At 48.7% G+C, this 57,671-nt stretch carries 55 protein-coding genes (2 of these 55 running past the window's edge); 50 read left to right on the top strand and 5 right to left on the bottom strand.

All coding sequences use genetic code 11. The features are described 5' to 3' along the window. The 4 genes from xdhC to V8Q34_RS16010 form a co-directional block, all read left to right on the top strand. Positions 1-467: the 3' portion of a xanthine dehydrogenase subunit XdhC gene (xdhC, locus tag V8Q34_RS16025; protein ID WP_033141213.1), read on the top strand. The gene continues 22 nt to the left of window position 1, outside the view; only the last 467 of its 489 coding nucleotides appear in the window; its start codon lies off the left edge, out of view; the stop codon is at positions 465-467. Positions 468-670: 203 nt separating this feature from the next. Next, positions 671-2,131 (top strand): glutamate--tRNA ligase, encoded by a 1,461-nt coding sequence (gene gltX / locus V8Q34_RS16020; protein WP_335835899.1) that lies wholly within the window; start codon positions 671-673, stop codon positions 2,129-2,131. 26 nt (positions 2,132-2,157) lie between these two features. After that, a complete protein-coding gene (locus V8Q34_RS16015) occupies positions 2,158-4,017 on the top strand; it encodes an ATP-dependent helicase (RefSeq protein WP_335835898.1) in 1,860 nt (619 codons plus the stop codon). Positions 4,018-4,022: 5 nt separating this feature from the next. Further along, a complete protein-coding gene (locus V8Q34_RS16010; protein ID WP_335835897.1) occupies positions 4,023-4,619 on the top strand; it encodes a 4'-phosphopantetheinyl transferase family protein in 597 nt (198 codons plus the stop codon). 203 nt (positions 4,620-4,822) lie between these two features. Here the strand turns inward: V8Q34_RS16010 and V8Q34_RS16005 are convergent, their stop codons facing one another. Next, complete coding sequence (locus V8Q34_RS16005; protein ID WP_033141210.1) at positions 4,823-5,818, bottom strand: aldo/keto reductase; 996 nt, start codon at positions 5,816-5,818, stop codon at positions 4,823-4,825. Between the two features lie 250 nt (positions 5,819-6,068). Here V8Q34_RS16005 and V8Q34_RS16000 point away from each other — a divergent pair, with 250 nt between their 5' ends. Next, positions 6,069-6,473 carry a MerR family transcriptional regulator gene (locus V8Q34_RS16000; protein ID WP_335835896.1) on the top strand — a complete coding sequence of 135 codons (405 nt, stop codon included), beginning with the start codon at positions 6,069-6,071 and terminating at the stop codon, positions 6,471-6,473. A gap of 94 nt (positions 6,474-6,567) precedes the next feature. Here V8Q34_RS16000 and V8Q34_RS15995 read toward each other — a convergent pair whose 3' ends face one another. Then, positions 6,568-7,467: an AraC family transcriptional regulator gene (locus tag V8Q34_RS15995; RefSeq protein ID WP_335835895.1), complete on the bottom strand. Its 900-nt coding sequence runs from the start codon at positions 7,465-7,467 to the stop codon at positions 6,568-6,570. A gap of 193 nt (positions 7,468-7,660) precedes the next feature. Between V8Q34_RS15995 and V8Q34_RS15990 the strand changes: the two genes are divergently transcribed. Beyond that, complete coding sequence (locus V8Q34_RS15990) at positions 7,661-9,604, top strand: glycoside hydrolase family 127 protein (protein WP_227210102.1); 1,944 nt, start codon at positions 7,661-7,663, stop codon at positions 9,602-9,604. Positions 9,605-9,712: 108 nt separating this feature from the next. Here V8Q34_RS15990 and V8Q34_RS15985 read toward each other — a convergent pair whose 3' ends face one another. Then, on the bottom strand, positions 9,713-10,273 hold the full coding sequence (locus V8Q34_RS15985; RefSeq protein ID WP_335835894.1) for an HD domain-containing protein: 561 nt from the start codon (positions 10,271-10,273) through the stop codon (positions 9,713-9,715). Positions 10,274-10,510: 237 nt separating this feature from the next. Here V8Q34_RS15985 and spoIIIAA point away from each other — a divergent pair, with 237 nt between their 5' ends. The 35 genes from spoIIIAA to V8Q34_RS15810 all read left to right on the top strand — a co-directional run bounded on the left by spoIIIAA (position 10,511) and on the right by V8Q34_RS15810 (position 45,809). Then, a complete protein-coding gene (gene spoIIIAA, locus V8Q34_RS15980; RefSeq protein ID WP_033141206.1) occupies positions 10,511-11,482 on the top strand; it encodes a stage III sporulation protein AA in 972 nt (323 codons plus the stop codon). Then, positions 11,476-11,994, top strand: a complete 519-nt coding sequence (locus tag V8Q34_RS15975; RefSeq protein WP_103731194.1) for a stage III sporulation protein AB — start codon at positions 11,476-11,478, stop codon at positions 11,992-11,994. The genes spoIIIAA and V8Q34_RS15975 overlap by 7 nt, the downstream gene beginning before the upstream one ends. A 52-nt stretch (positions 11,995-12,046) precedes the next feature. Continuing rightward, positions 12,047-12,241, top strand: a complete 195-nt coding sequence (gene spoIIIAC, locus V8Q34_RS15970; protein ID WP_026255597.1) for a stage III sporulation protein AC — start codon at positions 12,047-12,049, stop codon at positions 12,239-12,241. A gap of 18 nt (positions 12,242-12,259) precedes the next feature. After that, complete coding sequence (locus V8Q34_RS15965; protein WP_018596529.1) at positions 12,260-12,646, top strand: stage III sporulation AC/AD family protein; 387 nt, start codon at positions 12,260-12,262, stop codon at positions 12,644-12,646. Continuing rightward, positions 12,643-14,082, top strand: coding sequence for a stage III sporulation protein AE (locus V8Q34_RS15960; RefSeq protein WP_335835893.1), 1,440 nt, complete (start codon positions 12,643-12,645; stop codon positions 14,080-14,082). Before V8Q34_RS15965 ends, V8Q34_RS15960 begins: the two co-directional genes overlap by 4 nt. Before the next feature lie 12 nt (positions 14,083-14,094). Next, positions 14,095-14,451: a stage III sporulation protein AF gene (locus V8Q34_RS15955; protein ID WP_052099419.1), complete on the top strand. Its 357-nt coding sequence runs from the start codon at positions 14,095-14,097 to the stop codon at positions 14,449-14,451. Continuing rightward, positions 14,448-14,933 carry a stage III sporulation protein AG gene (locus tag V8Q34_RS15950; protein WP_033141203.1) on the top strand — a complete coding sequence of 162 codons (486 nt, stop codon included), beginning with the start codon at positions 14,448-14,450 and terminating at the stop codon, positions 14,931-14,933. Before V8Q34_RS15955 ends, V8Q34_RS15950 begins: the two co-directional genes overlap by 4 nt. 61 nt (positions 14,934-14,994) lie before the next feature. Then, a complete protein-coding gene (locus V8Q34_RS15945; protein ID WP_033141202.1) occupies positions 14,995-15,780 on the top strand; it encodes a SpoIIIAH-like family protein in 786 nt (261 codons plus the stop codon). 93 nt (positions 15,781-15,873) lie between these two features. Next, positions 15,874-17,466 carry a peptide chain release factor 3 gene (locus V8Q34_RS15940; RefSeq protein WP_033141201.1) on the top strand — a complete coding sequence of 531 codons (1,593 nt, stop codon included), beginning with the start codon at positions 15,874-15,876 and terminating at the stop codon, positions 17,464-17,466. A 128-nt stretch (positions 17,467-17,594) separates the two neighbouring features. Then, the gene (locus V8Q34_RS15935; protein WP_033141200.1) at positions 17,595-18,134 is read left to right on the top strand and encodes a M48 family metallopeptidase; all 540 of its coding nucleotides are present in this window, start codon (positions 17,595-17,597) and stop codon (positions 18,132-18,134) included. A 283-nt stretch (positions 18,135-18,417) separates the two neighbouring features. Beyond that, positions 18,418-19,179, top strand: a complete 762-nt coding sequence (locus V8Q34_RS15930) for an ATP-binding protein (RefSeq protein ID WP_335835892.1) — start codon at positions 18,418-18,420, stop codon at positions 19,177-19,179. A gap of 15 nt (positions 19,180-19,194) precedes the next feature. Beyond that, the gene (locus V8Q34_RS15925) at positions 19,195-20,400 is read left to right on the top strand and encodes a 2-hydroxyacyl-CoA dehydratase family protein (RefSeq protein ID WP_335835891.1); all 1,206 of its coding nucleotides are present in this window, start codon (positions 19,195-19,197) and stop codon (positions 20,398-20,400) included. After that, positions 20,393-22,039 carry a 2-hydroxyacyl-CoA dehydratase family protein gene (locus V8Q34_RS15920; RefSeq protein ID WP_335835890.1) on the top strand — a complete coding sequence of 549 codons (1,647 nt, stop codon included), beginning with the start codon at positions 20,393-20,395 and terminating at the stop codon, positions 22,037-22,039. The genes V8Q34_RS15925 and V8Q34_RS15920 overlap by 8 nt, the downstream gene beginning before the upstream one ends. Before the next feature lie 27 nt (positions 22,040-22,066). Then, the gene (locus V8Q34_RS15915) at positions 22,067-22,861 is read left to right on the top strand and encodes an acyl-CoA dehydratase activase (protein WP_103732581.1); all 795 of its coding nucleotides are present in this window, start codon (positions 22,067-22,069) and stop codon (positions 22,859-22,861) included. Positions 22,862-22,874: 13 nt separating this feature from the next. After that, complete coding sequence (locus tag V8Q34_RS15910; protein WP_033141196.1) at positions 22,875-23,075, top strand: hypothetical protein; 201 nt, start codon at positions 22,875-22,877, stop codon at positions 23,073-23,075. Beyond that, on the top strand, positions 23,075-23,788 hold the full coding sequence (locus V8Q34_RS15905) for a hypothetical protein (protein ID WP_033141195.1): 714 nt from the start codon (positions 23,075-23,077) through the stop codon (positions 23,786-23,788). Before V8Q34_RS15910 ends, V8Q34_RS15905 begins: the two co-directional genes overlap by 1 nt. Before the next feature lie 5 nt (positions 23,789-23,793). Next, on the top strand, positions 23,794-26,067 hold the full coding sequence (locus V8Q34_RS15900) for an oxidoreductase (RefSeq protein WP_033141194.1): 2,274 nt from the start codon (positions 23,794-23,796) through the stop codon (positions 26,065-26,067). Between the two features lie 622 nt (positions 26,068-26,689). Further along, the gene (locus tag V8Q34_RS15895) at positions 26,690-27,070 is read left to right on the top strand and encodes an Asp23/Gls24 family envelope stress response protein (RefSeq protein WP_018596515.1); all 381 of its coding nucleotides are present in this window, start codon (positions 26,690-26,692) and stop codon (positions 27,068-27,070) included. A 139-nt stretch (positions 27,071-27,209) separates the two neighbouring features. Further along, positions 27,210-27,617 (top strand): transcription antitermination factor NusB, encoded by a 408-nt coding sequence (gene nusB / locus V8Q34_RS15890; RefSeq protein WP_033141193.1) that lies wholly within the window; start codon positions 27,210-27,212, stop codon positions 27,615-27,617. Next, complete coding sequence (gene xseA, locus V8Q34_RS15885) at positions 27,614-28,861, top strand: exodeoxyribonuclease VII large subunit (RefSeq protein ID WP_335835889.1); 1,248 nt, start codon at positions 27,614-27,616, stop codon at positions 28,859-28,861. The genes nusB and xseA overlap by 4 nt, the downstream gene beginning before the upstream one ends. A 185-nt stretch (positions 28,862-29,046) precedes the next feature. Beyond that, the gene (gene xseB, locus V8Q34_RS15880) at positions 29,047-29,268 is read left to right on the top strand and encodes an exodeoxyribonuclease VII small subunit (RefSeq protein WP_335835888.1); all 222 of its coding nucleotides are present in this window, start codon (positions 29,047-29,049) and stop codon (positions 29,266-29,268) included. Beyond that, complete coding sequence (locus V8Q34_RS15875) at positions 29,258-30,160, top strand: polyprenyl synthetase family protein (RefSeq protein ID WP_335835887.1); 903 nt, start codon at positions 29,258-29,260, stop codon at positions 30,158-30,160. The genes xseB and V8Q34_RS15875 overlap by 11 nt, the downstream gene beginning before the upstream one ends. Before the next feature lie 14 nt (positions 30,161-30,174). Beyond that, on the top strand, positions 30,175-32,037 hold the full coding sequence (gene dxs, locus V8Q34_RS15870; protein ID WP_033141190.1) for a 1-deoxy-D-xylulose-5-phosphate synthase: 1,863 nt from the start codon (positions 30,175-30,177) through the stop codon (positions 32,035-32,037). Then, a complete protein-coding gene (locus V8Q34_RS15865; RefSeq protein WP_054352340.1) occupies positions 32,034-32,843 on the top strand; it encodes a TlyA family RNA methyltransferase in 810 nt (269 codons plus the stop codon). Before dxs ends, V8Q34_RS15865 begins: the two co-directional genes overlap by 4 nt. Before the next feature lie 4 nt (positions 32,844-32,847). Next, positions 32,848-33,708, top strand: coding sequence for an NAD(+)/NADH kinase (locus V8Q34_RS15860; RefSeq protein ID WP_033141188.1), 861 nt, complete (start codon positions 32,848-32,850; stop codon positions 33,706-33,708). Positions 33,709-33,746: 38 nt separating this feature from the next. Further along, on the top strand, positions 33,747-34,217 hold the full coding sequence (argR, locus tag V8Q34_RS15855; RefSeq protein WP_033141187.1) for an arginine repressor: 471 nt from the start codon (positions 33,747-33,749) through the stop codon (positions 34,215-34,217). A gap of 5 nt (positions 34,218-34,222) precedes the next feature. Continuing rightward, positions 34,223-35,908 (top strand): DNA repair protein RecN, encoded by a 1,686-nt coding sequence (gene recN, locus V8Q34_RS15850; RefSeq protein ID WP_335835886.1) that lies wholly within the window; start codon positions 34,223-34,225, stop codon positions 35,906-35,908. A gap of 81 nt (positions 35,909-35,989) precedes the next feature. Next, complete coding sequence (gene spoIVB, locus V8Q34_RS15845) at positions 35,990-37,192, top strand: SpoIVB peptidase (protein WP_335835885.1); 1,203 nt, start codon at positions 35,990-35,992, stop codon at positions 37,190-37,192. A gap of 199 nt (positions 37,193-37,391) precedes the next feature. Further along, positions 37,392-38,186 (top strand): sporulation transcription factor Spo0A, encoded by a 795-nt coding sequence (spo0A, locus tag V8Q34_RS15840; RefSeq protein ID WP_033141185.1) that lies wholly within the window; start codon positions 37,392-37,394, stop codon positions 38,184-38,186. A 148-nt stretch (positions 38,187-38,334) separates the two neighbouring features. Then, entirely contained in the window at positions 38,335-39,780 is a 1,446-nt protein-coding gene (gene glgA, locus V8Q34_RS15835; RefSeq protein ID WP_033141221.1) for a glycogen synthase GlgA, read from the top strand. Positions 39,781-39,907: 127 nt separating this feature from the next. Further along, positions 39,908-40,576 (top strand): response regulator transcription factor, encoded by a 669-nt coding sequence (locus V8Q34_RS15830; protein WP_148392973.1) that lies wholly within the window; start codon positions 39,908-39,910, stop codon positions 40,574-40,576. Further along, positions 40,573-41,589 carry a sensor histidine kinase gene (locus tag V8Q34_RS15825; RefSeq protein WP_103732378.1) on the top strand — a complete coding sequence of 339 codons (1,017 nt, stop codon included), beginning with the start codon at positions 40,573-40,575 and terminating at the stop codon, positions 41,587-41,589. Before V8Q34_RS15830 ends, V8Q34_RS15825 begins: the two co-directional genes overlap by 4 nt. A 103-nt stretch (positions 41,590-41,692) precedes the next feature. After that, the gene (locus V8Q34_RS15820; protein WP_335835884.1) at positions 41,693-44,227 is read left to right on the top strand and encodes a DsrE/DsrF/DrsH-like family protein; all 2,535 of its coding nucleotides are present in this window, start codon (positions 41,693-41,695) and stop codon (positions 44,225-44,227) included. A 258-nt stretch (positions 44,228-44,485) separates the two neighbouring features. Further along, on the top strand, positions 44,486-44,932 hold the full coding sequence (locus V8Q34_RS15815) for a GNAT family N-acetyltransferase (RefSeq protein ID WP_033141182.1): 447 nt from the start codon (positions 44,486-44,488) through the stop codon (positions 44,930-44,932). Between the two features lie 127 nt (positions 44,933-45,059). Further along, positions 45,060-45,809 (top strand): GNAT family N-acetyltransferase, encoded by a 750-nt coding sequence (locus tag V8Q34_RS15810; RefSeq protein ID WP_335835883.1) that lies wholly within the window; start codon positions 45,060-45,062, stop codon positions 45,807-45,809. Between the two features lie 100 nt (positions 45,810-45,909). On the opposite strand, the gene V8Q34_RS15805 is transcribed toward V8Q34_RS15810, so the two are convergent. Continuing rightward, complete coding sequence (locus V8Q34_RS15805; RefSeq protein ID WP_033141173.1) at positions 45,910-47,874, bottom strand: sodium-translocating pyrophosphatase; 1,965 nt, start codon at positions 47,872-47,874, stop codon at positions 45,910-45,912. A gap of 301 nt (positions 47,875-48,175) precedes the next feature. Here V8Q34_RS15805 and V8Q34_RS15800 point away from each other — a divergent pair, with 301 nt between their 5' ends. The 9 genes from V8Q34_RS15800 (at position 48,176) to xerD (ending at position 57,130) form a co-directional block, all read left to right on the top strand. After that, the gene (locus tag V8Q34_RS15800; RefSeq protein ID WP_033141172.1) at positions 48,176-48,943 is read left to right on the top strand and encodes an ABC transporter ATP-binding protein; all 768 of its coding nucleotides are present in this window, start codon (positions 48,176-48,178) and stop codon (positions 48,941-48,943) included. Beyond that, the gene (locus V8Q34_RS15795; RefSeq protein ID WP_335835882.1) at positions 48,933-50,933 is read left to right on the top strand and encodes an ABC transporter permease; all 2,001 of its coding nucleotides are present in this window, start codon (positions 48,933-48,935) and stop codon (positions 50,931-50,933) included. The genes V8Q34_RS15800 and V8Q34_RS15795 overlap by 11 nt, the downstream gene beginning before the upstream one ends. 87 nt (positions 50,934-51,020) lie before the next feature. Next, positions 51,021-51,206 carry a hypothetical protein gene (locus tag V8Q34_RS15790; protein ID WP_033141170.1) on the top strand — a complete coding sequence of 62 codons (186 nt, stop codon included), beginning with the start codon at positions 51,021-51,023 and terminating at the stop codon, positions 51,204-51,206. Between the two features lie 12 nt (positions 51,207-51,218). Further along, on the top strand, positions 51,219-51,476 hold the full coding sequence (locus tag V8Q34_RS15785; RefSeq protein WP_033141169.1) for a spore coat protein: 258 nt from the start codon (positions 51,219-51,221) through the stop codon (positions 51,474-51,476). 355 nt (positions 51,477-51,831) lie between these two features. Continuing rightward, entirely contained in the window at positions 51,832-52,968 is a 1,137-nt protein-coding gene (gene recA, locus V8Q34_RS15780; protein ID WP_033141168.1) for a recombinase RecA, read from the top strand. Continuing rightward, positions 52,968-53,579 (top strand): regulatory protein RecX, encoded by a 612-nt coding sequence (locus V8Q34_RS15775; RefSeq protein ID WP_335835881.1) that lies wholly within the window; start codon positions 52,968-52,970, stop codon positions 53,577-53,579. Before recA ends, V8Q34_RS15775 begins: the two co-directional genes overlap by 1 nt. 128 nt (positions 53,580-53,707) lie before the next feature. Then, positions 53,708-55,267 (top strand): ribonuclease Y, encoded by a 1,560-nt coding sequence (gene rny / locus V8Q34_RS15770; RefSeq protein ID WP_033141166.1) that lies wholly within the window; start codon positions 53,708-53,710, stop codon positions 55,265-55,267. A 193-nt stretch (positions 55,268-55,460) separates the two neighbouring features. Next, positions 55,461-56,030 (top strand): stage II sporulation protein M, encoded by a 570-nt coding sequence (locus V8Q34_RS15765; protein WP_033141165.1) that lies wholly within the window; start codon positions 55,461-55,463, stop codon positions 56,028-56,030. 215 nt (positions 56,031-56,245) lie between these two features. Next, positions 56,246-57,130: a site-specific tyrosine recombinase XerD gene (gene xerD / locus V8Q34_RS15760; RefSeq protein WP_033141164.1), complete on the top strand. Its 885-nt coding sequence runs from the start codon at positions 56,246-56,248 to the stop codon at positions 57,128-57,130. Between the two features lie 146 nt (positions 57,131-57,276). Here the strand turns inward: xerD and V8Q34_RS15755 are convergent, their stop codons facing one another. Continuing rightward, positions 57,277-57,671, bottom strand: the 3' end of a protein-coding gene (locus V8Q34_RS15755; protein WP_033141163.1) for a 3-deoxy-7-phosphoheptulonate synthase. Its footprint extends 637 nt past the window's final position; 395 of the gene's 1,032 nt are visible here — the last part of the coding sequence; its start codon lies beyond the right edge, outside the window — the gene reads right to left on this strand; the stop codon is at positions 57,277-57,279.

Raw genomic sequence — 57,671 nt, 5'->3', positions numbered from 1 at the left:
CCGTCAATGGAAAAGAGACAGAACTGGCAGTGGATGACAGGGAAGCCCTGCTTGATACTTTAAGAAACCGCCTGGGACTTACCAGTGTGAAACGCGGCTGTGAGGTAGGGGAATGCGGTGCCTGTACGGTCCTTGTGGACGGCGAAGCCATTGATTCGTGTATCTATCTGACCATGTGGGCGGAGGGAAAACACATCATGACCGTGGAGGGCTTAAAGGGCAGAAACGGGGAACTTTCCCCTATCCAGACAGCTTTTGTGGAGGAGGCTGCAGTCCAGTGCGGCTTCTGCACACCGGGTCTTATTATGAGCGCAGTGGAGATTGTGGGCACAGGGAAGAGATACAGCAGAGAAGAACTGAAAAAACTGATCTCCGGACATCTGTGCCGCTGTACAGGGTATGAGAATATTCTGAATGCCATGGAAAGGATTGTGGAGGAGACTTACCGGACGGTAAATCGGGAATAAAAGAGAATTTCACACGCCGCTGGCCTGCGGGAACAGTAATACTTATTTTCCGCTGAAGTGGGAAAATTCTGTTTCCCACTTGAAAAGTAGAAAACCTTACGGTATAATTTCAATGATATGGGGTATTTGGCCGACAATGTCCATGTACCCCTTTTTCGTGGAAAAACCAGGAGAAAAAAGGAACCGATAAGGAGATTGATAATATGAGTACCGTAAGAACAAGATTTGCCCCAAGCCCCACAGGAAAAATGCATGTGGGAAATTTGAGAACTGCTTTATATGCGTATCTGATCGCAAAGCATGAGAACGGAAGCTTTATGCTCCGTATTGAGGATACAGACCAGGAACGTTTTGTGGACGGCGCGCTGGAGATCATTTACCGCACACTGGCAAAGACGGGACTGGTTCACGACGAAGGCCCGGATAAGGACGGCGGCTACGGCCCTTATGTCCAGAGTGAGAGAAACGCACAGGGCATTTATCTGAAATACGCCAAACAACTGATCGAACAGGGAGATGCATATTACTGTTTCTGTACAAAAGAGCGTCTGGATTCCCTGAAAGCCAGCGTGGGAGAGGACGGCAAGGAAATTGCGGTCTATGACAAGCACTGTCTGCATCTAAGCAAAGAGGAAGTGGAGGCAAAGCTTGCTGCAGGAGAACCCCATGTGATCCGCTTCAATATGCCGGCAGAGGGAACCACAACCTTCCATGATGATATTTACGGTGACATCACTGTGCCGAACAATGAACTGGATGACCTGATCCTGATCAAATCAGACGGCTATCCCACCTATAACTTTGCAAACGTGATCGATGATCATCTCATGGGAATCACCCATGTGGTGCGCGGAAATGAATACCTGTCCTCCTCACCGAAATATAACAGGATCTACGAGGCATTTGGCTGGGAGATTCCCACTTATGTACACTGTCCGCTGATCACCAATGAGGAGCACAAAAAGCTGAGCAAACGCTCCGGCCACTCCTCCTATGAGGATTTGCTGGACCAGGGATTTCTCACAGAGGCAATTGTAAATTACGTGGCGCTGCTTGGATGGTGCCCGGAGGACAACCGTGAGATCTTCAGCCTGGAAGAGCTGGTGAAAGAATTTGACTATCATCATATGAGTAAATCCCCGGCTGTGTTTGATATGACAAAGCTGAAATGGATGAACGGAGAATACATCAAAGCGATGGATTTTGACAAGTTCTATGACATGGCGCTTCCGTTTGTGAAAGAGGCAGTCAAAAAAGATCTGAACCTTGAGAAAATAGCGGGCATGGTAAAGACAAGGATTGAAGTTTTCCCGGATATCCCGGCTCTCATTGACTTCTTTGAGGCAGTACCGGAGTATGATGTGTCCATGTATACACACAAGAAAATGAAAACCAACCCGGAAATCTCACTGGAGGTTCTGAATAAGGTCATACCGGTTCTGGAAGGTTTTGACAATTATACAAACGATGCGCTGTATGAACTGCTCTGCGGTTTTGCAAAGGAAAACGGCTATAAAAACGGACAGGTCCTCTGGCCTGTACGCACCGCCCTTTCCGGCAAGCAGATGACACCTGCCGGTGCTACGGAGATTCTGGAAGTGCTGGGAAAAGAGGAGTCCATGAAACGTCTGCATGCTGCAGTGGAAAAACTGGAGCAGGCATAAACAAATACTATTGGAGTAACCCATATATGCAGAAAAATTCCTCACAGGAACGAGCAGTATCCCACAACCGGGGCCCCATGATGCTTCTTGCAGGCCCCGGTTCCGGGAAAACCACCACCATCACCAGGAGGGTGGCTAACTTAATAAAGGAATACCAGGTAACTCCTTCATCCATTCTGGTGGTGACGTTTACAAAAGCGGCTGCCAGGGAGATGAAGGAGCGTTTTTTACGCCTGTGTGATATGGAAGGTATGGCAGGCCCTTACAGGGAGGTGACTTTTGGCACGTTCCATGGCATTTTTTACGGAATCCTGCGCCATGCCTATCGGCTGTCCGCAAAGAACATTCTTGGGGAAGAGCGGAAATACGATATTTTAAAGGAAATCGTCTACCGCCAGAGAATGCGGATCGACGACGAGAAGGAGTTTTTTGAGGGGCTGGTACAGGAAATCTCCATTGTAAAGAACGGCAGGATGCCCATAGAGCATTATTATTCCGCCAACTGCCCGGATGACACATTCAGAAAGATTTACCGCTCCTATGTGGATGCCTGCAGACAGTCCAGGCTTCTGGATTTCGATGACATGCTGCTGTACTGTTATGACCTTCTGACAGGAAGAAAAGATATCCTGGCCGGTTGGCAGAATAAGTTCCGGTATGTGCTTGTGGATGAGTTCCAGGACATCAATCAGCTTCAGTATGACATTATAAAGCTGCTGGCAGCGCCCCAGAATAACCTCTTTATCGTGGGGGATGATGACCAGTCCATCTACGCGTTCAGAGGGGCAAAGCCGGAGATTATGCTCCATTTCCCAAAGGATTTTCCGGATGCAAAGACAGAACTGCTGGCCTGTAATTACCGCTCCACAAAGCAGATCGTGGAGGCCTCCAAACGTGTGATTGGGAGAAACAAGAACCGCTATCCAAAGGAGTTTTTTACGGAAAACGGAGAGGGAAAACCGGTGGTGGTGCGTGCGTTTGAGGACGGCAAGGAGGAGGAGCTTTTCGTAAAGGAATGTATAAAAAAGGCAGTGCAGGAGGGGGAAGCCTACGAGGAGACAGCTATTCTCTACCGCACGAATCTGGGAGCCAGGTTCCTGGTGGAGACATTGATGGAATACCAGATCCCCTTTCAGATGCGGGATGCCCTGCCGAATCTGTATGAGCACTGGATATCCAGAAATATCATTTCCTATATAAAGCTGGCCCAGGGCGACAGAAGCCGCCGGGAATTTCTGCAGGTTATGAACCGTCCAAACCGTTATATATCCAGGGACGCGCTGGACGATGCCACAGTGTCCTTTGAGGGGCTGCGCTGGTTTTATGAGGGAAAGGACTGGATGTGCGACAGAATCGACAAGCTGGAGGAAGACCTGACAACACTGAAGCGCATGACACCCTATGGGGCAATCAATTATATCCGGTACGGCATCGGGTATGAAGAGTATCTGAAGGATTACGCCTCTTACCGGAAGATCAAAGTGGATGACCTGTATGAAGTCATGGAGGAGCTGGCAGAGAGTGCCAAAGGATATAAAAGCTTCGGTGAATGGTTTGCGCATATTTCCGATTACACGGACAAGTTAAAGGAACAGGCAAAGAAACAGGATATTGAGAAAAAGGGCGTCACAGTGTCCACTCTGCACAGCATCAAAGGCCTGGAATTTGACCGGGTGTTTCTCATGGATGTGAATGAAGGGACCATTCCCTATCATAAAGCCGTTTCAGACAGCAGCATAGAGGAGGAGCGGCGGCTCTTCTATGTGGGCATGACAAGGGCCAGAAAAGAGCTTTACATACTTTATGCAAAATGCAGGCATGACAAGGATTTGGAAGTGTCAAGATTTCTCAAGGAGAGCGGGCTTGTACCGGAGAAGAAGGAGTAGCGGCTGTGGAAAAGGTTTGGATTTTTTACGGAAAAACAGAGGGACTGACAGGCAGAGCAGAAGTAAAAGGTGAAAAAGGAAGGCTGGAAACACGGGCCGGACGTGTTCTTCTTGCCCATGCCTTAAAAAAGCTGTACGGACTGTCCGTTCCGGATGGAGAGGAAGGGGCAGCCCAGCTTGAAAAGATGCTTGCAAAAGGAGAAAACGGAAAGCCATATCTCCACGGATATCCTGAGATCCATTTTAATATCAGCCATTCCGGCGCATATGCGGTCTGCGCTCTGGCAGGGATTCCGGTAGGGATTGACATTCAGATCCGTCAGCCGGTGAGAGGAAAAAGGCTTCTGGAGCGGACTATGAATGCCCTGGAACAGGAAGTGATCCAAAACGCCAAAGACCCGGAAATGGCATTTGCGTTTTTCTGGGCCAGGAAGGAGAGTTATCTCAAATGGAGCGGGGAGGGAATCACCAGGGACCTTTCAAAACTGTCCATGGAAGATGCTGTCATGGAGGAAATTCCGGTGGAAGAGGGATACGTCTGTCAGGTCTGTACGGCAGTTCCGTTTTCCTTTGAAAAAATAGAATTACCGTTACAGCTTTGAAGAAAGGAAAGTCCGTTCAGCAAAAGACAGCCGCAGGCGGCACGCTTCGGCGTAGGAAGACTGCGGCGTGGAATCCTGAATTACTGTATGAAAAAGTCCTGCGGGCAGAAGGCGGCTGCGTTTCGACGCAGAACCCCGGCCGGCAGGACTTTTTTCAAATATGGCCATACTTTGTGAAAGTACAGGGGATGGATTAAAACAGCTTAAAGTGCCATAGAAAGCTCGTCAATCTTTTTCAGCTCTTCTTCCGTAAACGGAGCACTTTTGAGTACTTTCAGGTTATCAAGAATCTGTTCTGCCTTGGAGGCACCTACAAGTACACTGGTCACTACGTCATCTTTCAATACCCATTTCAGCGCCATCTGCGCAAGACTTTCTCCTCTCTCGGATGCAATCCGGTTCAGACCCCGGATGCAGTCAAGACGGCTGTCTGTGAGCTGTTCTGCGTTTAGGAAACGTCCGTCTGTGACTACCCGGCTGTCCGAAGGGATTCCTTTTAGATAGCGGTCCGTCAGCATGCCCTGGGCCAGCGGGCTGAAGGAGATAATCCCTTTTTTCTCCTCCGCGCAGGCTTTCTTCAGACCGTTGTTCTCTATGGTGCGGTTGAAGATGTTGTAGGAGTTCTGGTTAATGACAAAGGGGCATTTCAGTTCCTTTAAAATAGCAGCCGCCCTCTTCATAGTCTCCCCGTCGTAGTTGGACAGTCCCACATACAGGGCTTTTCCGCTTCTCACTGCCTGATCCAGGGCACCCATGGTTTCCTCAAGGGGAGTTTCCGGGTCCATTCTGTGATGGTAGAAAATATCCACATATGCAAGGCCCATGCGCATAAGACTCTGGTCCAGGCTGGCAGTCAGATATTTTCTGCTGCCCCAGTCCCCGTAAGGACCCGGCCACATATCATAGCCTGCCTTGGTGCTGACGATTATCTCATCCCTGTAGGCGGATAGATTTTCTTTTACGATCCTGCCGAAATTTTTCTCCGCGCTTCCCGGTTCGGGGCCGTAATTGTTTGCCAGGTCAAAGTGGGTGATGCCGTTGTCAAAGGCAGTAAAGCACAGCTTTTTCATGTTGTCATAGACTGCGGTGTCACCAAAATTGTGCCATAATCCCAGGGAGACTGCAGGAAGCTTTAGGCCGCTGTATCCGCAGCGGTTGTATGTCATGGTTTCATATCGTTTGTCATCTGCTCTGTACATAAGTGATCTCCTTTTGTAACTGTTCAGTGTCCTCACAGTTACAGGCAAAAATCCATACAAAATCGCCTTTGGCGATGGGATTTTTGCTTGGCTGTGAAACGTTTTCTTACGGTCAGCGCAGTAAATGCGCAGACCTGCTGAATAATTGTCATCTTTTTTTGTTTCTTTACAAAGTTTAGCACTTCAAGTATACTTGAAGTCAATAAAGGACCTTAACTTTGTTATATACGCCGAAAATAAGGAGGGTATTATGACAACATACACAATAAAACAGGTTTCCCAGATGTTTGGGCTGCCGGCATCCACGCTCAGGTACTACGAGGAGATCGGTCTTTTGCCTGCAGTGGAAAAGACAAAGGCAAATCAGCGCATTTATACCGAAGAGCATATCGGCCGTCTGGGCGCCATACGCTGTTTTAAGGAGACGGGCATGTCCATGGCAAAGCTTCTGGAGTTTTTTACATACGAGGAGGAGGAACAGGAGCATATCGAGGAAATCCTCACTCTGTTAAAGGAGCAGGACCGGCATGTGGCAGAGCAGATTGAGAAACTGCAGTCTGCCAGAAAGCAGATAAACCGTAAACTGAGATATTACAGTGACATTAAGGCGTCCATGGACAGCGGGAGTGCATATCCTTTCTGGGGTGACTACTAAAAAAGGCTGCCGCTGCTTCCGAATGCGCGTCATAGCGTGTGAGTCTTCTCATGACCGAAAAACAGCTCTCCCTGCCGCTGCTTCCGGGTGCGTATCAGAGTGTGTTGATCTTTTTCTGGTCAAAGGCTTTCCGGTACTGGGTGGGAGTCATGCCTTCAAACTGCCGGAACAGTTTCATGAAATGCTTTTCATCCGCGAATCCACACATGGAAGAAATCTGCCGAATGGTCAGGGAATGGCTGTTCAGCAGATTTTTTGATACGCTGATGCGTGTGCGGTTGATATAGGTGACAAGGGGATAACCGGTGTACTGTTTGATCAGTGCAGACAGATAGGTAGGGTGGTACCCGAATTTTTCCGCCAGGCCGCTGACTGTAAGGGGCTGGTCAAAATGGCTCTGCACCCATTCTATGATATCCTGCACGGCAGTCGGCAGAAGATCCTGTCCAAAGTGCTCTGCCTGCAGATACTCACGGCTGATCTCCAGAAGCAGCAGATTCAGCGCATGGCGGCAGCTCCAAGTCCTCTGATAGCTGCTGCGCTTAGCCAGATCCAGAAGCTGGAGAAACAGGAGCTGGGAACGTTTTTCCATGGAGATTCTGCCGTGCTCCGGAAGAAAAACCTGCTCGGCAGAGATGGCATCTGTGAGGGGAAGGCCCCGGGCCTGCTGATAGATTCCGACAGAATGAGGCAGATTTTTGACCGTATCCGCAGGAGTGCCCGGCAGTGCAAAATGCGCCCAGCAGTAGGAGAGATATCCATGGGAGGGCTTATAACCATAATGGGTGATGCCGGGAAACAGGACGAAGAATTCCCCCGGGCCCACATCGCAGGCCCTGTCGTCCTGGCAGATGTGCAGTGTTCCCTCCTGCACCAGGATCAGAACAAAGAAGTCCAGGGTCCTGCTTAAATGCATAAATCCGTTTTCACTTATAAGGTTGCCGCAGGTCAGGTATTCTGCCGGCTTTGAGGCATCACAAATACAATGCAACATCTGGGATATGACCACCTTTTCTTTTGATTTATATGTTGTTTCCGAAACTGTAGATGATACAATCATTTCATAAGATAAAACCTGATAAACAAAGGGAAAAACAGGAATCCGGCTGCTGCCTTACAAAGTTTTCCATATCTTTATGGTAGCACGGGGAATCTTGGAATTCAACATGAAATTTAGGAGGTATGGCATGTTAGAAAAGAAAGTGAAAATGATGCCGCTGGGCGATGTGTCGATTCAGGATGATTTCTGGAAAGAGTATATGGAACTGGTGAGAAACCATGTGATCCCTTACCAGTGGGAGGCATTAAATGACAGGATCGAGGGGGCGGAGCCCAGTTACTGTATGCAGAATTTCCGTGTTGCCGCTGGTATGGAGGAAGGCTGTTTTCAGGGAATGGTATTTCAGGACAGTGATGCCTATAAGTGGCTGGAGGCTGTGGCCTACTCTCTCATGTGGCATCCGGACAAGGAGCTGGAGGCAACGGCGGATGAGGCCATTGATATCATCTGTGCGGCACAGCAGCCGGACGGGTATCTGGACACCTATTATATCCTGAATGGTCTGGAAAAACGCTTTACAAACCTTATGGATCACCACGAGCTCTACTGCCTGGGTCATATGGTGGAAGGTGCTGTAGCCTATTATAAGGCAACCGGAAAACGGAAATTTCTGGACACAGCCATTGGCTATGTAAATTGTGTTTATGAAAATATAGGAAATGCGCCCGGTAAGAAACCCGGATATCCCGGTCATGAGGTAGCGGAGATGGCCCTTGTGGGACTCTATGAGGTGACAAAGGATGAAAAACATCTGGAGCTTGCCAAATATTTCATTGACCAGAGGGGGCAGGCACCGCTGTATTTTGCAGAGGAGAGGGAAAAAAACGGCAATGATTTCTTCTGGAAAGACAGTTATTTCCAAGACCAGTATTATCAGGCCGGCAAGCCGGTCCGCCAGCAGGACAGGGCAGAAGGCCATGCGGTGCGTGCCGTATATCTCTATACGGGAATGGCTGAAGTGGCCAGTGCAGCCGAAGACCGGGAGTTATTTGAAGCCTGCCGGAAAATCTGGAATAATATTGTGGAAAAGCAGATGTATGTAACCGGTTCTATCGGTTCCTCGCAGTACGGTGAGGCATTTACCTTTGACTATGATCTGCCAAACGATACGGTTTACGCGGAAACCTGTGCTGCCATCGGATTTATTTTCTTTGCCAGAAGGATGTTTGAGATCACAAAGGACAGCCGGTACACAGATGTGATGGAGCGCTGTCTCTACAACGGAGTGATCAGCGGCATGTCCCTGGACGGTAAGAAATTCTTCTATGTAAATCCTCTGGAGGCCGTGCCGGAGGCTTCCGAGAAAGATTATCACAAAAAACATGTGAAAGTGGAGCGTCAGAAATGGTTCGGATGCGCCTGCTGCCCTCCCAATGTGGCCCGTCTCCTCTCCTCCATCGGGGGATATGCTTATGAGTACAATGAGAAAGAGATCTATATGAATCTGTTTATCGGCGGCAGTATGCAGGCTGTTCTGAACGGGAAAAAGAATCAGTTCCGAGTGGAGACTGATTATCCGTGGAGCGGTGATGTGAAGATACAGGTGGAAAATGAGGCGGATACGGCGTTTACATATGCCATCCGCGTGCCGGGCTGGTGCCGCGGCTATAGCCTGAAACTCAATGGGGAAGCGGTGGATTGTCCTGTGGAGAACGGATATCTGCTTTTAGACCGCTGCTGGAAGAACGGGGACGTGCTTGTATTTTCCATGGAAATGCCGGTGGAACTGGTGGCAGCCAATCCAAAAGTCAGGGAGGATGTCGGTAAGGTGGCAGTGATGCGCGGTCCGGTTGTGTATTGCCTGGAAGAGGCGGACAACGGGGACCAGCTCCAGGAATTATACCTGGATGAGAATCCACAGTTTACAGTGAAATATGAGAAAGATCTGCTGAAAGGGGTTGTGACACTGACCACAGAGGGAAAACGCCTCTCAGAAGATGAGTGGGACGAGAAAACACTATATAAATCCTATGCGGGAAGAAAATTTGAGCGCCAGACGCTGAAATTCATTCCATACTATGCCTGGACAAACAGGACAGTGGGTGAGATGCTTGTGTGGGTGAGGATTTGAGATACAGACAGAGGCCATAAATAGGAAACGCCGGACTGCGCGGGATCAAGGGTATCCCGGGGTCCGGCGTTTTCTATTCACTGCCATTTGGAGCAGGCTTTTTTAAATTTACGGCAGATGCTTCTTCGTCTCACTGTCCAGCACATTCCGCATTTTCTCCAGCAGGGTATCATCGGTAAAATACGATTTTCCGTACTGAAGATTAAAGTCGTAGTCAAAGTCCGGCGGATTTTTTCCTGTATTATGCTGGATGATCGTCTCCGCCTTATCCAGAGCCTTTACCAGACGGGCTTCGGGCGTTTGGCCGTCCTCATACTCCTGCCAGACGGCCATGAAATCTTCTTTTTGTTTTTCGGGCAGCAGGGAGAAGACACGGCTGGCAGCATGGTACTCCTCCTGGTACTTGCGGGAGCTGTCCGGGTGGAGTGCGGCGGAGATATCGCCTTCATAGATTTCCCCTATGTCGTGGAGAAGACACATGAGCAGCGTTTTTCGGGCGTCCAGCCCGGGGTACTCTTCCAGCATGACCGCGGCAAAGAGCGCCAGGTGCCAGGAATGTTCCGCGGTACTTTCCTGTTTCCCGGAACCGGTCCAGGCTGTCCTTGTCACGGATTTCAGCAGTTCCGTCTCTTTCATAAAAGCCAGATAGGCGTCTATGGTTTCTTTCATGATCTCTCTCCTTTTTAAAATGAACCGCGTCCAAAAGCGTATTGGAAAATTTTCAAGCGCTTACATGAACTGCTGCAAAAAAATGCAGTTTCAGGACTTGCGGAGATAGTATCAGCATAAGATAAGAAGAAAAAAAGGTCAACAGAAATCTGCGCAAAACCATATATACTCTGCGTCGAGATATTTTTCGTATGAAACAGGGATTGTCCTCATATATTATCTTAAAGAGGTGAGACAATGAGAGAAAGGGATATTATACGGTTATTTCCCCAGAAGATCAGGGCAGCCCTGGAGCATGCGGAGTTTGATATGGAGCACTTGTATGAAATCAGGCTGAGGGTCAACGCGCCGCTGATCTTAATTTACAAAGGGAATGAGTATTTTCTTACAAAAGAAGGAAAACTGACCAAGCAGATGCAGGGCGTCTGCCAGGTAGAGGCAAAGGACCTGCGGGAGACCATGGAGTATGTGAGCAATTATTCCATGTACGCATTTGAGGAAGAGATCCGGCAGGGATTCATCACCATTCAGGGAGGCCACCGTGTGGGAATTGCCGGTAAAACGGTACTGGACGGAGCAAAGATCAAAAGCCTGAAATACATATCTTATATAAATCTGAGACTTTCACACCAGATAAAAGGATGTGCCAACCAGATCCTTCCCTATGTGGTCAACAAGGGGAATGTCTGCCACACCCTGATTATTTCCCCGCCCATGTGCGGGAAGACCACCCTGCTGCGCGACCTGATTCGACAGGTCAGTGACGGCAATACCTATCTGCCGGGCATGTCAGTGGGGGTGGTGGATGAGCGTTCCGAGATCGCCGGTTCCTATCAGGGGATTCCGCAGAATGACCTGGGAATCCGCACGGATATTTTGGACTGCTGTCCAAAGGCGGAGGGTATGATGATGCTGATCCGCTCCATGTCACCGGAAGTGGTGGCCGTGGATGAGCTGGGGGATTATGAGGACATTCATGCCATTGAATCCGTTATCCACTGCGGATGCAAGCTGTTTGCCACGGTTCACGGAAGCTCCATTGAGGATATCAAGAGGAAGCCCCTGATGCAGCGTCTGGTGCAGGAAAAGATATTTGAGAGGTATATTATTCTCCACAATAAGGACAAGGCAGGAAAAGTGAAGGCCGTGTTTGATGAGAGGGGCACCTGCCTGTTTGATGAAACAAGGAGGAGAGGAACTTTATGCTGAAAGTGCTGGGAGTCTGTCTTGTGGTGCTCTCCTGTACGGCTCTGGGCTTTGAGAGAAGCCTGAAGCTTACCAGAAGACTTTCCGGTCTTCGGGAGCTTCAGCGGATGGTCCTGCTTATAAAAGGAGAGATCAGCTACCGCAAGGAGGCGCTTCCGGAGGCTCTTATCCGGGCAGCAGGCAGACTGACCCCGCCGTTTTCCGATTTTTTGAGAAATGTGGCAGAGCGGGCGGATGCCTATGACGGAATCTTGTTTGCCGATATTTTTATGCAGGAGGCGGAAACCGCGTTCGGAGACAGTGCGCTTACAAAAGAAGACAAGGAGGAGCTAAGACAGCTGGGCCAGTATCTGGGCTATCTGGATATTTCCCAGCAGGAAAATGCCATGGCTTTGTTTCAGCAGGAATTGGAGCGGAAAATTCAGGCAGTGCAGGCTGAGATTCCTGTGAAAAAAAGACTTTATCAGAGTCTGGGGGTGCTGGGAGGAATATTTCTTGCCATTACGCTGATCTGAAAAAAGGCAGGGCACGCGGGACATGAGATCCAGGAGGAAGGGAGGAAGATAAGTGGAGGTAACAATTTTATTCAAAATCGGCGCAGTGGGGATTCTGGTCTCTGTGCTGTGCCAGATTTTAAAACACAGCCAGCGGGAAGAACTGGCTTTTTTGACAAGCCTTGCCGGACTTTTACTGGTGCTGTTCTGGGTGCTGCCTTACATCAACGATTTATTCCAGACCATACAGGAGTTATTTGCGCTGTAGAGGAAAGGAGGGCTTTGGATGGAAGTGGTGAAAATCGTCATGCTGGGCATGACAGGAGTGGTGCTGGCGCTGTTTTTAAAAGAGACAAAGCCGGAGTATTCTCTGTATCTGAGCCTGGCAGTGGGAATCTGCATCTTTACCTTCATGGCGCAGAAGCTCTCCTACCTGCTGGACTCTGTGCTGAAGATCCAGGAGTATGTGCCTGTGGATACAAAATATCTGACCATACTGCTGAAAATGATAGGGGCTGCCTACATCGGCCAGTTCTCCGCCAGCATCTGCAAAGACGCGGGATACGGGGCTATTGGGAACCAGATTGAGATTTTTGTCAAACTTTATATCATGGTATTGTCCATGCCGGTGCTGCTTGCACTGATGGAGGCCATCTACGGGTTTCTGGTATGAAAGGGGGGATAGGAAAAAGAGTCAGGGCAGCAGGATGCGTGCTGGCAGTGCTGTTTCTGGTATTGGCTGCGGCAGTGGAGGTGAGAGCCTCTTTTTTTTCGGCAAATGCAGGACAAGATGTGATGAAAAACCAGCCGCAGAATACCGTAACGCAGGATGGGCAGCCAAAAGATAACGGGGACGGGAATGCGGCGGAGAACGGGAATGCAGCGGAAAACGGGAATGCAGCAGAGAACGAGAATGCGGCGGAGAACGGAAATGCGGCGGAGAACGGGAATGCGGCAGAGAACGGGAATGCGGCGGAGAACGGGAATACGGCGGAGAACAAAGACGCAGCAGATGAAAAGTCAGAGGAAGAGATCCGTCAGGACACACAGAGTGCCACAGAGGAAAAACTCATGGATGACATGGAGTTAGAGCAGATGCAGGATGCCATCAATGAGCTTCTGGGGGAGGAAAGCTTCAGTCTGGAGGACGCCCTGCATAAGATTTTAAGCGGAGAGAAGCTGTTCTCAAAAGAGTATTTTTTTGCGCTGGCCAAGAATTTTCTGCTGGAAAACCTGGCGGCGGAGAGGGATACCATGATCCATGTGGTGCTGCTTGTGCTGCTGGCTTCTCTGTTTTCCAATTTTTCCAGTGTATTCAACAACGGACAGATGGGGGAGATCAGTTTTTACATTGTATACATGCTTCTTCTGGCAGCTTTGGTGCATTCCTTCGGTACACTCAGCATAGAGATAAGTGAGGGGCTGACAGGCTTTGTCACTTTTATGAAAGCGCTGATGCCCTCCTACTTCCTGGCAGTCACTGCGGCTACGGGGAGTGCCACAGCCATGGTCTTCTATGAAGTGGTCCTGGTGCTGGTGTATGTGGTACAGGTTATCTTTTTAAAAGGTGTTCTGCCGGGTATCCATATATACGTGCTGCTTCAGCTTGTAAACTTTCTGCACAGTGAGGATTTCCTCTCCAAAATGGCAGAGCTTGTGAGGACCATAGTGGAATGGGTCATGCGGACCTGTATAGCAGTTGTGATCGGAATGCAGATCATCCAGAACATGATAAGCCCTGCCATAGACACGCTGAAGCGGGACGTTATCGGCAAGACGGCGGCAGCTATCCCGGGCATCGGAAACGCCATAAACGGCGTGACAGAGGTAGCCCTCGGAACCGCTGTCCTGGTGAGGAACGGGCTGGGAGTTATCGGGATCATAGTCATCCTGTGTGTGGGACTTCCCCCTGTCATACGGCTGGGGATGACGACTCTGCTCTACAAGCTTTTGGCAGCCATTGTCCAGCCTATTTCGGACAAAAGAATGGTGGGGGCTCTGGCTACCATCGGGGACGGCTGTATGCTGCTTTTAAAGGTGCTGCTCACCATGGAACTGCTGTTTTTGATCACCATTGCAGTACTCACCATTTCATTTATCGGACATTAGGAGGCCGGCAATATGACAGATACCCTTTACGGCTGGATGCGGAACCTGGCGTGCTACTTTATTTTTTTATCCGCAGTGATGCATTTTCTGCCGGACAACAATTATAAAAAGTACATTCAGTTTTATATGGGACTGCTTCTGATACTCCTATTGCTCTCGCCTGTGCTGGATTTCCTGCAGCTTGAGAATAAAATCGACGCGGGTGTGGACCGGTACATGGAAGAGGAGGAGCGGGACCGGGAGGAATGGGAGAACTATGCAAGGGAGATTGAGGAGGAGTACGGCTGGAATAAAAAAAGTGAGGATACCGGGGATACACAGCCGCAGGATGAGGAAGATTCCCTGCAGGAAGGAGCGGTGGGACCATGAAGCCATTTCCGGAAATGCTGAAAAAGGAGCAGATTGTGGTAGTGCTGCTGGCAGGCATCCTGCTGCTCATCATTGCCATGCCTGTGAAGAAGAAGGATACCGAGGAACAGACTGCCAAGAGTACACCCACAAGCGAAGCAAGCCAGAAAACCAATTATGAGGACCAGCTTCAGCAGCGGCTTAAGGAGGTGCTGGCTGAGGTAAAGGGAATCGGAAAGACAGACGTCTTCGTCACATTTGAGGACACAGGAGAGAGGGTGGTGGAAAAGGACGGCACAGACACCGTATATTCCAAGGATTCCAAGGGCAACCAGGAGCCGTATCTGTCAAATGAGCGTTACCCGAAAATAAGCGGCGTAGTGGTTGTGGCCGAGGGCGGGGAAGATCCCCATGTAATTCAGAATATTCAGGAGGCTGTGCAGGCATTATTTCAGGTAGAAGCCCATAAAATTAAAGTAATGAAGATGGTGACTGACCGCTGACGCCCAAAAAGGCGTTCTTTCGGCAGGGCAGTTGCTAAAATGAATTAAAGGAGTAGCTCGCATGAAAAAAATCTTTAAGAAGAATCAGGTCATTATCACCGCACTGGCAATCATGATCGCGGTTGCCGGGTACATCAATTATTCAGATAACCATCTGGGGATTGACAAGACACTTAAGAAAGCCAGCACAAACACAGCGGATGATAAGAGCAAAGAGACAGCGGACGCAGACGGAATCGTGGAGGATATTGACAGCCTGGATTACGACCTTACAGACGAGTCCGCTTTGCTTGAAGAGAATGCAGCGGCGGAAAACGGGGATACCGGCACCACAGAGGACAATAATACAACACAGGATCAGAGCTCCTCATCCACAGACGGCACAGCCACTGGGGAGGACGGAAACACCACGGACAACAATGCAGACAGCAAAGACGCGTCCGCTGAGACACCAGGTGAGGCAGTTCTGACAGGAGCATCCAATTTTGTGGCACAGGCAAAGGTCAGCAGGGAACAGGTGCGCTCCGCCAACAAAGAGACCCTTCTTGAGATCATCAACAATGAGAACATTGGAGACGAGCAGAAACAGGAAGCCATTGCATCCATGGTGAAAATGACAGATCTGGCTGAGCAGGAGGAAGCTGCGGAGCTGCTGCTGGATGCCAAGGGATTTGAGAACGTGGTAGTGAATCTGACCAATGACTCCGCGGACGTGATCGTTCCCCAGGAGTACATGGCAGATGATAAACGCGCCCAGATCGAGGACATCGTAAAACGGAAAACAAGCGTTCCGGTAGAGAATATCGTGATCACACCAATGGATGAAGGAACCTCCGACGGGGAATAATGAGATAAGAGAAAGTTTAAGAAGTCCTTGACACCATATTCCCGGTATACTAAAATGTTTTAAGCGTGTTAAAAGAATAAGGAGGTCCCTCAAGTGGCTGACTATACGAAAGAAATTACGAAAAGACGTACATTTGCGATCATATCCCATCCCGATGCCGGTAAGACCACACTGACGGAAAAGTTCCTTCTCTACGGAGGAGCCATCAATCTGGCAGGAAGTGTGAAGGGCAAGGCAACCTCACGCCATGCGGTTTCTGACTGGATGGAAATTGAAAAAGAGAGAGGTATTTCCGTTACTTCCTCTGTGCTGCAGTTTAACTATGATGGTTATTGCATTAACATATTGGATACTCCGGGACATCAGGATTTCTCGGAGGACACATATCGTACCCTGATGGCAGCAGATTCTGCGGTCATGGTCATTGACGCCTCAAAAGGTGTGGAGGCACAGACCAGAAAGCTGTTCAAAGTCTGTGCCATGCGTCATATCCCTATTTTTACCTTTATCAACAAGCTGGATAGGGATGCAAACGATACCTTTGATCTGCTGGACGACATTGAGAAGGAGCTGGGAATTCCCACCTGCCCCATCAACTGGCCCATTGGTTCCGGCAAGAAGTTCAGAGGTGTGTATGACAGAGATACCGGGAAGGTACTCACCTTCTCCGATACCATGAAAGGTACAAAAGAGGGGATTGAGGAAGAGATCGGCATTGACGAACCGCGCCTTGATCAGGTGCTGGATGCAGAACAGAAGGAACAGCTTCTGGAAGAGATCGAACTGCTGGATGGTGCCAGTGCGGAATTTGACCAGGATCTGGTCAACCAGGGAAAACTGTCTCCCGTATTTTTCGGCTCCGCTCTCACCAACTTTGGTGTAGAGACATTCCTTGAGCATTTCCTGAAAATGACATCCTCACCGCTGCCAAGAACTGCGGATATCGGAGTCATTGACCCTATGAAGGAAGAATTCTCTGCTTTTGTATTTAAGATTCAGGCAAATATGAATAAGAACCACAGAGACCGAATCGCGTTTATGCGTATCTGTTCCGGAAAATTCGACGCTTCCCAGGAAGTGTACCATGTCCAGGGAAATAAAAAGATGCGTCTTTCCCAGCCTCAGCAGATGATGGCTTCAGATCGTCATGTGGTGGAGGAGGCCTATGCAGGTGACATTATCGGTGTCTTTGACCCGGGCATTTTCTCCATCGGCGACACAGTGTGTTCACCGGGGAAAAAATATGCCTATGAAGGTATCCCAACCTTCGCGCCGGAGCATTTTGCAAGGGTTCGTCTCATGGACAGCATGAAGAGAAAACAGTTTGTCAAAGGTGTCAACCAGATTGCCCAGGAAGGTGCGATCCAGATCTTCCAGGAATTTATGGGCGGCATGGAGGAGATCATTGTAGGCGTAGTAGGTGTCCTGCAGTTTGACGTGCTGAAATACAGACTGGAAAATGAGTATAATGTGGAAATCCGTCTGGAGAACCTGCCGTACGAACATATCCGCTGGATCGCCAACAAGGAATCCGTGGATATTGAAAAGCTGACAGGAACCTCAGATATGAAGAAAGTAAAAGATATGAGAGGAAATCCGCTGCTTCTGTTTGTCAATGCCTGGAGTGTGGGCATGACGCTGGACAGGAACGAAGGCCTGGAGCTTGCGGAATTCAGCAGAAACTGAGAAAAAGAGTCCGACAGGGCTCTTTTTTAATTGCCTGTTTTCAAAGGAGGAAAAATACAGTATAATAAAAAAGCGGCAGAAAGTTTCGTCAAACAGAGAGGGGAGTGCACAGCAACGGGGGTAATAAAATGGAATACCAAATAATTTACGGCAGCAGGACTACAGTGGGAATCCAGATCACACCGGAAGGGAATGTGGTAGTCCGGGCGCCAAAGCATTATCCTAAGCGAAAAATCAAACAGTTTGTACGAATGAAAAAAGAATGGATACATAAAAAGGCAGAGGCCGGGAAAACCGATGCCTGGTATATCAATGCCCAGCCATATCAGAAGGAAGAAAAGGCCCAGTACCTTGATTCTGCACTGGAAATCTTCGCTGTGAAAGCAGATTACTATGCGTCACTTATGGGAGTTTCTTATGAGCAGATCCAGGTTATGGAAAAATATGGTCAATGGGGAAAATGCACAAAGGACGGCAGGCTCTTTTTTAACTGGAGACTGATCCTTGCACCGGAGGAGGTGCTGGACTATGTGGTCATCCTCACACTGGCCCGTGTGAAAAATTATCCTTTTCTGACCATCAGACTGGTGGAACAGCTCATGCCGGATTTTCAGGTATGGAAACAGTGGCTGAAAGAGCGTTCCATTTTGTTATGGAGCCGTGAGTGAGCCGAAGATCCATTTTAACAAAATAAGTAATGATTGCAAAGGCAAAGCTGTCAAATAGCTTTGCCTTTTGTATTTTACGAAAAATTATGGATATTTATCGGATGAATTGCATGAAAATACATTCTTGTTCCGGAGATACAAATAATATTTTGAAATACAAAGTAATGTGGATATAATTTACAGAAAAATATAATAAAAATAAACAAATTGCATTGACTATAATCGGTCGAATCTCTATAATAAAGGTAACAGTGCAGCGTGAACACAGGAGGTGGATAGGCGTATGGGAGAAGCAAAAATCATTGCCGTTGCAGGTAAAGGAGGTGTGGGAAAGACATCGGTTTCCGCCATGATCGTTCGTATCCTGACACGGAAATATCCGGATGCCAGGATCCTGGCCATCGACGCGGACCCGGCTGTAGGGCTTGCCACAGCACTTGGGGTTACTGTGGAGAGCACCATGGATGACATACGGAAGGCAATTGTTGAAAATGTTCAAAAAGGTCAGAAAAAGGAAGCGGTGGAGTGCCTGGGGGAGGCCAGAAATTTAATGTTTGACGCTCTGAAAGAGCAGGAGGGATTTGCGTTTCTGGCGATCGGACGCCCGGAGGCTGCAGGATGTTACTGTGCGGTAAACGCATATCTGAAGGAAGTCATCACCATGATGGCAGAGCAGTTTGACTATGTGGTGATTGACGGTGAGGCCGGGATTGAACAGATCAACCGCCGTGTTATGGAGCGCGTGACTCATTTGATTCTCATCACAGATCCCAGTCAGAAAGGGCTGCAGGTCATCAAAACCATAAAAAAAGTGGCGGATGAGCTGGTCATGTATGAAGCCTGCGGTGTGCTTGTGAACCGTCTGCCGGATACGGAAATGCTGAGGTTTCTGGATTTTGAGAAGATTCCTTTTCTCGGGTCCATCGGACAGGACAGCAGTCTGACAGAGTTTGATCTGAAGGGGGAGAACATTTTAGACCTGCCTGACAGTTCCCTGCTGGCAGCAGGCGTGGGAGAGGCACTGGAAAAACTGCATATTGTATAAGGAGGTGTGAACCGGGTGAAAGATTTAAAGCACTTGTTTTACTTTGAAAACCTGCTTCAGGAGGCTAACAATGAACTGGTACAGCAGGCAAAAAAGGAGGGAAAACTGGCGATTGGATATACCTGTTTCCATATGCCGGAGGTTCTGCTCAATGTGGACAACTGTTTTTCCCTCAGGATGAGGGCGCCCAGGACAGGTTCCCTGGAGATTGCCACATATTACATGTCAAACTATACCTGTGAGTATTGCCGCGCCCTTTTGGAGCGGGCAGTGGAGGGCGGCTACAATTTCCTGGACGGTATAGCAGCGGTTGATGCCTGTGCCCAGATGAACCGTTCCATGGAAAATATCCTGGTGCAGAAGCTGATACCGGGAGACAAATTTTTCATGTCCCATGTGGATGTGCCCTATAAGGTGACGGAACATGGGGTGGAGCACCAGGCAGAACAGATTCGAACAAAGGTCTTTAAAAAACTTGAGGAAAACTACGGGGTGGACACTTCGGATGATGCCATCAGAAAGGCTGTGGAGGAGCACAATAAAATCTGCCGTACCATCACAGAGATCGGGGAATACCGCAAGGAAGAGAATCCCCGCATTACAGGCTACGAATTCCATATTCTGAACCTGGTCACCTATGTCTGTCCGAAATATCTGATCCTGGACAGGCTGCAGGAGACGCTGGAGGAGATCAGAAACAGAGAACCGGATGAAAAAAAGAATTACCGGGCCAGGGTGGTCATTGCGGGCAGTGAGATCGATGACCCTGATTTTACGAAGCTGGTGGAGGAGGCCGGTGCTCTTGTGGTAGCAGACCGTTTCTGCTTTGGCTCCTTTCCGGGAAGACAGGAGATACACATTGGAGAAGAGGAGGACGCACTGAAGGCAGTATGCCGCAGATATATGGAGGACAGCCAGTGTGCCCGTTATATGAGCCACGAGAAGATCCAGGCAAGACGTGATTTTGTGAGAAAACTCTATGAGGATTACCATGCAGACGGCATTATATATGAGCAGTTAAAATTCTGTGACTACTGGGGATATGAAAGAGCCTTAGTCAGTCATATCATGCAGGAGGAATACGAACTTCCGGTACTGTCCGTGGACAGACCTTACAGGGCCGGCTCCTCCGGGCAGATGCGTACCAGGATCCAGGCTTTTGTGGAACGGATGGAAATTAAGAAGATCCAGAACCAGAGAGGAGGCGCCCTCCATGGATAAAAAAATAGAAGAACTGCTGGAAAAGGGAAAAGAACTGAAAACACAGGGCAGTGAGATTCTGAAAAAGGAGAAAAAAACAGTCTCCAGAGCCTTTCATGCCTGGAAAGACATGGACCATCACAAGGGAGATGTCCACACCGGTGAGCTGACAACCGCCTTCAGAGAGTGGAGAGGTGTAAAGGACACAGCCTACGACTTTGCAAAATGGCTGCAGGTGTGGGGAGATATGAGCCTTATGATCATGAAAAATCCTGTGGGTTCCGTAAAGGGACTGTGGAAATACAGATGGTTCAGTTCCTATCTGCAGACCCCCATGTTCATTGACGCCCAGCTCACAGGACTGCGCGGGCCGCAGCTCCGTATTGCCAGGGAGCATATGAGGATGATCGTGCGGTTCTGTACCCGCCTTCTGGAAAACACCTTCAAGGCAGATGAGAACCTGAACGGACCCAATGCCTTAAGCGATAAAATCGTACTTTTTGACGAGATGATGCCCATACATATCATGGCAGGTTTTCCGAACCTCATAGGCATGCCGTCCCAGATGGCCCCTGTGTACATCACTTCCCTTCTGGATCAGCAGATGCAGGTACATTATCTGGATGAGACGGAAAACTACGGGCTTCCGGCAGACGTATGTCCCCTTCCCTCCGCGGAGGCAGGATGCGGCATCGCCGGGGATTATCCCATATTCGGAAAATGCTATATAACCAGCAGCATGCCCTGCGACGGAAGCGTTATGACAAATATATTCCAGGACAGATATTTTAAGCTCCCCACCTATCCGCTGACTCTTCCGGTGCGCTATCTGGATGAGCAGGCCGTGGACTATGCGGTGGAGGAAATCAAGGGTATGATCCGCTTTATCGAGGAGAATACAGGGGAGACATTTGACTGGGACGCTTATTTTGAAGCCATGGAAAGATACAATAAGGAGACAGAGTATGAGCAGGAGAAATGGGATGTAAACCAGACCGCGTATCCGCAGATCACAGGCTCCATCCTGGCTATCTACCGAGAGCTGAGCTATATGGCAGACGCAGGCCGGGATCCCAGATTTTTGAAGACAGATGAGAGAGTGAACGAGATCATGATGAAGGCCTACAGGGAGAAGAACCCCTGTGCAAAAGAGATGCGGCACCGGGCTGTGGTATGGTCCTGTCCGGCCCACTATTACGCCAACTTCGGAAATTGGGCAGAACAGTGCTGGGGGATTGATGTGCTCATTGATATGGAGAGCATGATGTCCATGAAATTCATCAATACGGAGGACAAAGAGGAATCTTTAAAGGATATTGCATGGACCTATGAGCGAATGGCCATGAGAAAACACACCAACGGCGGCTATGCCAATGTGCTGGATGAACTCTGGAAGGTCTGTGAGGAATTCCATGCGGATATGGTCATCATGTACAGCCACATTTCCTGCAAGACCATGGCAGGGCTTCAGGGACTGTTTGACGATCAGGCAAGGGAGCGGGGAATCCGTTTTATCTGGGTGGAACACGATCTGATGGACCCCAGAACGGTCTCCAGGCGCCATATGAGAGAGTCCGTGAACCGCTACATGCGCACAGTCATGCATGAGGAACCCGTGGACCCGTCTTTGGAAGATTTTGACGATGAGAAAGAATGGTAGATATCCGGGAAAAGGAGGTTGCAGGCAATGAAAAAATATTATGGGGGTTGTGACGTGGGCTCCACCTATACCAAATGCGTGATACTGGATGAGGAGGGAAATATAGCTGCCCACACAACAATAAAAAGTAAGATCAATCCATCGGAAAGCTCCGTGATCGCCATGGATGAAACCGTAAAACAGGTGGAGGAGTTAAAAAGCCCGGAGGACCTGGCTTATCTCATCGGCACCGGCTACGGAAGAAACAAGGTACCCTTTGCGGACGAAAATATCTCGGAGATAAGCTGCCATGCCATGGGTGTCCATGTGACGAACCCGGAAGTGCGCGCCATCATTGATATCGGCGGACAGGATGTAAAGGGAATTGCCATAGACACAGACGGCACCGTCAAGAACTTTGCCATGAATGACAAGTGTGCCGCCGGAACGGGACGCTTTTTCGAGACCATGGCAAATGCCTTTGAAATGTCCCTGGAGGATTTTTCAAATCTGTCTCTGAGCGCGAAAAATGTCATTCCCATCACTGCCCAGTGCACCGTATTTGCGGAGAGTGAAGTGATCACACTGGTAGGCGAGGGAAAGGCAAGGGACGAGATCGCAGCCGGTATTGAGCTGGCAGTGGCAAAACGCTGTTTTGTCATGGCAAAGAAAGCCGGTGTCACGGACAGGATCACCTTGACCGGAGGCTGCGCCAAGAATGCAGGACTGAAAAAGGCCATTGAACATGTTCTGAAGGTAAAAGTGATCGATCTGGATGTGGACCCGCAGCTTATGGGCGCCCTGGGCGCAGCGGAATATGCCCGCCAGAAGGGCAGAAGATAAAGGAGGAATCCCTATGAAGAAAGAATGCTGTGTAAAGACATGCTGTATCAAAAAGCACGGATGCATCCTGAAAAAGATACTGGCAGTAAGCGGAATCGCAGCCGTCCTGCTTTTCATCATATATATCTTTAACCTGGATGTGAAGCTGATTGGCTTTGTCTATAAGCTGCTTGGCAAACATTACGACGATATGGACAGGGAGAGAAAACTGTAATGGATATACAGGATCAGATCATCCGGGATACCCGTTCTCTGCTGCAGCAGATCCCTGCCGCCTGTTTTCCCTATAATGCACAGGACTGCGCACCCGCCCGGAAGGACAGCCAGGTGCTGCTTCTAAAAGAGACGGCCTTTGAGCTTGGCGGCAGAGAGAAAAAGAGCGCAGCGTATACCTGTGTTTCCTCCACGCCGGGCATAGTGGGGGAAAGCAAAACCCTGCTGTACGGGCCGGATCTTGGGCAGATCAGGGGGCCTCTTTCCTATGCCAGAATCACATTTGCGGAGACGGAGGAGATTGGGGAGGACGACAGGGCGTATCACATCTGTAAGGACATTGACCTGATCAAATACAGTGTCTACCCCGAAGGATTTATGGTAAGAGCCTCCTCCATGGAGGAGCGGGAACAGGTCAGAGTAGGAAAAAAAGCCGTTAAGGAAGGGCTGTCCTTTGCCCGGGTAGGCAGTCTGTATATAAATAAATATCTGGAATACCCCGGTGTAAAAGCTGTGCAGGTGCTGTTCATAACCGAGGAGTCAGCAGATTTTTTGTCGCTTAAGCGGCTGGCAGAGAAGAATAAAATGATAACAAAAGCACTAAATAAAATCATGGAAAAAGCAGACAAAGAGTGCAGCACCTGCGGATTAAAGGAAATCTGCGATGAGGTGGAAGGGCTTCGGAAACTGCATTTCCAGAACAGAAAGAGGTGACATGTTTGAAAACTGATAAAATCGTTCAGAAGCTGGTAGACAGCTATGGAAGCTGGGTACAGGAGGAGAAGGAAAACTGTCCCGGACACTCTGCTGTCATGAGCAGTAAGCTTTACCCCTACGACGCGATCTTTTCACCTATACGGGTCAACCGCATGACATTGAAAAACAGGGTCGTCATGGCCCCCATGGGCAATCTGAACATGTGTGAGGAGAACGGACGGCCAAATGACAAGATGCTCCAGTATTTTTTTGCCAGGGCAAAAGGAGGGACCGGCCTTCTTACAACCGGCCTGATCCCCATCAGCCACGGGATTGACAATACCGTTACCGAGCCCGGGAAGCTGAGCTTTTTCCCCAGGATCGACAGAAGCCGGACGGTTTTCTCCGGGTGGAGAGATCTAGCTCAGGGAGTACATGCATACGGGAGCCGCATTTTTATCCAGCTCACCCCGGGACTCGGAAGAGTGGGACCGCCCCAGTGTGTCATCAATGAGATGAAGCTGCCCTGTTCCGCATCTCTGAACCCTAATTTCTACATTCCGGAGCTTCCCTGTCTGCCGCTGACAGACCTGGCTCTCCATAAAATCATTAAAAACGGCGGCCAGGCCGCCTCCGACGCCAAGACAGCGGGACTTGACGGCGTTTACCTCCACGGCCATGAGGGTTATCTGCTGGACCAGCTCACAAACCCTGCGTTCAACAGGAGAAAAGCAGGAAGATATGCTTACTGGCAGAACTTCGGCCTGGACCTTGTAAGGGAGATCAGAAAACGAGTGGGAGACGCTTATCCTATCATGTACAGGATCGATCTGTCCCTGGCTCTCAATGAGACGTACAAGGAGCGGATGGAGAGCGTAAAATCCCTGAAGAAATTCGGAAACGGAAGAACCATCTACGATACCCTGCGCTACATGGAAAATCTGGTAAAAGCCGGCGTGGATATGTTTGACGTGGATCTGGGCTGCTATGACAACTGGTGGCTGCCCCATCCCCCGGCAGGTATGCCGGCAGGCTGTTTTTTGGAAATTTCCAGGATCGCAAAGAAATATTTCAAGACCAGGGAAGTGAGATCCAATGCCGGCCTGGAGGTACCGATCGTGGCAGTGGGAAAACTGGGATACCCGGATCTGGCGGAAAAGGCTATAAGAGACGGTATGTGCGACCTTGTCATGCTGGGGCGTCCCCTTCTGGCTGACCCGGACTGGTGCAAAAAGGCATATGCCGGGGAGGTGGACAGGATCCGTCCCTGCATCGGATGCCAGGAGGGCTGCATCAACGAGTTTGTGGAGGGCGGCCATCCCCAGTGTGCAGTAAACCCGAGAACCGGCTTTGAGGATGTGATACCGGAGACTCTGCCAAAAGCGGAGAAGAAAAAGAAAATCGCAGTTGTGGGAGCCGGCCCCTCAGGCATGCAGTTTGCCCTGACCGCATCTGCCCGCGGCCATGAGGTGACTCTGATCGAGCGGGAAAAGGTGCTTGGCGGCAAGGTGGTTCCCGGCAGCAGACCGAAGATAAAATTTGATTTTAAAAACTATCTGGATTACCTCATAAGGGAAGTCCGGCTGGCAGAGGAAAAAGGCGGCATTATCCTGCAGACCGGTGTGGAGGCAGATACACAGTGGCTGAAAGAACAGAACTTTGACGCCATTGTCTACAACATCGGAACCACCAGCGTAGTCCCCAGAATCCCCGGCGTGGACCAGGCAGACTGGGTGCAGGCCACAGACCTTCTCTGCGAACCCGAGAAACTGGGAGATGCCAGAAGAACCGTGGTCATCGGCGGCGGCGTTGTGGGATGTGAGACGGCATACTGGCTCAAATACGAAAAGGGCTGCGACGTGACCGTTGTGGAGATGCTCCCCTACATTATGAGCGGCGCCTGCACAGCCAACCGTTACCATCTGATCCATTACATGGAGAAGGCGGGAGTGAAGCTGTTAAACTGTGCAAAAGTCACGGGATTCACTAAGGACAGTGTACAGATAGAAAAGAACATCTCAAAAGGGGTTCCGGACCCCTACAATACCTGGCAGCCACAGCTTCCTGAAAACATTGCCAATCCCCTGGCTAAAAAAATCGGCCCGGAGACAGAGGTACAGGAGCTTCCCGCCGATCTGGTGGTATTTGCCATGGGAGGCAGGCCGGATGAGAGTCTGTATCTGGAAGGGCTTCGGATGCATGCAGCCAAAGAGCTTTACAACATCGGAGACAGTTTCGCAGGCGGAAGAGTGTTGGAGGCGGCACGGGCGGCTTATCGTTTGGCACGGGATATTTAGGGGTTAGTTGGCAGGGGGGACGGGCTGGCGGGGGAGGTTGTTGTGGTCTTCTGGCAGCCAGCTTCGTTCCCCTTCAACTAAGCGCTAACTGCGACTAAGACGCTCAGCAGAGGCTTCGCGCCTAAGTCTTAGTAAGCGCTGGATTTTCAGGCTCTCTACCGCAATGTCTGCCAGAAGACCACAACAACCTCCCCCGCCAGCCCTGGCTTTCTCTGCCGAAAGGTAATGAGAGAGCCGTAAGCCGGGAGTTTGTGGTTTACGGTTTTTTGTTTTTGGGTTCGCTTCACAGACTTGTGGGAGGATGGAGAACAGGAAGGGGTGAGAGGGCGGAGGAGCCGGGGGTGTGGGAAAGGTTTGGGGGAAGCGTTCCGCTGCCAGGGAGCTAACCTGCTCCCAGTTACTAAATTCATCGGCAGTGGCCTCTTCATTAAGTAACTGGGGCAGGTGGATCTCCCCGGCGCTCCACTATACATCCCCCAAACCTTTCCCACACCCCCGGCTCCTCCGCCCTCTCACCCCTTCCGTCCGCCCTCCACCCTGCCACAAAAAAATTTCTCTTTTATTTTCTATAGGAATTTGGTATAATAACAACCAGGAGATTTTCCTATAGGAGGTTGAAACTATGGCGGAAGACAGAAATACGTATAAGATACATGATAACGGTTCGCTTGGTGAAGTGCAGATTGCTGATGAAGTGGTTGCCATCATCGCCGGACTGGCTGCTACAGAAGTTGACGGTGTCGGCTCCATGGCAGGAAATATCACCAATGAACTGGTAGGCAAGCTGGGCATGAAGAACCTTTCCAAGGGCGTCAAAGTGGACGTGCTTGAGGACGTTGTATGTGTGGATTTGGCCCTGAATATTGAATATGGTTTCAATATCCTGGAAACCAGCAAAAAGGTGCAGGAGAGAGTAAAATCTGCGATTGAAAATATGACAGGTCTGAATGTTTCCGATGTGAATGTGCGGATTGCCAGTGTGGAGATGGAAAAGACCAAATAAGGTGTAAAGCCGTTAGAGTACCCTGACAAGTGAAGCACAGCATTTTAGAAATGAAAAAATGAAAAGGTGTCTTTTACAAAAAGGGCACCTTTTCTTTATAGAAGATGGAATGGATTACAAACACAAACGGAGGATAACCATGGGTAGAAGAGAAATGAGGGAGCACATTTTCAAGCTCCTGTTTTTGAGAGAATTTAATCCGTCAGAGGAGATGCCGGAGCAGATTCGGATGTATTTTGAATCTCTGGAGGAACTGACCCCGATGAATGAGGTCTATATGCAGGACAAATACGGAAAGATTCTGGAACATCTCGCTGAGATTGACGAAGTCCTGAATCAGGCATCCTCCGGATGGAAAGTGAGCCGTATGAGCAAGGTGGATGTGAATATTCTGCGTCTTGCGGTCTATGAGATGAAATATGATGAGGATGTGCCTGTGAAGGTGGCGATCAACGAGGCAGTGGAACTGGCGAAGAAATTCGGCGGCGATGATTCCTCCTCCTTTGTCAACGGTATTTTAGGAAAGATTGCCAAGGAGCTGTCATGAACAGCGTCTACTCCGTAGGCCAGGTGAACACCTACATTAAAAATATGTTCACACAGGACTTCCTTCTAAATAAAATCTATATAAAAGGGGAAGTATCCAATTGTAAATACCACACTTCCGGCCATATTTATTTTTCCCTGAAGGACGAGACAGGAGCCATGGCCTGCGTTATGTTTGCAGGAGCCAGAAAAGGCCTGGCCTTCCAGATGAAGAACGGGGATAAGGTGATCGTGGGCGGCAGTGTGAATGTATACGAAAGAGACGGCAAATACCAGCTCTACGCAAAGGAGATCACCCTGGAAGGAGCCGGCCTTCTGTATGAGCGTTATCTGGCTCTGAAACGTGAGCTGGAGGAGATGGGAATGTTTGCCCAGGATTATAAACAGCCCATACCAAAACACATCCGCACCCTGGGTGTGGTCACAGCTCCAACCGGGGCTGCCGTGCAGGATATCAGGAATGTGGCCGGCAGAAGAAATCCCTATGTGCAGATCATTCTCTACCCTGCCCTTGTACAGGGAGAAGGTGCGAAGGAGAGCATTGTGAAAGGGATTCAGATGCTGGAAGACTATGGTGTGGACGTGATGATCGTGGGAAGAGGCGGAGGCTCCATTGAAGATCTGTGGGCCTTTAATGAGGAGGAAGTGGCACGTGCCATTTTCAACTGCAGGACGCCTGTGATCTCAGCCGTAGGGCATGAGACAGATACCACCATTGCGGACTATGTAGCAGATTTGCGGGCTCCCACGCCCTCCGCGGCGGCAGAGCTGGCAGTGGGCGATGTGCGCATGCTGCTGAAGACCTTTGAGGATTACAGGGATAAGCTGTCAAGAAGCGTGGAGAACAGAATTTTACTGCTTCGCCAGCATTTGCGCCTGTATCAGAACAAGCTTAGGTTCTTAAGCCCGGAGAATCAGATTCGGGAAAAACGTCAGCACCTGATGGATTTGGAGGATAAGATGGAAGCTGCCATGAAGAATCAAATCTATATGGCAAGAAGAAGCCTGGACATCTATATTGAGAGGATGAAGGGTCTGTCACCTCTTGAAAAGCTGAATCAGGGATTTTCTTATGTGGAAGATGAAAGACATCGTGCGGTGACCAGTATAGAGCATGTGAAGACAGACGATATTCTGCGTATCCAGGTCAGTGACGGCTGCATACTGTCACGAGTGACAGGCGTGCAGGCTGTGAGCAGAAATGACCGTCCCGGCAGTTCCGACAGCGCGCAGATGGGACAGTGAACCGAAAGCAGACCCGTCAGTTCCGACAGTGCGCAGATGGGACAGTGAACCGAAAGCAGACCCGTCAGTTCCGACAGCGCACAGATGGGACAGTGATCTGAAAGCAGGCCGGACAGTAGGCAGACCCGACATCGAACCGAAAGCAGACGTGACAAAGAAGGAAAACGCTAAGAGAGGTGTGACATTTGGCAGCGAAAAAAGAATCAGAAGAAAAGACGATCGAGGAATCCTTAAAAGAACTGGACACCATTGTGGAAAAGCTGGAGAGCCGGGAGATTTCCCTGGAGGACTCCTTTACCATGTACCAGCAGGGCATGGAGCTTTTAAAACAGTGCAGCAATAAAATTGATACTGTGGAAAAAAAGATGCTCAAGATGAATGAGAATGGTGAATTAAGTGAATTTTAAAGAAGAATTACAAATGAGGACGGAACTGGCGGAACAGGTCATCAGAAAATACCTGCCCCGGGAGTCCGGATTTTCAAAAAAGATGGCTGAGGCGGTGAACTACAGCATGCTGGCAGGCGGAAAGAGACTGCGTCCTGTCTTTATGTATGAGACATACCGCATGTTCGGAGGCACAGAGAAACTGGTGGAACCGTTTATGGCAGCCATGGAGATGGTGCACACACATTCCCTGATCCATGACGACCTGCCGGCCCTTGATAATGACGAGTATCGCAGAGGAAGGAAGACTACACATGTAGTCTACGGGGAATCCACGGCTATACTGGCAGGGGACGCTTTGCTGAATTATGCCTATGAGACGGCATTTACCGCATTTGATATGGAATGCGCGCACAGGGAAGGCAGACAGGCAGGAATCGCCCGTGCCCTTCAGATCCTGGGAAGGAAAACAGGCATTCACGGAATGCTGGGCGGTCAGGGCGTGGACGTGGAAAATGACGGAAAACCTCTTTCCAGGGAAATGCTTGATTACATTTATGAGAACAAGACTTCAGCCCTGATCGAGTGTGCCATGATGATAGGTGCCGTGCTGGCAGGGGCATCCGGGGAAGAGACAGAAAAAATAGAACAGGCAGCAAGCCGTATCGGCATTGCCTTCCAGATTCAGGATGATATACTGGATGTGACAGGCAGCTCAAAGGAGCTTGGAAAAGCTGTGGGCAGCGACGAGAAAAACCATAAAACCACATACGTGACCCTGGAAGGAATCGAAAAAGCGGGAGAGAAGGTCAGGATTCTGACAGATGAAGCCATCGGGCTTCTGCAGGAGCTTCCCGGAGAAAAAGAATTTCTCACAGAATTGCTGATCTCACTTTGCACCCGCAGAAAATAGAGGTGCAGTAAGAAATGCTGTTAGAGCAGATAGAAAAAGAAAATGATATTAAGAAGATCCCGCCTGAGAATTTCCCGCAGCTTGCACAGGAGATCAGGGAATTTCTGCTGGAACATCTGAGCAGAACAGGGGGACATCTGGCTTCCAATCTGGGAGCTGTGGAGCTTACCATGGCTCTGCACTATGTCTTTGACCTGCCCAAGGATAAGATCATCTGGGATGTGGGGCATCAGTCCTATACCCATAAAATCCTGACCGGGCGGAAGGAAGGCTTTGATGAACTTAGAAAATTCGGCGGACTGAGCGGTTTCCCCAAAAGGTCGGAGAGCTCATGTGACGCTTATGATACAGGACACAGCTCCACTTCCATTTCCGCAGGGGTGGGCTATGTCAGCGCGCGCGATTTGAAAAAAGAGGATTACCGGGTGGTCTCCGTGATTGGGGACGGTGCCCTGACAGGCGGCCTGGCCTACGAAGCACTCAACAACGCGGCGCAGTTAAAAAAGAATTTTATCATTGTCTTAAATGACAATAAAATGTCCATTTCCGAGAATGTGGGCGGCATCTCCCAGTACCTGAGCAATCTGCGCACAGCGGAATCCTACACAGGGCTCAAGACAGAAGTGAAGCGCACGCTGAACAAGGTACCGGGGATCGGCCCTGCCATGGTGCAGAGGATACACAAGACAAAGGACAGTATCAAACAACTGATCATTCCCGGTATGTTCTTTGAAGATATGGGCATCAAATATCTGGGACCCATCAGCGGCCACGACTGCGGGCGTATGATCCAGGTACTCAATGAGGCCAGGAAAGTGGAGGGTCCGGTGCTGGTCCATGTGCTCACGGAAAAAGGCAGGGGATACGAGCCTGCCATGCGGCATCCCGCCAGATTCCACGGCACAGCGGCATTTGACCTGGAACACGGAATTCCCCTTGCCAACAGCGGTAAGGCCAACTACACGGATATTTTTTCCACAGTCATGAGGAAATTCGGCGACAGGGAGGAACGCGTGGTAGCAGTCACAGCGGCCATGCCGGACGGAACAGGGCTGAAACGGTTCCGCAATATGTTCCCGGAACGTTTTTTTGATGTGGGCATTGCCGAGGAACACGCCGTGACCTTTGCGGCAGGCCTTGCCCTGGGGGGATTGATTCCCGTGGTGGCGATTTATTCCACTTTTCTGCAGAGGGCAGTGGACCAGGTGATCGAGGATGTGTGCCTCCAGAATCTGCATGTGATATTCGCAGTGGACCGGGCAGGCATTGTGGGAAGCGATGGGGAGACCCATCAGGGCTGTTTTGACTTATCTTATCTGTCCATGATTCCCAACATGACCGTGATGGCTCCGAAAAACAAATGGGAGCTTTCCGATATGATGAAATTCGCGGTGCGCTACAGCGGCCCTATCGCAGTGCGCTATCCCCGCGGGGAAGCCTATGACGGCCTGGAAGAGTACAGGGAGCCTATGGTGTACGGGAAAAGTGAGCTGATCTATAAAGGGCGCGACATTGCGCTGGTGCCTGTGGGCAGCATGGTCAGGACAGCAGAGGAAGTTTACAATATGCTGAAAGAGGAGGGCAAAGACCCCACTCTGGTAAATGCCAGGTTTGTGAAGCCTCTGGATACCAGGATGCTGGATAGCCTGGCAAAGGCCCATAAAGTGCTGGTGACCATGGAGGAGAATGTGAAATCCGGAGGTTTCGGAAGTGCTGTGCTCTCCTATATGCATGAGAACCATCCTGAGGTAAGGGTGGAGATTGTGGCCATTCCGGACGCATTCATTTCCCACGGCAATCCGGAAGTGCTGAAAAAAGAAGCGGGCATGGATGCTCTGTCAGTATACAAGAAAATCAAGGAGGCATACGAAGGATGAAAGAGCGTCTGGATGTGATGCTGGTTAAACAGGGGCTTGCGCCTTCCAGGGAGAAGGCTAAGGCTATAATTATGTCAGGCAATGTCTATGTGGACAACCAGAAAGAGGATAAGGCGGGCTCTATGTTCGCCGATACCGTGAAGATAGAGGTAAGGGGCAGTACCCTTAAGTATGTAAGCCGTGGCGGGCTGAAGCTTGAAAAGGCTATGGAGCGCTTCGGTGTAACTCTGGAAGGCAAAGTGTGCATGGATGTGGGCTCCTCCACAGGAGGGTTTACGGACTGCATGCTGCAGAACGGAGCTGTGAAAGTCTATGCCATTGATGTGGGGCACGGACAGCTTGACTGGAAGCTCAGAAATGATGCGCGTGTGGTCTGCATGGAGCGTACCAATATCCGCTATGTGGTGCCGGAGGATTTGGGGGAGAGAGCCGGATTTTCGTCCATAGACGTATCCTTTATCTCCCTGACAAAAGTGCTTCTGCCTGTGCGGGAGCTGCTGCTGGAAGGCGGCGAGATCGTCTGCCTGATCAAGCCCCAGTTTGAGGCGGGGAGAGAAAAGGTGGGGAAAAAAGGCGTGGTCCGTGACCCGGGAGTACATGAGGAAGTCATTGAAAAAGTGATGGCATATGCAAAGAGCATCGGATTTGCCGCCCTGCACCTGGACTTTTCACCGATCAAAGGGCCCGAAGGTAATATTGAGTACCTGTTGCACTTAAAGAAAAAAGATGGAGAAGAGCCAGCAGAAGATGCCGCTCTGGATGTTCATACAGTGGTAAGCGAGGCGCACAAAGAGCTGGACAAATAGACAAATGGAAAAATTTTTTATCATAGCCAACTGTGAAAAAGACGAAGGACTGAAAATTTCCAGAAAAGCGGAGGCCTATCTCAAAAGCAAAGGAAAAATGTGTACCATCGGGGCAGAGAAATCCTGCGAAAGAGATGCCGACAACCATTACACGGACGCGTCTGCCATACCGGAAGGGGTGGAGTGCGTCATTGTCCTGGGCGGGGACGGCACACTGCTCCACGCGGCCAGGGATGTGGTGGACCGGCAGATTCCCCTGCTGGGCATTAACCTGGGAACCCTGGGATATCTGGCGGAGATTGACCATTCAAATATTGAGTCAGCCCTGAACCACCTGATGCTGGATGAATATACCATTGAAAAACGCATGATGCTCAGCGGCAGGGTATTCCATCAGGGAGAGCTTATGGCCAGGGACGTGGCACTCAATGATATCGTCATCGGAAGAGAAGGACCTCTTCGCGTCACACGGTTTCATAATTTTGTAAACGGGGAATTTCTGAATTCCTACACAGCAGACGGCATTATCATTTCCACGGCAACAGGTTCCACAGGATACAGCCTCTCCGCAGGAGGGCCTATCGTATCCCCGGAGACGAATATTCTGATCATGACACCGGTAGCGCCGCATACCCTGAATACGAGAAGCGTGATCTTCCCGGCGGATGATGAGATCACCGTGGAGATCGGTGAGGGCAGGCAGAAGGGTATGGCCCGGGCAGTGGCATCTTTTGACGGGGATACCAATGTGACCATGACCACAGGAGACAGGATTGTCATCAGACGCTCCGTCAGGGATACCCAGATCGTGAAGATCAGCAACATCAGCTTTCTGGAAGTGCTGCGGCGGAAGATGAAGAACTGACAATGGCTTGAATCGAAATTTCACACAAGGAGGGAACCATGAAGATTGCCAGACATTCAAAAATCATAGATTTGATCAACCAGTATGACATTGAGACACAGGAAGAACTGGCTGCAAAACTGCAGGAGGCCGGCTTTGCGGTAACGCAGGCCACCGTTTCACGCGATATCCGGGAGCTGAAGCTGATGAAGATCGCCAAGCCGGACGGCGGCTCCAGGTACACCGTTATGGGGCAGCGTGACAGCCAGAACAGCGAGAAGTACATAAGGGTTTTGAAAGATGCCTTTCTATCCATGGAGATGGCACAGAATATTCTGGTGATCAAAACGGTTTCCGGTATGGCAAATGCAGCAGGTGCAGCCCTGGACAACATGAACTACAGTGAAGTGGTGGGCTGCATCGCAGGGGATGACACCATTGCCTGCATCAACAGAAGTACAGATGACACGATCATCCTGATGGATAAAATTAAAAAAATAATCAATGCTTATGAAGAGAGTACAAGGTAGAGAGTATGCTGGTACATTTACATGTAAAAAATCTGGCGCTGATCGATGAGATAGAAGTGGACTTTGCGGAAGGCCTGAATATCCTTACAGGTGAGACAGGCGCAGGTAAATCCGTACTCATCGGCTCTGTCAATCTGGCGCTGGGACAGAAGGCTTCCAGAGAAATGATCCGGGAAGGCGCCGAATTTGCTTTTGTGGAGCTGGTCTTTGAAGTGAATGAAAAAACAGCGGCACATTTGAAGGCCATGGATATTTTTCCTGAAGATGGGCAGATTATTATCAGCAGGAAAATTACCGGGAGCAGAAGTATCTGCAAAATTAACGGCGAGACCTGCACCGTGTCCGCTGTGAAGGAAGCAGCGTCCTATCTGCTTGATATCCACGGACAGCATGAACACCAGTCCTTATTATATCCGGAAAAACAAATGGATATTCTGGATGCATACGGCAGAGAGGATATTCTTCCCTGCAGGGAACAGGTGAGCAGACTTTACAGAGAATATGCAGATATGAAAAAAGAACTTTCCACCTACCAGCTTGACGAGGAACAACGGAAGCGGGAGATGGACTTTCTTGCATTTGAGATTGGTGAGATAGAGGATGCGCAGTTAAAGGAAGGCGAGGATGAAACTCTGGAGACAGAGTACCGCCGCCTGATCAACGGTAAAAAGATCACGGAAGCGTTAAATGAGATCCATGAGCAGACCGGATATGAGAGGGATGGAAGCGCCGACCGAATCGGAAGAGCTGTGCGGCGTCTTGCCCAGGTGACAGAATTTGATGAGAACCTGTCCGGGCTGTACGCGTCACTGAGTGATGTGGATGCACTTCTGAGCGATTTTAACAGGGAACTGTCCTCCTATTTGAATGATTTTTCTTTTTCCCAGGAAGAGTTTCTGCAGCTTGAGGAGAGGCTGAACCTGATCAACCACCTGAAGGCAAAATATGGAAGGAGCATCCGGGATATCCTCTCTTATAAAGAAGAGAAAGAAAAAGAACTGGAACGTCTCCAGAACTTTGAGCTTTACAGGGAACGGCTGAAAAAAGAGCTGTCCGTGAAAGCGGAGGCACTCACCGGGAAAAGCGATGTCCTGACCAAAGCCAGAAAGACCTGGGCAGGGAAGCTGGAGTGTGAGATCACCCAGGCACTGAAGGATTTGAATTTTCTGGAAGTGGTATTTCGTATCGACTTTGCAAGAAAGGAAGCTTTTGGAGAAAACGGTGTGGACCGTATCTGCTTTATGATCTCCACCAATCCGGGCGAACCGGTGAAGGATCTGACAAAAGTGGTATCCGGCGGTGAGCTGTCCAGAATCATGCTTGCCATCAAGACTATTCTGGCTGACAAGGATGAGAAGGAGACCCTGATCTTCGATGAGATCGACACAGGAATCAGCGGCAGGACAGCCTGGAAGGTGTCTGAGAAGATGGCAGTCATCGGCAGGCAGCATCAGGTGCTCTGCATCACCCATCTGCCCCAGATCGCGGCCCAGGCGGATTTCCATTTCCTTATTGAAAAAAATGTGGAAAATAAGGGGACGCGGACCAGGATATTGAAGCTTGGAAAGCAGGACTCCGTAAGAGAACTGGCAAGGATGCTGGGCGGTGACAGGATCACAGACGCCGTATTATCCAATGCTTCCGAAATGAAAGATTTGGCACGTCAACAAAAAAATACAAGATTGAAATAGATGAATCATCACATACTAAAAAGGGTACACAAGAGTGTATCCTTTTTTCTTTTTAAAAAAATTATGAAAGGATGTGATTTTTTGTCGAAAAAGCGTAATTATCGGCGCCTTCTTTTCGTATTCTTAATAGCAGATATTATTGCAGCCGGCACAATGGGATATAAGGAGGTTAAAGACTCCATACCGGACACCCTGTATGTCCGTTCAGGAAATGAGGATGGGATCAGCAAAATGCTGGATAATCCCCTGGTCACTTACCCGGAAACCCTGAACGTGGCAGACAGCGGCACCTACCGGATTCCCTGCAGCCTGCTTGGAGTAATTCCGCTTAAGGATGTGAAAGTGGAGACTGTGGAGGAGAAATGGGTATCTGTGTGCGGCATGCCCATAGGCCTCTATATGGACACACAGGGAGTTTTGATCGTGGATACAGGGGAAATCATCGGCAGCGATGGAATTCCCTGTGAGCCGGCCGCTAACATTGCCAAATCAGGAGATTACATCCTGCAGGTTGACGGAGAAGCTGTCAATTCCAAAAAAGATCTGATCTCAAGGATCCATGACTGCGGCGGAAAGCCTGTCACCCTTCTTGTAAAGCGCGGCGAGGAGGAAGTTCCCATCTCCATCGACCCGGTCATGGGGGAGGATCAGGAGTATAAACTGGGCATCTGGGTCAGGGACAATACCCAGGGTATCGGTACCCTCACTTATGTGGAGGAGGATGGAAGCTATGGTGCGCTGGGCCATGGGATCAGCGATACGGATACAGGTGAGCTTCTTGATATAGCCGGCGGGGAACTGTATCAGGCACAGATCGTATCTGTCTTAAAAGGGACAAAGGGAAATCCGGGGGAACTCTCGGGCTATATTGATTATGATGACAGCAAAAGGATCGGCACCATTGACAGCAACACGGAAAAGGGTATATTCGGTTCTGTGGGCGATGGCTGCATGTATAAGCTTCCGCTTACTTCCATGGAGGTGGGCTACAAACAGGAGGTGGAGACAGGGGAAGCCCAGATACTGGCAGAGCTGGAAGGTGAGGTAAAGGCTTACCAGGTAAATATCACGGATATTTACAGGGACCAGGCGGACACGAACAAAGCTTTTGCCATACAGGTGACAGATCCGGAGCTGCTTGCGGCAACAGGCGGGATCGTGCAGGGCATGAGCGGAAGTCCTATTGTACAGAACGGAAAACTGATCGGCGCTGTGACACATGTTTTTGTACAGGATTCTACCAAAGGCTACGGCATTTTTATTGAAAAAATGCTGGAGGATTAGGCGAAAAAATATCTGCAAAATCAGGTTAGATGTCGAAAAAATGATGAATGTGGCAGAATACGGTGAAAGTTGTAAGATGATTTAGCTTGATTATGAAAACAACTGATAATATAATACAAGTAGTCTTCAGAAATGACGATTCAACAGGGCGCCCGTCATTTACTGAAGAAAAAGAGCAACATGACATGGAGGACGAGTTATGGAAAAGTTAAATGTCGCTATAGCAGATGATAATGAGAAAATGTTGGATTTACTGGGGAATCTCATCAATGAAGATAAAGAGCTGGAATTGGTAGGTCATGCCAACAATGGCGCCGATATATACGATATAATCAGAGAAAAAGAACCTGACGTAGTACTTTTAGATATCATAATGCCGAAAGTGGACGGATTGAGCGTGATGGAACGTGTCGGAAGGGACGGCAATCTGAAAAAACATCCCGCTTTTATCGTGGTATCCGCTGTCGGACAGGAGCAGATCACAGAAGATGCCTTTAATCTGGGGGCAAATTATTATATTATGAAACCGTTTGACAACAAGATGCTTCTGTCCCGCATCAAGCATATCAGGCAGTCCAGGGACACGAGAGTGAAGGAACTGCGCAAAGTCAATGCATATGAGGATAAGGGTACTTATTTCGAGAGAAATCTGGAAGCAGATGTGACCAACATCATCCACGAGATTGGTGTTCCTGCACACATCAAAGGCTATCAGTATCTGAGAGATGCGATCATACTCTCTGTCAATGACATGGAAATGCTCAATTCTATTACGAAGATCTTATATCCAACCATAGCAAAAAAACACCAGACAACACCCAGCCGCGTAGAACGGGCAATCCGCCACGCCATTGAAGTGGCATGGAGCAGAGGAAAGATGGATACCATCGACGAGCTGTTTGGCTATACCGTAAGTACAGGAAAAGGCAAACCCACCAATTCGGAATTTATTGCCTTAATTGCAGATAAAATCAGATTAGAATACAAGAAATAAAAATCACCGCCAAAAAAGCACTTTTCATTGCACTGAAAATAGGGTATAATCATTATAATAGGCAGGTTGAGATACTGTCTAAAATATGCAGGCATGGCAGACTTGGGAGGTTTGTGAGGAAGGTGCCTGGCTGAAGGAGGGTATTTCAGTGAAGAAGATATTGTTTGTGGCTTCAGAGGCCGTACCGTTTATTAAAACAGGAGGGCTGGCAGATGTTGTCGGCGCGCTGCCCAAGTGCTTTGATAAGAATTATTTTGATGTGCGGGTGATTATCCCCAAATACATGTGCATGAAGGAAGAGTTCAAGAACCAGCTTCAGTATGTTACACATTTTTATATGGACATAGGCTACCGCAGAGAATATGTGGGCATCATGCAGATGGAATATGACGGTGTTCAGTTCTATTTCATTGATAACGAATACTATTTTTCAGGATACCAGCCATATGGTGATATCCGTTTTGACATTGAGAAATTTGCGTTTTTCTCAAAAGCCGCACTGTCCATCCTGCCTGTAATTGATTTCAGGCCTGATGTGATCCACTGCCATGACTGGCAGACAGGACTGGTACCGGTTTACTTAAAGGACAGGTTCCAGGAAGGTGCCTTTTATCAGGGTATTAAGACAATCATGACCATACATAACCTGAAATTCCAGGGTACCTGGGATATTAAGACGATCCGAGAACTGACCGGACTTCCGGCATATTATTTTACCCCTGACAAGCTGGAGTCATTCAAGGACGGCAACCTCTTAAAAGGCGGACTGGTGTATGCGGATGCCATTACAACTGTGAGTAATACCTATGCAGAAGAGATTAAGACTGAATTTTACGGAGAAAAACTGGACGGACTGCTTCGCGCCCGCGCCCATGACCTGCGCGGTATCGTAAATGGAATTGACTATGATGAATACAACCCCGAAACTGACCGTATGATCGCGAAGAACTACAATGCGAAGACGTTCCGCAAAGAAAAAATAAAGAACAAGACAGCTCTGCAGAGCGAACTGGGACTGAACCAGGATCCGAAGGCTATGATGATTGGTATTGTGTCACGTCTGACAGACCAGAAGGGCCTTGATTTGATCGCTTATGTAATGGATGAGCTGTGCCAGGATGCGATCCAGCTTGTGGTGCTGGGCACTGGTGAAGAACGATACGAGAATATGTTCCGCCATTTCGCATGGAAATATCAAGGCAAGGTGTCCGCCAATATTTTCTATGACAATGCGTTATCTCACAGAATCTATGCATCATGTGATGCGTTCCTGATGCCGTCACTGTTTGAGCCATGCGGCCTGAGTCAGTTGATGAGCCTTCGTTACGGAACCATTCCCATTGTGCGTGAGACTGGCGGTTTGAAAGACACAGTAGAACCATACAATGAATTTGAAAGTACAGGAACAGGCTTCAGCTTTACGAACTACAATGCTCATGAGATGCTGAGTACGATTCGCTATGCAGAGTCTGTATACTACGATAGGAAGCGCGAGTGGAACAAACTGATCGACCGCGCAATGGCCAAGGATTATTCCTGGTCCAATTCTGCGAACCAGTATGAAGAAATGTACAACTGGCTGATTGGATCATGACAGGAAGGATTCTTGTAAAAAGCTGATAGTGAACCGGATGCGGCAGAGGCTGCGTCCGGTTTTCTGGTTGTGCAGCCGCGCAGAGAAAAGATCACTTACCCGGCTGCAGAAGAAAGAAGGGATAGAAATGAAAATTCTTTTGACGGAAGACGATGACAAACTGCGCACAGAGCTGGCGCTGTTTTTTAAAATGCACGGATATGATACCGGGGAGATCACGGATTACAAAAATGCAGTGGAGGAGATCTGCCGTGCAGGGGGCGATATTCTGCTTTTAGACCTCTCCCTGCCGGACGCAGACGGAAAATACATCTGTAAGGAGCTGAGAAAACGTCTGGCGATTCCCATTGTCATCATAACCAGCCAGAATACGGAGATGAATGAGCTTCTGTGTCTTAATTACGGGGCAGATGATTTTATAGCGAAGCCGTTTAATCCCCAGATCCTTTTGGCCCATGTGGAGGCAGTGCTGAAGAGAAGCCAGGGAAGCCTGCAGGAGACAGAGGAGATATCCTGCGGTGACTTTATTCTGGATATTTCCCGGAGCGTGGCAAAAGCAGGGGAGCAGGAGGCGGACCTGACGAAAAATGAGAGCAGGATACTGTACTGCCTTGCGAAAAACAGGGGAAAGATCGTGTCCAGGGATGTGATCATCAATGATCTGTGGGACAGTGAACTGTTTGTAGATGACAATACCCTGACTGTGAATATCACAAGGCTTCGGGCAAAACTGGAATCTATCGGACGAAAGGGCGTGATCCATACCAAGAGAGGGCAGGGGTATCTGTTAGAATGAATCTGAGAGAATATATAAAGGAGCGATGGCTGCAGTTTATTATGCTGCTGGCAGTTCTCACGGTGGTGATCCTTTTCGGTGTGCTGGTCATGATACCGAACTTTTACCTGCTGCTGGTAGGGGTCTCTTTTGTCAGCATCTGGTTCGCGGTGTGGTGCACGGATTATATGAGAAAACGCCGTTTTTACAGGACAGTGGAAAATCATCTGGCACATCTTGACCAGAAATACCTGCTTCCCGAGCTGCTGGAATGCCCGGGTTTTCTGGAAGGGAAATTCATGTATGAAACCCTGCAGGAAATGGCGGAATCCATGAACTGGCGGGTGGGAGAGTACAGACGCAAAAGCGATGAGTACAAGGAATACATTGAACTGTGGGTTCATGAGGTGAAGCTCCCCATAGCCACCGGGAAAATGATTCTGGAAAACAACAGGGACAGCTGCAGTGAAAGCCTTTCGGAGGAGCTGGACAAGATCGATGACTTTGCAGAGCAGGCACTTTTTTACGCCAGAAGCAATTACGTGGAAAAGGACTATATACTGAAAAAGCTGAATCTGGAGGAGCTGGCACGCGAGGTTATACGCAAAAACAAGAAAGCACTTATAGGCGGAAAATTCTCCATAGCCCTGCATGACCTGAATGTATGTGTGTATTCTGACAGTAAGTGGCTGGCCTTTATTCTGAACCAGATCCTGGCAAACAGCATCAAATACCGGAAGGAAGACAGCGCGGGAATCGAGTGGTATGCTGCTGCCGAAAAGGAAAAAGTCATCCTGTGCATGAAGGACAAGGGCATCGGTATTCCGGTCATGGATGCAGGCCGTGTTTTTGACAAGGGTTTTACCGGCTCCAATGGCCGTTTTGGCAAAAAGTCCACGGGTATAGGCCTCTACCTGTGCAGAAAACTCTGTGAGAAAATGGGACACAAAATCTACCTGACATCCAGGGAAGGGGAAGGCTGTGAAGTCTTTATTGAATTTCCAAAAGGCAGTATGACCGGATTTCTGGAGTGATCCCTTCTGCCTATGTGACTCTGTTACGGAAAACCCATCCGAATCTGTGTATGATAGTGGCAATGAGAAAACAGACCAACCACAAAAAAGGAGTGTTTCAGATATGCCAAAAAAGACAGTGATAATCGGAGGCGTAGCGGGAGGAGCCACAGCAGCGGCCAGACTGCGCAGAAGAGATGAGAATATGGAGATTGTTGTTCTGGAAAAGGGAGACTATATATCCTTTGCCAACTGCGGCCTTCCCTACTATATCGGGGATGTGATAAAGAGCAGAGATGCCCTTCTTCTCCAGACACCGGAGGCCATGAAGAAAAAATTCAATATTGATGTCCGCACAAAAGCAGAGGCAGCCGCCATTGACCCCAAGGAGCACAAAGTTCTGGTACGCAGTCTTTCCACCGGGGAGGAATACGAGGAAACCTACGACAGCCTTATCCTTGCCACCGGTTCCTCTCCTTTAAAACCGCCCATCCCCGGCATTGACGGCCAGGGTATTTTTACCCTCTGGAACATTCCGGACACGGATAATATAAAGCATTACATGGAACAGCATCATCCTGGCAGGGCGGCTGTGATCGGCGGAGGCTTTATCGGCCTTGAGATGGCGGAAAATCTGCACAGGGCAGGCCTTGACGTGACGATTATAGAGATGCAGAATCAGGTCATGGCGCCTCTTGACTACGAAATGGCGCAGATTCTCCACGAAAACATCCGCATGAACAACACCAGGCTGATCCTGGAGGACGGTGTCGACCACTTTGAGACACAAAACGGCAGTACAAAAATCCATCTGAAAAGCGGCAGAACCGTGGAGGCTGAGCTGGTGCTCCTCTCCATCGGCGTAAGGCCCAACAGTGCACTTGCAAAAGACGCAGGCCTTGCCTTAAATGCCCGCGGAGGCATTCAGGTGGATGCCTGTCTCAGGACTTCCGAACCGGATATCTATGCAGTAGGTGATGTCATAGAAGTCAACCATCTGGTGACCGGTGAGAAAACTATGATTCCCCTTGCAGGACCTGCCAACAAGCAGGCCAGAATCTGCGCGGACAACATTACGGGCAGCCAAAAAACATACGAGGGTTCCATGGGAACCTCTGTTGCCCAGGTCTTTGACCTGACCGCTGCTACAGTGGGTCTGAACGAAAAAGCCCTTCTGGCATCCGGCAGGAAAAAGGGAACAGATTATGAGACTGTTGTCATCAACCAGAAATCCCATGCCGGCTACTATCCCCAGGCTACACCCATCACTCTGAAGCTTCTTTTTGACAAGGAGGGAAAGATACTGGGGGCCCAGGCAGTAGGCCAGGATAAAGTGGATAAAAGGATAGATACCATAGCCACGGTCATGAGCATGCAGGGAACCACAGAGAATCTTGCAAAACTGGAACTGGCCTATGCCCCGCCCTTTTCCTCAGCCAAGGATCCTGTCAATATGCTGGGCTTTGTGGCGGAGAATATTCGGAACAACATGGTATCCTTTGTCACCCCCGCGGAGCTGGATCTGCTTCTGCAGGCAGAACATGAGGGCGTTACCGTCCTGGATGTTACAGAGGAGGCTGAACGCATGGTATTTTCCATTCCCGGTTCTGTCCACATGCCTCTCGGCACCCTGCGGAGCCGTCTCAGGGAGCTGAATCCGGATAAGAGGATTGTAGCGTATTGTTCCATAGGCGTGCGTTCCTACAATGCGGCCCGCATCCTTATGCAGAGCGGATTTCAAAAGGTAAGTGTCCTGGCCGGCGGTACATCCTTCTACAAAACATATCACCACACTGCATCCGGTGAGACACCGCCGGTTTTAACTTCCGCTGAAAAAAGCCCTGCGGCGCCGGAGCCTGCCAAAGACTCACCGCAGAAGCTTCAGATTCTGGACTGCAGCGGCCTTCAGTGCCCCGGTCCCATCATGAAAGTAAATGAGACCCTGAAGAAGATGCCCGAAGGCTCCAGACTTCAGGTGTCCGCCACAGACATGGGATTTGCCCGGGATATAGACGCCTGGTGCCGGAGAACCGGCAACACTCTATTGTCCACAGAACGCCAGGGCAGAGAAAACATTGTGACTATTCAAAAAGGCACTGCGCCCTCCTCAGCTGTAGACGCAGCCTCCTGTCCGTCCCACAACCGGGATGATTTGAGCGCAGCCTCCTGGCCGTCCCATGACCGGGATGACCAGGGAAAGACAATTATCGTCTTCGACGGTGATTTAGACAAAGTTCTGGCCTCCTTCATCATAGCCAACGGCGCTGCTGCCATGGGCCGCCCGGTCACCATGTTCTTTACCTTCTGGGGCCTGAACGCTCTTAGAAAACCGGAAAAAGTCCATGTCAAAAAGCCTTTTATTGAGAAAATGTTCGGTTTCATGATGCCCCGGGGCACCACAAAACTGAAGCTTTCCAAAATGCACATGATGGGCATGGGCACAAAAATGATGAAAAAAGTCATGAAATCCAAAAATGTCTCCTCTCTGGAAGAACTCATCAGGCAGGCCCAGGAAAACGGCGTAAAGCTGGTAGCCTGCACCATGTCCATGGATGTCATGGGCATTACCCCGGAGGAACTCATAGACGGCGTAGAACTGGCCGGTGTAGCCTCCTACCTGGGCGACGCGGAGCAGTCCAACGTAAACCTGTTTGTATAAGCAAGGCGCCCGGCATCTGTTTTTTACAGAGCCGGGTGTTTCTTTTTGTCCTCCGGAATCACCTGAATTTGGCGTACGGGAATCCTCAGCTTCATCAGAATATTTTTACATACAAGAACAGAAAATATGTTCGAAAAACATTGTTATACTCCTGCTAATCCTGTATACTATAACTAAATTCAGCCCTGAAAAAGCAGCACCAATCCATTTCAAAAATTTTAGGGGCAGCTACTAATATGAACAAAGGACGGTGTTTTGATGATTATTACAAAAGCTACAAAAGAGGACTTATCAGAAATTCTACAACTGCAATATTTGTCTTATCAAAGCGAAGCAAAACTATTAAATAATTTTGATATTCCGCCACTAAAGCAGACATTACAAGAGGTTCAAAACGAATATGATAATGGGACAATATTAAAAGTTCTTGATGATAATAACAGAATTATCGGTTCAGTACGTGGGTATATAGAAAATGGTACTCTATACATTGGAAAATTATTCGTACACCCATTTTGGCAAGGAAAAGGGATAGGCACAAAATTATTAAAAGAAATTGAACACACTTGTCCACATAACCGATGTGAATTGTTTACAAGTTCAAAAAGTGCAAAAAATTTACAGCTGTATGAACAGGTTGGATATGAAATTTTTAAACAACAGGAAGTTTCGAATGAACTTACTTTTATATACTTAGAAAAATAGACAACAATGGAGGATGAATCGTCTGCCTGTTAAATTATTGTGTTATTTTACGGCACATGAGTTTAAGACGCATGATATAAGAATAATGTTGACCGGAAAACCGATAGATATATAAGCGAGGATAAATATGAATACAAATTTTATTAACCTGACAACCGAAAACCTTCCCGCTGAGCATTTATGCTGCATCATCCGCAGCAAAAAGCCCCATCCCGGCGTTGAGGCAAAGCGGCAATGGCTTTCTGACCGACTGAAAGAGGGCCATGTCTTCAGAAAATTAAACGAAAAAGCAGTGGTCTTCATAGAATACGCTCCTCTGGAAACCGCCTGGGTCCCCATAACCGGCTATAATTACTATTATATATACTGCCTGTGGGTCACGGGTGCCCACAAAGGAAACGGTTACGGCAGATTACTGATGGAATACTGCATAGCCGACGCCAAAGCAAAAGGAAAGTCCGGCATCTGCATGCTCGGCTCCAAAAAACAAAAAGCCTGGCTTTCCGACCAGGCATTTGCCAAAAAGTTCGGCTTTGAAGTTGTTGACACCACAGACTCCGGCTACGACCTTCTTGCCCTCTCCTTCGACGGAACCACCCCTCAATTTACCAAAAGCGCCAAAGCCCAAACAATCGAGAACAAAATCCTCACCATCTACTACGACCATCAATGCCCCTACACCTACCAAACCATAGAAACCATAAAAAAATACTGCGAATCCACCAATACCCCCTCCGCCTTCATCCAGGTAGACACACTACAAAAAGCAAAAACCCTCCCCTGTGTATTCAACAACTGGGCCATATTCTACAAAGGAAACTTTGAAACCGTAAATCTTGCAGACCTCAACACCATAAAACGAATCCTAAACAAATAAAAATAATTTTTCTGCATAAAGAAAAGAAGCTTCCACGGTTTTAAATATCAACCGTGGAAACTTCTTTTTTTCTACCACTTTCACTGTCCCTTATATCACATCAAAGAAACAAAGGCGTAAACACCACCGCCACAATCGTCATCAACTTAATCAAAATATTGATCGAAGGCCCCGAAGTATCCTTAAACGGATCCCCCACTGTATCACCGACAACCGCCGCCTTATGCGCCTCGCTGCCCTTACCGCCGTGAGCCCCCTCCTCAATAAACTTCTTGGCATTATCCCATGCCCCGCCGGAATTTGCCATAAATACAGCCATCAGCACTCCTGTGACCAATGCCCCGGCCAATAACCCGCCAAGCGCTGCCGGCCCCAGAACCAGCCCCACAAACAGTGGAGCCACAACAGCCATAATACCTGGAACCAGCATCTCTCTTAACGCTGCCTGGGTAGAAATCTGCACACAGGAAGAGTAATCCGGCTTCCCTGTCCCTTCCATAATACCCGGAATCGTCTTAAACTGCCTCCGCACCTCCTCGATCATTTTATTTGCCGCCTTGGAAACAGAATCCATGGTAAGCGCAGAGAATAAAAACGGCAGCATACCGCCAATAAACAGCCCCACAATAACCTGCGGATTCAGAATATCGATGGTATCCAGATTCACCGCCTCCGCGTAAGACACAAACAATGCTAAAGCCGTTAACGCCGCGGAGCCAATGGCAAATCCTTTGCCCATGGCAGCAGTGGTATTTCCCACAGAATCCAGCTTATCCGTAATATTCCGTACAGATTCATCAAGCCCTGCCATCTCCGCGATACCGCCTGCATTATCCGCAATCGGCCCATAGGCATCGATGGCGATGGTGATACCGGCTGTGGAAAGCATTCCCACTGCGGAAAGAGCAATCCCGTACAGTCCGCTGAAATGATAAGCAGCCAGGATTCCGACAGCAATAAAAAGGATCGGGAGCATAGTGGAACGCATACCCACAGACAGTCCGCTGATAATAGTAGTGGCAGCACCTGTCTCAGACTGGGATGCAATCTTCTGAACCGGCTTAAAATCCCCGGAAGTATAATACTCTGTGGTGATACCGATCAGCAGTCCCACGATCAGTCCGCTGATAATGGCGACAGCCGCCTTAAAATTTCCAAAGAACATATGACTTAACACAAGGGAGAGCACCAGTACCACTACACTGGAACCGTAAGTTCCTACCTTCAGTGCCTTGCCGGGGTCTGCGCTGCTGCTGGCTTTCACCAGGAAAGTGCCAGCCATGGAAGCCAGAATCCCCACACCTGCCAGCACCAGCGGGAATACGGCACCGGAACCCTGAAAATAGATCAGCCCCAGCGTGATGGCAGATACCAGGGAACCCACATAAGATTCAAACAGGTCAGCCCCCATACCGGCCACATCACCTACATTGTCACCTACATTATCGGCAATAACAGCCGGATTTCTGGGGTCATCCTCAGGAATCCCCGCCTCCACCTTTCCAACTAGATCGGCGCCCACATCAGCCGCTTTTGTATAGATACCGCCGCCCACACGGGCAAAAAGCGCGATAGAGGAAGCGCCCAGGCCGAAACCGGAGATGATTCCGGCATCCTTTGTCACAAGATAAACCAGGCTGACACCCAGAAGGCCCAGGCCGGTTACACACATACCCATAACAGAACCGCCTGAGAAGGCAATAGAAAGTGCCTGTTTCATGCCGGATTCCTTTGCAGCGCCTGCTGTGCGCACATTGGCCTTTGTGGCAACCTGCATGCCGCAGTAGCCGGATACGGAGGAGAAGACCGCTCCCATAAGAAACGCGGCTGCAGTCATCCAGCTTTTCAGAGCGATACCTAAAATCAGGAAGAACACCACAACGAAAATGATCAGTATCTTGTACTCAGCCGTTAAAAAAGCCTGTGCCCCCTCATGAATGTAGGAGGCGATCTCCTTCATCCTGTCATTTCCGGCCTGCTGTTTTTTTATGGTGCAGGTCAGAAAGAAGGCGAAGAGAAGTCCCAGTATCCCTATAACAGGGACGAGATAAAGCAGTTGTTCCATAATATAATTCCCTTCCTTTCCCTGTGAGGACATTTGGCTGCGCAGGGGTGCGGAGGAGTTTCACCCGGCGTGGACGTTTGTCCTGTCACAAATAAGTTTTGTAATATCATTATATAACAAATATGTCGAAAATACATAAAAAAACTTAAAAAAACATGACATTTTTCAGTAAATCGCTAATTTTTATCAAAAACGCATGGAAAACCTTACAAATCTGAAAGATAAATGTAAGTCAAATCGATGGGATGGATTTTTAAACGGTTGTATGATAGAATCATCAATCAAGGAAGGAGTTACCATCATGAATACAGTATTGGAAGTAGCAAATGTGGAAAAATATTATGGAAATAAAAGTAACCTGACAAAAGCCCTGGACGGAATCAGCTTTTCCGTGGAGGAGGGTGAATTTGTGGGGATCATGGGAGCGTCGGGAAGCGGTAAGACAACGCTGCTCAACTGTGTCTCTACGATTGACCGTGTGACCAGCGGAAAGATCATCGTCAATGATATAGATGTGACAAGACTCAGGGGAAATCACCTTAATCAGTTCAGAAGAGAGGAGCTGGGTTTTATTTTCCAGGATTTCAACCTTCTGGATACATTGACCGCCTATGAGAATATTTCCCTGGCACTCACGATTCAGCGCATCAGCCCGGCGAAAATCCATAAGTCGGTAAAAGAGATCGCAGATAAGCTGGGAATTGAGGACATTTTAGAGAAATATCCCTATCAGATGTCAGGAGGCCAGAAGCAGCGTGTGGCCTGCGCAAGAGCCATGATAACAAATCCGCAGATCGTAATGGCCGATGAGCCCACAGGCGCTCTGGATTCCAAGTCTGCCAGGATGCTGCTGGAGAGCTTCCAGTATCTGAACCAACAGATGGCTGCCACGATCCTTATGGTCACGCACGACGCCTTTACCGCCAGTTATGCCAACAGGATTCTGTTTATCAAGGACGGAAAGCTGTTCAATGAACTGGTAAGGGGAAGGGACACGAGAAAAGAATTTTTCAACCGCATCATCGAGGTGGTTACTCTCCTGGGAGGTGAGCTGAACGATGTTATTTAAGCTTTCGGTCAAGAATATCAGAAAGAGCCTGAAGGACTATGCTATCTATTTCATGACACTGATACTGGGGGTTGCCATTTTTTATATTTTCAACTCCCTGGATTCCCAGCAGGCCATGACGGATCTGTCCTCCTCCACAAAAGAGATCATACGGCTCATGATCACCATGTTAGGCGGGGTCTCCGTGTTTGTTTCCTGTATCCTGGCGTTTCTCATCGTTTACGCCAACAATTTCCTGATCAGGAGAAGGAAAAAAGAATTTGGGGTATATATGACACTGGGAATGGGAAAAGGGCAGATATCCAGGATCCTTGTGGGAGAGACCTTTCTCATCGGTCTTCTGTCCCTGGCAGTTGGACTGTTCATCGGTGTTTTGGGAGCGCAGTTCATGTCCGTGCTGGTGGTGAAAATGTTTGAGGTGGATATGGAGTCCTATGTCTTCGTATTTTCCAAAACGGCCTTCTTCAAAACGATTTTATACTTTGGGATCATGTACCTGGCTGTCCTGGTCTTCAATACTGTCAGCATCTCAAAATGCAGCCTCATAGACCTTTTATCTGCCGGGAAGAAGACAGAGCAGATCAAAATGAAAAAGCCGGCAGTCTGCATACTGCTGTTCCTTGCTTCCGCTGCGCTTCTGGGAGTGCTCTACTATCTGGTAGCTGTTACACCGGATAAGCTGGATACCGGTTCCTACGGGATCATCATTTTACTGGGCTGCTTGGCTACATTCCTGATCTTCTGGTCTCTGTCAGGATTTCTTCTGCACATGGTGAAGCGGAATAAAAAATATTATCTGAAGGATTTAAACGCTTTTGTTCTCAGACAGATCAACAGCAAGGTCAATACCACGGTGTTTGCCATGACAGTCATCTGCATTATGCTTTTTATGACGATCACAGTGCTGTCAAGCGGTCTCGGAATAAACCACTCTTTCCGGGTATCTTTAGAGGAAATGACTCCGGTGGATGTGAATACGGAATATATGCCGCCTGAAGGGGAGAGCGCAGGGATTTCTGTTTCGGATAAACTGCAGGAGGAAGGATTTGACCTTACTGCTTTTCAGGATGACTATGTGGATATGGGTATCTATGCCACAGACCAGCTCACCATGGGCATGACTATTGGGGAAAACATAGACGAGGTGACAAAGAATTTTATGTTCCTTGACGCGAATCTGCCGGAGGACATTGTAAAACTGTCAGATTACAACCGCCTTGCAAAGCTTTACGGCAGGGAACAGTATGAGCTTGGGGATGGGGAATATCTGGTGCTCTGCAATATAGATGATGTGAAACTGCAGAGAGACAAAATGCTGAAAAAGGGGGAGAAGATCCGGCTGGACGGCGTGTCCTATTCACCCAGATACGAGGAATGCCAGGACGGTTTTCTCATGATGATGACCAACCGTATTAATCCGGGAATCTATATACTTCCGGACCATGCGGTAAAGGAAGCCTGGAGGACAGGCGGATTTCTGGCAGCCAATTATGCCGTGCAGGATAAAAAGGGCGTGGAGGAGACAGATATCAAGATCAACGCTGTGCGAAGAGAGAGCGGGATTTACAGCAATACCAGGACAGATATTGTGTCTGCCAGCATGGGGCTTTCCACGATCATTACATTTGTAGCCATATACCTGGGAATCATATTCCTGATCTCAGGGGCAGCCATTCTGGCCCTGAAAGAGCTTTCGGAGAGTTCAGACAACCGTGAACGGTATGATGTGCTGCGCAAGATCGGTTCGGATGAGAGCATGATAAACCGCTCCCTGTTCAAACAAATTGGGATATTTTTCCTCATGCCGCTCAGTTTGGCAGTGGTGCATTCCGTCTTTGGTCTGCAGTTTGTTAGGAAGATGATGATCACCATAGGAGAAGTGAACCGTTTCGGCTCTATTGTCACCACAGCGGCCGTTCTGTTGGTTATTTACGGCGGATATTTCCTTACCACATATCTGGGCAGCAAACGAATTATTCAGGGAAAATGAGAATAAGAAAAACCCGGACCTGCCATACTATTTCTGTAGACAAAACGGTGTTAGAACCACCAAAAACAGAAATAGGAGGAAAATGTCATGACAGAACTTTCAGTACTTGACTTACAGAATCTGCGCCATCTGATCGGCGGATTTGAGACTACCCACTGCAAAATGCAGGACTATGCACACGAGGCACAGGACCCACAGGTGAAACAGTTCTTCCAGAAGGCTGCACAGTCAGCTATGGAGAGCAAACAGCAGCTTATGCAGTATTTACAGTAGGAGGTAGGAAAAATGACAGATAAGACAATGGTAGTAGATACCCTGGTTGGTATCAACGGTGAACTGGTACACTATGGTGAAATGATTCCCCAGACAGAAAATGCCCAGTTAAAACAGGCTTTAAAACAGATGAGAAACCAGAGTGAAATGTCACAGGAAGAGATCTATCAGATCGCCAGAGCAAAGAGCTATTACGTTCCCGCTGCGAAAGCGACACCGGAAGAGATTTCTCATGTAAAAAGCGTACTGACACAGTTATCTGCACAGTAGACACTTCTCACACACCGCTGGCCTGCCGGGCACGGAGTAAACAGCAGTGCACAGGGACATCGGAATACATCCGGTGTCCTTTTTTTCTTGACAAATCCCGCCAGATGCTACATACTGAACACATACCGTCAAAGGCAGCTCTGCCTTTTTTATCTGTTCAAGCAGCATTCCGCTGCGCCGGTATTCCCATAGAAAAAGAACGCGCAGAAAGGGTGTGATGCGTATTGCAGGCAGGAAAATAACAGTTGACAAGGAACGAAAAGTGTACTATTATGATAACAGCAATACGAACATAAGTTCGTAGAAATGACAGAAGAAGAAATTATTGAGATGAATCGAATAAAGGAGATTTCAAATGGTCAAAGAAGATAAATTAAAAGCCCTGGACGCGGCCCTGGGACAGATTGAGAAGCAGTTTGGTAAAGGCTCTGTTATGAAACTGGGCGATTCCTCTGTACATATGAATGTGGAGACAGTACCTACAGGTTCTCTCAGCCTTGACATTGCACTGGGTCTGGGAGGCATCCCGAAAGGAAGGATCGTAGAGGTCTACGGTCCGGAATCCAGCGGTAAGACCACCGTGGCGCTGCATATGGTGGCTGAGGTACAGAAAAGAGGCGGAATTGCCGGATTTATTGATGCAGAGCATGCTCTGGACCCGGTATATGCCAAGCATATCGGCGTGGATGTGGACAATCTCTATATTTCACAGCCGGATAACGGGGAGCAGGCCCTGGAGATCACAGAGACTATGGTGCGTTCCGGTGCTGTGGACATTGTGATCGTGGACTCTGTTGCGGCTCTGGTTCCGAGAGCGGAGATCGAGGGTGATATGGGTGATTCCCATGTGGGTCTGCAGGCGCGTCTGATGTCACAGGCTCTCCGTAAACTGACGGCTGTCATCAGCAAATCCAACTGTATCGTTATCTTTATCAACCAGCTCCGTGAGAAAGTCGGAGTTATGTTCGGCAACCCGGAGACCACCACAGGCGGCCGTGCCCTGAAGTTTTATTCCTCCATCCGTCTGGATGTCAGGAGGATTGAAGCTCTGAAGCAGGCCGGAGAGATCGTTGGAAACCGTACCAGGATCAAAGTAGTTAAGAATAAGATCGCGCCTCCTTTTAAAGAGGCAGAGTTTGATATCATGTTCGGCCAGGGAATCTCCAAAGCCGGTGATATCCTGGATCTGGCAGCAGATCTGGGCATTATCAATAAAAGCGGCGCATGGTATGCATATAAGGACGGAAAGATCGGCCAGGGACGTGAAAATGCAAAACAGTACCTGAAAGAAAATCCGGACGTGGCAGCAGAAGTGGAAGCAAAAGTCAGGGAACACTACGGACTTGTTGAGGGAAATACAGAAGAAGACAAGAAAGGTGCAAAAGAGGAGAAAAAGGCTGACGCCAAAGCCTCTGACACAAAAGCACCGGATATGAAGGCCGCGGAGGCACCTGCAGCGCAGGGCACGAAAAAGGAAAATGGGGTTGTATAATGCTTGTCACAAAAATACAGGCTGTAACAAAACAAAAATACAGGATTGAACTTGACGGACAGCCCGCCTTTGTTATTTACAAAGGCGAGCTGTCTCGCTATGGAATAAAAGAAGGACAGGAGATTCCAGGACCGGTTTATCAGGAGCTTGTGGGACAGGTTCTCACCAAACGAGCCAAACTGCGCGCCATGCACCTTTTGGAGAGCATGGACCGGACCAGAGCGGAGCTTGAGAGAAAACTGCAGGCAGGTGAGTACCCCAGGGAAGCTGTGGAAGCGGCACTTGCGTATGTGGAATCTTTTGGATATCTGGATGACAGAAGATATGCCCGGCATTATGTGGAATGTAAAAAAGAGGGCAGAGGAAAAGCAAGGCTGAAGATGGAGCTGGCCCAAAAAGGTGTGGACAGAAGCATCATAGAGGAGGTTCTGGAGGAGGCGGAGCTGGATGACTGCAGGGACACGATCTGGGAACTGGTAAGGAAGAGAAGAAGGGGCAGCGGCCCCATGGATGACAGAGAACGGCAGAGAATTTACGGCTATTTAATGAGAAAAGGTTTTTCCTCCTCTGATATTTTGTCCGTATTAAAAGAAAAAGAGGATTTTTGCTGAAAAATCTTGGACAGATTTCACATACTTGTCTTTTAGAAAAATAGGTTTTATGTTGACTTTTCAGTAAAAACAGTATAAAATTAAACTGTTGTATTTGTACAATGAAAACTAAATAAGGAGGTGCTCCTGTGGCAATCTATGTAATAGTTGCAATTGTTGCTGTGGTAATCACGCTGCTGATTGCAGTTCCTGTTACAGCCAACATTTCAGTTAAGAAAAAAACTGAAAAAGATGCTGAGACGATCGGAACGGCAGAAGTAAAAGCAAGAAGCATTATAGATGAAGCATTGAAATCTGCGGAAACGAAGAAACGTGAAGCTCTCTTAGAAGCAAAAGAAGAAAATCTCCGTACTAAAAATGAGTTGGAGAAAGAGACAAAAGAGAGACGGGCAGAACTTCAGAAGTATGAGAAGCGTGTTTTATCCAGAGAAGAAGCAGTGGACAAGAAGGCTGATGCCCTGGAAAAACGAGAAGCAGATTATACAGCAAAAGAAGCCGAGCTAAAAAAGAAAGAAAAGAAAGTCGATGAATTACATGACCAGAGAGTACAAGAGCTGGAGAGAATTTCCGGCCTGACCTCCGAACAAGCAAAAGATTATTTGTTAAAAACTGTTGAGGACGAAGTAAAAATTGACACTGCCAAGCTCTACAAGGAATTGGAGAGCAAAGCAAAAGAGGAAGCCGATAAGAAGGCCAAGGAATACGTGGTGACAGCCATTCAGAAATGTGCGGCAGACCATGTATCGGAAGCTACAATTTCCGTTGTACAGCTTCCAAGCGATGAAATGAAGGGCCGTATTATCGGTAGGGAAGGACGCAATATCCGAACTTTGGAAACACTTACGGGCGTAGATCTCATTATTGACGATACCCCGGAAGCAGTCGTATTGTCCGGTTTCGATCCGATCCGGCGTGAAGTAGCACGTATTGCGCTGGAAAAACTGATTGTGGACGGAAGAATTCATCCGGCCAGAATCGAAGAGATGGTGGAAAAGGCACAAAAAGAAGTAGAGACCATGATGAGAGAAGAAGGTGAATCCGCAGCCCTGGAAGTTGGCGTACACGGCATTCATCCGGAATTGATCCGTCTGCTGGGACGTATGAAATTCCGCTCCAGTTACGGCCAGAATGCTTTAAAGCATTCTATTGAGGTGGCACAGCTTGCCGGCCTTCTGGCGGGTGAAGTTGGGACAGACATTCGCATGGCTAAACGTGCAGGTCTGTTACATGACATCGGAAAATCCATCGATCATGAAGTAGAAGGTTCCCATATTCAGATCGGTGCTGACTTATGTAGAAAATATAAAGAGTCCCAGGTGGTAATAAATGCCGTGGAATCCCATCATGGAGACACGGAACCCACATCACTGGTGGCTTGCATTGTACAGGCTGCTGACGCGATCAGCGCGGCAAGACCTGGTGCTAGAAGAGAAACTTTAGAAACATATACCAACAGATTAAAACAATTAGAAGACATAACAAACTCTTTCAAAGGAGTGGACAAATCTTTTGCTATTCAGGCAGGTAGGGAAATTCGAGTGATGGTAGTACCGGAACACGTAACAGATTCCGATATGGTACTGCTGGCACGGAATATTTCAAAACAGATTGAAGCTGAACTGGAGTATCCGGGACAGATCAAGGTTAATGTGATTCGGGAGAGCCGCGTAGTAGATTACGCAAAGTAGGCTGGACCGGGAAAGATGTGCAGAATGCTGCGATGATATTTTATATATCACTGCAGATTCTGCACTTTTTTATTGCAGAGAAAGATGGCTGCAGGGCCTGTTTACCCGGGAGCAGCGGCGGAAGAAAAAAGATGTGACAGACAGGAGCGTACTAATCGCAGGGGGCAGGGCATAGAATATATAGGGTGAGATTATGAAAAAATATTTGAATGTGTTTTTCCTCCTGTACTTAGGAGGATTTGTAGTGGGGGTGCTTTGTTGTAATTTTTTGAGGAGTTATGCGGGGTATCAGACCAGTCTGCTGGGGGTCTATCTGGCAGACAGGGCGGCGGGAAGTGTTTCCGGGAGCGGGATCTTTCTGCGGTTGTTTGAGAGAAGAGGTGTCTGGTTTTTGTTGTATCTGATCAGCGGGGTGACGCCTTTTGGGATTCCGCTGGTGCTTGGGGGACTGCTTTGGCTGGGGTTTCTGGGCGGGAATCTGCTGACTGTGTTTTTGATGGAATATGGGATTCGCGGAATCGGGGCCGCGCTAGCCTGCTTTTTCCCTCAGGGGCTTTTTTATGTGCCCTCTGTGCTGCTGTTTTTCTTCTTCATTGTGCAGATGAGCCAGAAGTATTGGGGGAAGGGGATTCGGGTGAAGGCGGACTACAGGGCATACCTTTTTTTTATGACCGGGATTGGTATCTTATTCCTGCTGGCTCTTTTTATGGAAAGTTATGTCAACCAAAATGTGCTGAGTTTTGTAATTGAGAGGTTTTTATAAAAAATTAACAAAATATTAACAATTTCAAATTTACCACATCTGGTAGACATAAATAGAGCTTTTTCGATATGTTGTGGAAATGTAAAAAAAGCCTGAAAAACAAGAAAAACTTTGGAAAAATACGTTTGCTTTTTCTATGGAAGTTGATATATAATTTCATTATGATTTGGAAAGGTATGGCCTTTTACAATTAACTTAACGAGGGATAATCATACATGAAGTGCGAGATTGAAGAGTTTATAGCCTATTTACATAACACCAAAGGCACTTCCAAAAATACAGAAGTATCCTATGAGCGGGATTTGCGTAAGATGGATCAGTTTCTGAGGAACGAAGGAGTGGACAGGGTTCAGGATGTGACTGCCACGAATCTGAATTCTTATGAGATGTATTTGGAGCGGGAGAAGTTCGCTGCTTCCACCATTTCCAGGAGTATCGCGTCTATGCGCGCTTTTTTTCAGTATTGCTGCCAGCAGGGAATGCTTTCGGAGAATCCGGCAGACATATTGAAGGCGCCTAAGATCGAAAAGAAGATGCCTGGGATTCTTACTGTAGAAGAAGTCGATTTGTTGTTGAACCAGCCAAAGGAAAATACAGCCAAGGGTGTCCGGGATAAAGCCATGCTGGAGCTTTTATATGCCACAGGAATCCGGGTCAGTGAGCTGATCGGACTGAAGCTGGAGAATATAAATTTAAAACTGGGATACATCACCTGCGAGGCCAGCGAGAAGGAGAGGGTAATACCTTTCGGAAACGCAGCGAAGAAGGCGGTGAAGGAGTATCTGGAGCAGGCAAGGGAGGAGCTTTTAAGCCATAAGGAAAGCGACTGCCTCTTTGTTAATTGTTCCGGAAAACCTATGAGCCGGCAGGGATTCTGGAAGGTGCTGAAGACCTATGCCTCTTCTGCCGGGATTCAGCAGGATATCACACCACATACGCTGCGGCATTCCTTTGCAGCCCATCTGGTGCAGAACGGTGCGGATCTGAAAAGTGTACAGGAAATGCTGGGACATTCTGATATATCCACCACCCAGATTTATCTGAATATGAATGTGAATAAAATCAGGGATGTGTATCTGAAAGCGCATCCGAGAAAATAGAGGACCTGAAAAGATATGAGTTTTCGGGTTCTTTCTTTTTGGCAGGAGAAACAGGAAAGGCATTTGCCTCCGAGTGTGATGTTCGGAAGCAAATGCCTTTTGTTTTTGAACATCGGAAAGTTCAAAAAGCGTGGCTTTCCGATAATTTAACACAGTTCCGCGATGGTATAGAGGAGTTTCTCTGTCTCCTCCCAGCCAAGGCAGGGGTCTGTGATGGATTTTCCATAGATATGGTCAGGGCCGATCTTCTGGCAGCCGGATACCAGGTAGCTTTCAATCATGACACCTTTTACCAAATGGCGGATATCACGGGATACCAGGCGGCTGTGCAGCACTTCTTTGACAATGCGGACCTGCTGTTCGTATTTTTTGCCGGAGTTGGCATGGTTGGCGTCAATGATGACTGCCGGATTTTCCAGGTCACGGTCATTGTACATTTCCAGAAGAAGCTGCAGATCCTCGTAGTGATAGTTGGGCAGGGTATTGCCGTGTTTGTTCACAGCACCGCGCAGGATGGTGTGGGTGAGGGGATTGCCCTCTG

The organism is Blautia sp. JLR.GB0024, from assembly GCF_037000545.1.
GTDB classification, from domain to species: domain Bacteria; phylum Bacillota; class Clostridia; order Lachnospirales; family Lachnospiraceae; genus Blautia; species Blautia celeris.
This window is presented reverse-complemented; position numbering and strand designations above follow the sequence as displayed.

Excerpts from the sequence above, each read along its gene's own strand:
- gltX (WP_335835899.1), top strand. The coding sequence starts at position 671 with ATGAGTACCGTAAGAACAAGATTTGCCCCAAGCCCCACAGGAAAAATG.
- V8Q34_RS16015 (WP_335835898.1), top strand. The coding sequence starts at position 2,158 with ATGCAGAAAAATTCCTCACAGGAACGAGCAGTATCCCACAACCGGGGC.
- V8Q34_RS16005 (WP_033141210.1), bottom strand. The coding sequence starts at position 5,818 with ATGTACAGAGCAGATGACAAACGATATGAAACCATGACATACAACCGC.
- V8Q34_RS16000 (WP_335835896.1), top strand. The coding sequence starts at position 6,069 with ATGACAACATACACAATAAAACAGGTTTCCCAGATGTTTGGGCTGCCG.
- V8Q34_RS15995 (WP_335835895.1), bottom strand. The coding sequence starts at position 7,467 with ATGTTGCATTGTATTTGTGATGCCTCAAAGCCGGCAGAATACCTGACC.
- V8Q34_RS15990 (WP_227210102.1), top strand. The coding sequence starts at position 7,661 with ATGTTAGAAAAGAAAGTGAAAATGATGCCGCTGGGCGATGTGTCGATT.
- V8Q34_RS15985 (WP_335835894.1), bottom strand. The coding sequence starts at position 10,273 with ATGAAAGAAACCATAGACGCCTATCTGGCTTTTATGAAAGAGACGGAA.
- spoIIIAA (WP_033141206.1), top strand. The coding sequence starts at position 10,511 with ATGAGAGAAAGGGATATTATACGGTTATTTCCCCAGAAGATCAGGGCA.
- V8Q34_RS15975 (WP_103731194.1), top strand. The coding sequence starts at position 11,476 with ATGCTGAAAGTGCTGGGAGTCTGTCTTGTGGTGCTCTCCTGTACGGCT.
- V8Q34_RS15965 (WP_018596529.1), top strand. The coding sequence starts at position 12,260 with ATGGAAGTGGTGAAAATCGTCATGCTGGGCATGACAGGAGTGGTGCTG.
- V8Q34_RS15960 (WP_335835893.1), top strand. The coding sequence starts at position 12,643 with ATGAAAGGGGGGATAGGAAAAAGAGTCAGGGCAGCAGGATGCGTGCTG.
- V8Q34_RS15955 (WP_052099419.1), top strand. The coding sequence starts at position 14,095 with ATGACAGATACCCTTTACGGCTGGATGCGGAACCTGGCGTGCTACTTT.
- V8Q34_RS15950 (WP_033141203.1), top strand. The coding sequence starts at position 14,448 with ATGAAGCCATTTCCGGAAATGCTGAAAAAGGAGCAGATTGTGGTAGTG.
- V8Q34_RS15945 (WP_033141202.1), top strand. The coding sequence starts at position 14,995 with ATGAAAAAAATCTTTAAGAAGAATCAGGTCATTATCACCGCACTGGCA.
- V8Q34_RS15935 (WP_033141200.1), top strand. The coding sequence starts at position 17,595 with ATGGAATACCAAATAATTTACGGCAGCAGGACTACAGTGGGAATCCAG.
- V8Q34_RS15930 (WP_335835892.1), top strand. The coding sequence starts at position 18,418 with ATGGGAGAAGCAAAAATCATTGCCGTTGCAGGTAAAGGAGGTGTGGGA.
- V8Q34_RS15920 (WP_335835890.1), top strand. The coding sequence starts at position 20,393 with ATGGATAAAAAAATAGAAGAACTGCTGGAAAAGGGAAAAGAACTGAAA.
- V8Q34_RS15915 (WP_103732581.1), top strand. The coding sequence starts at position 22,067 with ATGAAAAAATATTATGGGGGTTGTGACGTGGGCTCCACCTATACCAAA.
- V8Q34_RS15910 (WP_033141196.1), top strand. The coding sequence starts at position 22,875 with ATGAAGAAAGAATGCTGTGTAAAGACATGCTGTATCAAAAAGCACGGA.
- V8Q34_RS15905 (WP_033141195.1), top strand. The coding sequence starts at position 23,075 with ATGGATATACAGGATCAGATCATCCGGGATACCCGTTCTCTGCTGCAG.
- V8Q34_RS15895 (WP_018596515.1), top strand. The coding sequence starts at position 26,690 with ATGGCGGAAGACAGAAATACGTATAAGATACATGATAACGGTTCGCTT.
- nusB (WP_033141193.1), top strand. The coding sequence starts at position 27,210 with ATGGGTAGAAGAGAAATGAGGGAGCACATTTTCAAGCTCCTGTTTTTG.
- xseA (WP_335835889.1), top strand. The coding sequence starts at position 27,614 with ATGAACAGCGTCTACTCCGTAGGCCAGGTGAACACCTACATTAAAAAT.
- dxs (WP_033141190.1), top strand. The coding sequence starts at position 30,175 with ATGCTGTTAGAGCAGATAGAAAAAGAAAATGATATTAAGAAGATCCCG.
- V8Q34_RS15865 (WP_054352340.1), top strand. The coding sequence starts at position 32,034 with ATGAAAGAGCGTCTGGATGTGATGCTGGTTAAACAGGGGCTTGCGCCT.
- V8Q34_RS15860 (WP_033141188.1), top strand. The coding sequence starts at position 32,848 with ATGGAAAAATTTTTTATCATAGCCAACTGTGAAAAAGACGAAGGACTG.
- argR (WP_033141187.1), top strand. The coding sequence starts at position 33,747 with ATGAAGATTGCCAGACATTCAAAAATCATAGATTTGATCAACCAGTAT.
- recN (WP_335835886.1), top strand. The coding sequence starts at position 34,223 with ATGCTGGTACATTTACATGTAAAAAATCTGGCGCTGATCGATGAGATA.
- spo0A (WP_033141185.1), top strand. The coding sequence starts at position 37,392 with ATGGAAAAGTTAAATGTCGCTATAGCAGATGATAATGAGAAAATGTTG.
- V8Q34_RS15830 (WP_148392973.1), top strand. The coding sequence starts at position 39,908 with ATGAAAATTCTTTTGACGGAAGACGATGACAAACTGCGCACAGAGCTG.
- V8Q34_RS15825 (WP_103732378.1), top strand. The coding sequence starts at position 40,573 with ATGAATCTGAGAGAATATATAAAGGAGCGATGGCTGCAGTTTATTATG.
- V8Q34_RS15820 (WP_335835884.1), top strand. The coding sequence starts at position 41,693 with ATGCCAAAAAAGACAGTGATAATCGGAGGCGTAGCGGGAGGAGCCACA.
- V8Q34_RS15815 (WP_033141182.1), top strand. The coding sequence starts at position 44,486 with ATGATTATTACAAAAGCTACAAAAGAGGACTTATCAGAAATTCTACAA.
- V8Q34_RS15810 (WP_335835883.1), top strand. The coding sequence starts at position 45,060 with ATGAATACAAATTTTATTAACCTGACAACCGAAAACCTTCCCGCTGAG.
- V8Q34_RS15805 (WP_033141173.1), bottom strand. The coding sequence starts at position 47,874 with ATGGAACAACTGCTTTATCTCGTCCCTGTTATAGGGATACTGGGACTT.
- V8Q34_RS15800 (WP_033141172.1), top strand. The coding sequence starts at position 48,176 with ATGAATACAGTATTGGAAGTAGCAAATGTGGAAAAATATTATGGAAAT.
- V8Q34_RS15795 (WP_335835882.1), top strand. The coding sequence starts at position 48,933 with ATGTTATTTAAGCTTTCGGTCAAGAATATCAGAAAGAGCCTGAAGGAC.
- V8Q34_RS15790 (WP_033141170.1), top strand. The coding sequence starts at position 51,021 with ATGACAGAACTTTCAGTACTTGACTTACAGAATCTGCGCCATCTGATC.
- V8Q34_RS15785 (WP_033141169.1), top strand. The coding sequence starts at position 51,219 with ATGACAGATAAGACAATGGTAGTAGATACCCTGGTTGGTATCAACGGT.
- recA (WP_033141168.1), top strand. The coding sequence starts at position 51,832 with ATGGTCAAAGAAGATAAATTAAAAGCCCTGGACGCGGCCCTGGGACAG.
- V8Q34_RS15775 (WP_335835881.1), top strand. The coding sequence starts at position 52,968 with ATGCTTGTCACAAAAATACAGGCTGTAACAAAACAAAAATACAGGATT.
- V8Q34_RS15765 (WP_033141165.1), top strand. The coding sequence starts at position 55,461 with ATGAAAAAATATTTGAATGTGTTTTTCCTCCTGTACTTAGGAGGATTT.
- xerD (WP_033141164.1), top strand. The coding sequence starts at position 56,246 with ATGAAGTGCGAGATTGAAGAGTTTATAGCCTATTTACATAACACCAAA.